Genomic DNA, 55,966 nt, shown 5'->3' with positions numbered 1-55,966 from the left:
AGTGCGGTGAGCGATGTGAGGAACGCATAAAGCGCGATGCGCTCGAACGAGATGGACCGGGTTTTCATCGGCAGGCCTGAACAGTCAGATTGGCAGGGGACGGCGCTCTTCGATGGCCTCCATGGCGAAATAAGACGTGACGGATTCCAGCTCGACCTTCTGGATCAGACGCTGATAGACGGAATCGTAGCTTTCCATATCCGTGGTCACGATGCGCAGCATGTAATCATAGTCGCCGCCGATGCGGAAGAAGTCGACGATCTCGGGAATGCTGGAGACGTGCTGACGGAAGGTCTGCAGCCAGGTCGTGGAGTGATGGCGGGTCTTGACCATCACGAAAACCACAAGCCCCAGTCCCAGCTTGTTTCTGTCGACCTGCAGCGTGCGCCCACGGATGACGCCGCGTTCTTCCAGCGACTTCAGACGGCGCCAGCAGGCATTCTGGGAAAGGCCGACCTTCTCCGCCAGATCCCGTTGCGATAGGCTCGCATCGCGCTGAAGCACCCGCAATATCCGCCTGTCAAATTGATCGATTTTTTCACCCATAATCTATCATATGACCCATTTTCTCTCCGTATTCCATAATTTTATGTGAGAATGATAGACGATCACTGTGCGATCCTTTCGTCCTGTTCAATCTGACGGATCAAACCATGGCACGTGATGTTCTGAACGCCTTCAAGGAGAGCCTCAACCGCGACGACCTTGCCGAGTATCTGCGTGCGGGCCTGATCGGCGAGAATGCGGTCATAGAGGGCCCCTGCGGGGAAAAGCCGCTGATCTACGCCGATTACGTCGCATCCGGCCGAGCGCTTGCGCAGGTGGAGGACTTCATCCGGGATGAGGTCCTGCCCTACTATGCGAACAGCCACACCGAGGCGTCCTATTGCGGTTCGTTCTCGACCCGCCTGCGTGAGGCGGCGCGCGCGGAGATTCACCGTATCGTCAAGGCCGACAAAGAAACAAGCGTTGTCTTTTCCGGATCAGGTGCCACCTCCGGCATCAACCGGCTGGTGCGGCTTCTGCAGATTGCCGAAACCGTGGCGAAGGGTGGCCGGGCGGTGGTGTTCACCGGCCCCTATGAGCATCACTCCAACATTCTGCCCTGGCGCGAGAGCGGTGCGACGATCATCGCCATTCCCGAGACCGCACGTGGCGGCCCTGACATGGGAGCATTGAAGACGGCACTTGAAGCGAACGCCGACGCGGCGTTGAAGGTCGGCACGTTTTCTGCGGCCTCGAATGTCACCGGCATAACAACCAACACGGATGCGGTGACACGGCTGTTCAAGGCCCATGATGCACTCGCCATATGGGACTATGCGGGCGGTGCGCCCTATCTCGAAATCGACATGAAGCCGGGCACCGACTGTGCCAAAGATGCGGTGGTGATTTCGCCGCACAAATTTCCCGGCGGGCCGGGTGCTTCGGGTCTTTTGATCCTGCGCAACGCCATCGCCCGTACCGCGCAGCCGACCATGCCCGGCGGTGGGTCGGTGACCTTCGTGTCGCCGTGGGCGCATGACTACTCGCGATCACTTTCGGCGCGCGAGGAGGCGGGCACCCCAAATGTGGTGGGCGACATCCGCGCCGCTCTCGTCCTGCTCGTCAAGGAAGCGCTGGGGCAGGATTTCATAGACCGCCGGCATGAGGAACTGCGTACGCGGGCACTGGGCGTCTGGTCGCAAAACCCCTGCCTGCAACTTCTCGGCAACCCGGCAGCGCCGCGACTGCCGATCTTTTCGTTCCGCATTCTCTGCCCTGAAGGCAACACGCTGCACCATCAGCTCTTTACCCGGATGCTGAGCGATCTTCACGGCATCCAGGCGCGTGGCGGCTGCGCCTGTGCCGGCCCCTATGCGCATCACCTGCTCGGCATCGATGAACCGCAGTCGAATGCGCTTCTGCAGAGCATTCGAGACGGTCGAGAGATGGAGAAGCCCGGCTGGGTGCGGCTGAACCTCAGCTATCTCATGACGGATGAGAAGGCGGATTTCGTCATCAAGACCGTCGACCGGCTGGCGCGCGAGGCTGAACGCCATGCCAGCGCCTATGATTTCGACCCGGGCACGGCGCGGTTCCGTCACAAAGCGCTCGCCCTGGCGGGCTGAGGCCGTCCGCCCCCCTCAGAGGGCCTTCAAAACGTCGGCAAGCCGGGCGACACCACTCTCGGTGGTCATGAAGCCGGGGGAAAGCCTCAGGATCTGGCCGCGATGGTCCGCGTAGAGCTCGGCGGCCGCCAGTTGCGCGACCACCCTCGCAGGATCCTGCTTCTCCGGCAGGGCGAGCATCACGCTGCCACCCCTTTCGGCCTCGTCCAGCGGGCTTGCGAGGGAGAGGCCGATGTCCCGTGCCAGATCGGCAACAATCCCTGAGAGATGGCGGTTATGCTCCAGAAGCGCCGCCTGATCCTGCTGCGCGTGCCATCTCAGGGCTGGAAGCGAACCGGCGCAGGCAAGGATCGACGGGGTGCCGTTGTCGAAGCGGCGCGCATCCCGCGCATAGGAAAAGCTTTCGAGGTCCCATGAGAAGATATCGTCCTGGCTGAACCAGCCCCGCAGTTCCGGCCGGCACGCTGCCAGAAGCGGCTCCGCCACGTGGAGAACCCCCGCACCGGGTGTCGCACACAGCCATTTCAGGCTCGTCGAGATCGTGAAATCCACCGCCGGCCGCATAACATCAAACGGCAGCAGTCCGGCTGCCTGAGTGATGTCGACGCCAATCACGCTGCCCATTTTGCGGCCATGGGCGACGAGACGCTCCAGGTCGCAGCGGTGCGACGACGTGGAGGTCACATAGGTCAGAAGACACACTCCGACATCCGCGGACCAGGCCGCGATCACATCGTGATCGCGCACCCAGTGCTCGCCGGGCCGGATCGGCACCGTATCAAGGGTGAAACCATAGCGCTGCGCCAGGCCGGACAGCAGGAAGTGCATGCTGGGGAAACAGTCGCCCGCGATCAGAACACGCCGCCCGCGCAGGTGCTCTGCCGGCAAGGCGCCGACGAGGCTGTTGAGCGCCGTGGTGACGTTCTCGCTCGTTGTGAGTGTGCCGTCCGGGGCGCCAATCAGCGCCGACCAGCGGTCAATGAACTCCTGCCGCAAGCCGAGAGCGCGGCCCCATTGTTCATTATCGCACTGTCCCCACCCGAACGAGAAATCCGACAGCGCCTCAGCCATTTCGGCGGCCTTGCCCGGATACATGCCGATCGAGTGATAGAGAAGATATCCGGAGCCATCCATGGTCCGTTTCTGTGCTGGCATATGATCCTCGTATGGAAACGGCGTCCGTCCGCAGGGACGCCGTCAAGAACTCGACTGGTTGCAGACGTCACTGTGGCTGCGGGACTGGCATCGCCTCGACGGTGCTCGTCCCCTGATCCGGGTCAACCCCAAACCAGGTCTTGTGGATCGCCGCCATCGTGCCGTCATTCTTCATTGCCGAAATCGCTTCGTTCGCTTTTTCCAGCAGGGGGTGATCTTTTCGGGTCATCATCGCAAAGCGCTCGCCGGTCGGGATGCGCACCAGTATCTTGAGGCCCGGGACCTGCGTCATCGCATACTGAAACCCGGCGATTTCACCGGCACCGCCCTCGAGGCGGCCCGCGCGCACGTCAAGCAGCAGATCCTGCTGCGCCGAGTAAGAACGAATGTCGGCAATTCCGTATTTCCCGGCATTCTCCTTCGCCCATGCTTCACCCGTGGTTGCGGCCACGACGCCAATGGTCTTGCCGTCGAGTTCCTCCAGCGCAGTGACCTTCGAATCCTCACGACCAACGATGGTGCCATCGCTGTCGTAGTAGGGCTGGGTGAAAGACTGGTTCTGCAAGCGCTCATTGGTGATCGAGATCGACGATATGGCGAAATCGATCCGTCCTGAGCTCGTGGCCGCGAAGAGCGCCTGAAAGCCCAGGTCCTGGAACGCAATCTCCATGCCCAGACGCCTGGCAACCTCCCGCGCGACGTCCACCTCGAAACCCTCAAAGACACCAGTCTCGGTCTTGTACTCCCATGGCGGGTTTGCAGGATAAGCCCCCACCGTGATGGTTTCGGCGTGTGCAGTCGACACGACCGACAATGCGGCAAGCGCCATGGACAGAGCAAATGTACGGATCTTCATGATCAACCTCCTCCCATCATTCTGAACCCCTTCCCTACCTGGTTCAGAAAATTATTTGATCACATGATCATTTATGGGACTGGAGATCAATGGGTATTTGAAGCTTAAAATCACCATTGCTGCGCAGGGCATCTCGCTGCGCGGTGGAAACCATTAAAAAAGGCGGCCGAAATGCCGCCTTGCCGGGTGTTCCTGCAGCTTGACAGAAAAGCCGCTTATTCCTGCTTTGGAAGGTTGTTGGCGCGTCTGGCCATTTCCGCCTCGTTGGTCGGCTGCTCGGTGAAACCCTCGATGTCGGAAACCTCCTCGACATCGCGCTCAATTTCCATCGGGCTTGCCACATAGGCGGTTGCCAACTCCGCGACCGAACGCAGGGCATGGACGTGAATGCGCTCATAGCCGTGCGAGGCGTCGATACCGAAGGCGATCAGGGCCGTGCGCACATCGTGCCCGGCCTCAATCGCCGATGCGGAATCGGAACGGTAATAACGGAACACATCCTTCTGGTAGCGAATGTCCTCCTCACGGCACAGCTCCACGAGCTTCTTCGTCAGGTGATAGTCGAACGGACCTGCCTGATCGGCCATGGCGATGGTGACCCCGAACTCCGTGGAGTTCTGTCCAGGCGCCGTGGTGCCGTTGTCGATGGTCACCATGGAAGCGATTTCCGGGGTGACGATCGAGGCGGCGCCAACTCCCACTTCTTCAGCGATGGTGAAAAGCCAGTGTGTGTCGACCGGCAGTGTCACTTCATTGCTGAGAAGCGATTCCAGCGCTGCCAGGGCGATGGCAACGCCGGCCTTGTCATCCAGATGCCGCGAAACGATGAAGCCGTTTTCAAGGAATTCCGGCTGCGGGTCGACGGCAACGAAATCGCCGACATCTATGCCTAAATTGTGCGCGTCTGCGCGATCCCAGCACATGGCATCAACGCGCAGTTCCACAAAATTCCAGCCCACCGGCATTGTGTCGACATCGTCATTGAACGTATGGCCGGACGCCTTGAGTGGTAAAATGGTGCCGCGATAGGCGCCCTTCTCCGTATAGAGCGTCGCCCGTGCGCCCTCGGCGAAGCGCGCCGACCAGTGACCGATCGGCACGAGCTCGAAACGCCCGTTGTCCTTGATGTATTTGACCTGTGCGCCGAGCGTGTCGAGATGCGTGATGATGGCGCGTGCGCCCTCACGGCGGCCACCGCGCACAACGGCCCGAATGGCGCCGCGCCGTGTGAGTTCGGGCTCCAGCCCGAGCCGCTCAAGCTCAGTCGTCACATGCCTGACGATCGTATCGGTGTAGCCGGTGGGACTGTCGATCGCCAGCAGCGCCTTGAGCTGGTCGACCAGATAGGAAACGTCGATCTTCAGTCGTGACATGCATTCCCTTTGGATTGCTCGATTGCGGATGCCGCCCGGGGTGAGGACCTATGCCCTGGGAGCCAGTGCCCTTTCCGCCGATTTCACGCCGGAGCGCGGGAAAAGCAGGTCGACGAAGCGTTCGGCGGTCGGTTGCGGTTCATGGTTCGCAAGGCCTGGCCGTTCATTGGCTTCGATAAAGACATAATCCGGCTGGCCGGGCGACCGGACCATAAGGTCAATGCCGACAACCGGAATGTCAATGGCACGCGCCGCGGTACAGGCTGCCTTCACCAGATCCGGATGCACCTTTTCCGTAACGTCGTGAATGGAACCGCCGGTGTGGAGGTTTGCCGTCTTGCGCACCACGACCTCCTCGCCTTCCGGCAGCACACTCGACAGTTCATACCCGAGAGCGGCAACGCAACGCCGGGTCTCGTCATCAATGGGGATCCGGCTTTCGCCGCCCGTAGCGGCAGCGCGCCGGCGCGACTGTTTTTCGATCAGTTCCCCGATGGTCTTGTGACCGTCGCCCACCACGCGCGGCGCACGGCGTACAGCTGCCGCTACGAGGCGATAGTCGATCACAACCAGGCGCAGATCCTCGCCTTCAAAGCAGGCCTCCACCAGAACGCGGTCGGAAAGCTCACGGGCGATACGTATGGCGTTCTTCATCTCGTCCAGCGTTTCAAGACCAACGGCAACGCCCTTGCCCTGCTCGCCGCGTGCCGGTTTCACCACGACGCGCCCATGCTTCTTCAGGAATGCGCCAAGGGCACCGTCGTCATCAACTGCTTCCATCTGCTCCGGCACAATCAGCCCTGCGCGCTCCACCACACGGCGCGTGACCGCCTTGTCATCACAGATCGACATGGCGACCGCCGAGGTCAGTTCAGAGAGGCTTTCGCGGCAGTGAATCGAGCGGCCACCAAACGACAGGCGGAAAAACCCGCCTTTGGCATCCGTCACATCCACCGCCACGCCGCGCCGGTGAGCCTCATCCACGATCAACCGCGCATAGGGGTTGAGAAGGTCGAAATCCGCGGGCGGATGGGTGAAGAGATTTTCGTTGATGGGGTTCTTCCGCTTGACGGCGAACACCGGAACGCGATGGAAGCCGAGCTTCTCATAAAGCGCAATGGCCTGATCATTGTCATGCATGACCGAGAGATCCATGAAGCCCGCGCCACGGGCGGCAAAATGCTCGGCCAGCCGCCGCACCAGCATCTCGCCCACCCCTGCGTGACGGCATTGCGGATCGACCGCGAGGCACCAGAGGGAGGAGCCGTTCTCGGCGTCCTGAAACACGCGGCGATGATCGACCCCGGTTACCGTGCCAAGAATATCGCCGGTCTGGTCGTCCTCGGCGACGAAATAGGTGACGGCGCGGCTGTCTCGGTTGGTCCAGAAAAAGTCCGGGCGCACGGTGACCATGCCTCGGCTCTGATAGATGGCGTTGACGGCGTTTGCGTCCGCCTCCGAGGTCAGCCGCCGGATGAAAAAGCCGCGTGGCTGACGCCGGCTCGGGCGATAGGTCGCAAGATCGAGCCGGTAGGTGTGCGACGGGTCAAGAAAGAGTTCCTGCGGCGCCATGGACAGAAGCACATGCGGGTCGCGGATATAAAAGGCGATGTCGCGCCGGGCCGGGCCCTCGTCCTGCAGGGCACCGGCAAGTTCTTCATTCGTCTCGAAGGTCTGGGCGAAGAGAAGCCGCCCCCAGCCGAGTTCAAGAGAGACGGACCGGTCCTGCTGTTCAGCCGATTGATCGACCGGGGCGCTGGTCGGCTTCATGGTCTCGCTGCGCAGGCGCTTCAGGCGGTAGCCGAGCGCCTTGTCGCTGCGCCCGCGCGAGGCGCGCAAAGCCACATCCTCTTTCTTGGCCATCGGTCATACCCCGTGGGTTTGCAGCCAGAGTTCGAGCAGCCCTACCTGCCAGAGTTCGGAGCCACGCAGCGGCGTGATGTGATCGGCCGGCGCGGCGTAGAGCGTGTCCAGATACTCCTGGCGGAAGAGGCCGCGTTCACGGGCGGATTGCGAGGACAGTGCATCGCGCACCATATCGAGATAGGGCCCATCGACATATTTGAGCTGCGGCACCGGGAAATAGCCCTTCTTCCGGTCGATCACCTCATGCGGGACCACCTGCCTTGCGACTTCCTTCAGCACGCCCTTGCCACCCTGTTTGAGCTTTTCCTCGGGCGGGATGCGGGCGGCAAGCTCCACCAGCTCATGATCGAGGAACGGCACCCGCGCCTCAAGCCCCCAGGCCATGGTCATGTTGTCCACCCGCTTGACCGGGTCATCCACGAGCATGACGGTGGAATCGAGCCTCAGCGCCGCATCGACCGGCGTGTCGGCGCCTGCCCGTGTGAGGTGAGCCGCCACCAGTTCGCGGCTCGCATCGCGGTCGGCGATCCATTCGGGCGCGAGCTGTCTGGTCAGCGTTTCGTGCGACCGGTCGAAGAAGACCTTCGCATAGTCACCCACCACATCGTTGGAATTCATCAGCGGCGGATACCAGTGATAGCCACCGAAAATCTCGTCGGCGCCCTGCCCCGACTGCACGACCTTGATGTGTTTCGAGACTTCCTTGGAGAGGAGATAAAAACCGACATTGTCGTAGGAGACCATTGGCTCCGACATGGCAGCGAACGTGCCGGGAAGCGCATCCATCAAATCGGCCGAGGGCACGAAGATCTTGTGATGATCGGTGCCGAATTCTTTCGCGATCAGATCGGAATAGACGAATTCGTCACCCTTTTCGCCATTGGCCTCCTCGAAACCGACGGAGAAGGTCATGAGACCCTTCTGGCCGGCCTCGGCGAGAAGCCCGACGATGAGGCTGGAATCCACACCTCCAGAAAGCAGGACGCCCACCGGCACGTCGGCCACCATGCGGCGTTTGACGGCGAGACGCAGCGCTTCCAGCGTGCGGTCACGCCATTCGTCGGGAGAAAGAGGGGGCGTATCGGGATCGCGCGCGAAGGGCGGATCCCAGTAGATCCGATCCCGCTGACTGCCATCGGCTTCGATGATCCGGATGGTGGCAGGCGGCAGCTTCTTCACGCCGTTCAGGATGGTGCGCGGTGGGGGGACGACCGCGTGGAACGTCATGTAGTGATGCAGCGCGTGGCGGTCGATGGACGTGTCCACCTCACCCGCCGCCAGCAGGGACGGCAGGGACGATGCGAACCGAATGCGCTCCGGCGTCTCCGCCAGGTAAAGCGGCTTGATGCCAAACCGGTCGCGCGCCATCACCACGCGGCCCGTTTCACGCTCGCGCAGCACGAAGGCAAACATGCCATGAAACCGGGTCACACATTCCTCACCCCAGGCATGCCAGGCTTTCAGAATGACTTCGGTGTCGCCGGTGGAGAAGAAGCGGTAGCCCCTGCCCTCCAGTTCCGCACGCAGCTCGGGATAATTGTAGATGCAGCCGTTGAAGGCGATGGTGAGCCCGAGCTCCGCATCCTCCATCGGCTGGCGTGCCTTTTCCGACAGGTCAATGATTTTCAGCCGCCGATGCCCGAAGGCCGCGCTGCCATGAACGACGGCGCCCGCGCCATCAGGCCCGCGCGGCGCAAGACAGTCCATCATTTTCGAAAGAGCGACAGGTGAGGCAGGGCGGCCATCAAGCCGCAGTTCTCCGCAGATTCCGCACATGGATAGCGATCTGATCCCTTGTTCGTCGTTGCGTCGGAGCGTATTTTAGTTATAGTTATAACTATTAGATGTCAAATTAATGGCGTCAGCATGAGCTTTAAGAAGACAACTGACAAGGTCACCAACAGGTTCCGCGACGATGAGTTACGGGGCGTGGAAAAATGCATCCGCCGGATCGTCCGTGCCAACGATGTGCAGTCCCGGGCGCTTGCAAAGCAGATCGGGCTCACGGCGCCGCAGCTCATTACCCTCAAGGCGATTGCCGCACTTGGAGAGGTCACGACCACTGTCCTGTCTGCCCATATCGATCTGAGCGCTGCGACCGTGATCACCATTCTCGACAATCTGGAAGCACGGCAACTGGTCGAGCGCTACCGCTCACGCAACGATCGCCGCGTCGTCCATACCCGCCTCACGCCCGAAGGTGCCGCGCTGTTGACGCGGGCGCCGGAACCGATGGGCGACGCCTTCGCCCGGCGTTTCGCAGACCTCTCTCCGGAGCGGCGCAGCCAGCTCATCCTGGCCCTGACAGCCATTGCCGACATGATGGCACCGGGCGAGGGCCTGCCGAAAGACACGCTTCCGCACTGACCAGGTCTGCCCTCTCGGATCGAATTTGATCGAGCGCAAGGCGATGTCACGCAGACGTGTCAATTTGCCCGAAACACGCAATGGACGCAGACGGGGTGCGCGACTATGATCGCGCCGCACAGCAGGAAGGTTCAATGAATTACCAGCGTTTTTTCTCAGAAGCGATCGATCAACTTCACGCTGAACGCCGCTATCGCGTCTTCGCAGACCTCGAGCGGATCGTCGGCGCGTTTCCGCGCGCGCTATGGCGTTCCGGTGAAGAGACGCGTGAAATTACCGTCTGGTGCTCGAACGACTATCTGGGCATGGGCCAGCACGAGAGCGTGATTTCGGCCATGCAGAAGGCGGCCGGCTCAATGGGCGCAGGTGCCGGCGGCACGCGCAATATTTCCGGCACCAATCACCCGCTTGTGGAGCTCGAAGCCGAGCTTGCCGACCTGCACGGAAAGGAAGCCGGCCTCGTCTTCACATCGGGTTTCATCTCCAATGAAGCCTCCATCTCCACCATCGCCCGCCTCCTTCCCAACTGCCTGGTTCTTTCCGACGAGCTGAACCATGCCTCGATGATCGAGGGCGTGCGCCGCTCGGGCGCGGAGAAGAAAATCTTCCGGCACAACGATGTTGCGCATCTGGAAAGCCTGCTCAGGGATGCAGACCCCGGTCGGGCAAAACTGATCGTATTCGAATCCGTCTACTCCATGGACGGCGATATCGCGCCCATCGAGGCGATTGCCGATCTCGCCGACAAGTATAATGCGATGACCTATATCGACGAGGTTCATGCCGTCGGCATGTATGGCGCGCGGGGCGGTGGCATCACCGAGCGCGACGGCCTTGCGCATCGCATGGATGTTATCGAGGGCACGCTGGCCAAGGGCTTTGGCGTGATCGGCGGCTATATTACCGGCTCAACCGCCGTTATCGACGCGGTGCGCTCCTACGCGTCCGGGTTCATATTCACGACCGCCCTGCCACCGGCCATCGCGGCTGCGGCCACCGCATCGATCCGCCACCTGAAGACTTCCTCGGTCGAGCGAGAAGCGCAGCAGCGCCAGGCCCAGCAGGCCAAGGACAAGCTTCTTGCAGCCGGTCTGCCGGTGATGCCGTCGCAGACCCACATCGTTCCGCTGCTCGTGGGCGATCCCGAACTGTGCAAGCAGGCCACGGATCGTCTGCTCGAAAAGCACGGGATCTACATCCAGCCGATCAACTATCCGACCGTGCCACGCGGCACGGAGCGGCTGCGCATCACGCCGACGCCGTACCATGACGACGCGCTGATCGACACATTGCGCGACGCGCTTCTCGAAACCTGGAAAGCGCTCGGCATTCCCTTCAACGAAGCGGACCAGCCCCAGCCGGCGAAATCCGAGCGGGTGGTGTCTCTTCTGGTTCCCAAGTCCGGCGGCTGACTTCTTTTTCCAAGCAAAAACAATGAGAACGCCGCCGAGATACCTTCTCGGCGGCGTTTTCGGATTTTCCCAGTGTTTTTCGATAAAAAGGCGAAAAAGCCCTATTTTTTCGACAAAAGGTCGCGGATTTCGGTGAGAAGCTGAACATCGGCCGGCGGGGCTTCGGGCTCTGCCGGCTTTTCGGCTTCCTTGCGGCGCAGCGCGTTCACGCCCTTCACCATGAGGAAAATGATCCATGCCAGAATCAGGAAGTTGACGACCACGGTCAGGAAGTTGCCGTAGGCGAACACCGCCCCCTGCTCCCGCGCAGCTTCCAGCGTCGTTGCGGTCACGGTGGACGAAAGCGGCATGAAATAATTCGAAAAATCGAAACCGCCGAAGATGGCGCCGATGACCGGCATGATAATGTCATCGGTCAAAGATTTCACAATAAGACCGAACGCGCCGCCGATGATCACGCCGACCGCGAGGTCCATCACATTGCCCCGTGCAATGAACTCCCGAAATTCTTTCATCATAAGGGTATCTCCCCAATCTAGAGCGTTTTCGCCTTTCGTTGAATCGCGAAAGCGCTCTACCTTGTTGTTTTGCGCAATTCCGGACGGAAAACCGGTTCCCACTTTTCCTGGAATTGCCCTGGCTGCAACCCCGGCGACTCAAAGGCCACCAGCACGTGCACAATAGCAGTGCCACAAGTGAGAAGCGCAACAAAAACCGTTCTTTTGACTTCACAGGGCTCATTGGCCGAAAGAAGCATTGGACACACCACCGGGCCTGTGTTTGCCTTTTGGCGTGCCCCGTGAGGAGGAGAATCGCGACCGGTGCAGGGCTGGGTCATCGCAATCATAGCCGTCGCTTACGTGACGCTGCTCTTCTTCATAGCGAGCGTCGGCGACAATCGCGCCGCCCGCCAGGGAGGGCTCGGCTCGCGCCCCTATATCTATGCGCTCAGCCTTGCGATCTATTGCACGTCCTGGACCTTCTTCGGCTCGGTGGGTCTGGCCTCCGAGCGCGGGCTGGAATTTCTGGCCATCTATATCGGCCCGGTGCTGGTTTTCCTGTTCGGCTTCCCGATCCTCAAGCGCATCATCCGGCTCGCCAAATCCGAGAAGATCACCTCAATCGCCGACTTCCTTGCCGCCCGCTATGGCAAGAGTTTTGCCGTCGCATCCGTGGCCACGCTCATCGCGACGTTTGGTACCGTTCCGTATATTGCCCTGCAGTTGAAAGCGATCTCCGATTCCGTGAGCCTCATGGTCACGCATTATGACGGCGCGCCGCCCGTGATCGATTTCTTCGTCGGCGACATGGCATTGATCGTCACCTTTCTGCTGGCAATCTTTGCCGTTCTCTTCGGCACCCGTCACGCCGATGCCACGGAGCATCAGGAGGGTCTGGTTCTGGCCGTTGCCGTGGAGACGGTGGTGAAACTAGCGGCCTTCCTCGCGGTCGGCATCGCCATCACCTATTTCTTCTTCGCGGGACCGCTGGATCTGGCACGCGCCGTAAGCAGCCTTCCGGAAGTGCAAAAGGCCTACACCTATCCCACGTCGCTTGCGACCTGGATTGTGATGACGACGCTGAGCGCTTTCGCCATCATCATGCTACCGCGGCAGTTCTACGTCACCATCGTGGAAAACCGCAGCACCACGGAACTCGAGACCGCAAGCTGGCTCTTTCCGCTCTACCTGGTGCTGATCAACCTTTTCGTGATTCCGATTGCCTTTGCCGGTCTGGCGCTCGTCGGCGACAAAGCCAATTCCGACCTCTACGTGCTCGCCCTGCCGCTGCTCGCCGGGCATGATCTTCTTGCCCTGGTCGCCTTCATCGGCGGGCTTTCGGCCGCCACCGCCATGGTCATCGTCGCCAGTGTGGCGCTTTCGATCATGATCTCGAACGACCTGGTGATCCCGCTTTTTCTGCGCCGCCTGCTGCGCCCCGACCACCGCGAGAAGAACGACTGGTCGTCAAGCATTCTCAACATCCGCCGCGCCGCCATCTTCATCATCCTTTTCACCGCGTTTCTTTATTACCGCGAGACCACGCACAACACCCGGCTGGCCGCCATCGGCCTCATCTCCTTTGCAGCCATCGCCCAGTTCGCGCCGGCCTTCTTCGGCGGGCTGATCTGGCGAGGTGCGAATGCGCGGGGCGCGCTGCTCGGCATGGGAGCGGGATTTGCCCTGTGGGGCTACACGCTTCTGTTTCCTTCGCTAGCCCCGCAAGGGACCAGCATCATCACGGACGGTCTCTTCGGCCTGCCGGCACTCAGGCCGCAGGCGCTTTTCGGCACCGTGGCCGAGCCGCTCAATCATGGTGTTCTGTGGAGCCTTGCCGTCAACACGCTGTTCTTCGTGCTGGGTTCGCTTTCGCGCGCGGCACAGCCGCTCGAACGCATCCAGGCGGCGATCTTCGTGCCCCGCGACACGGGCCCCATCCCGACCCTGCGCCGGTTTCGCACGGCGGTCACGGTCAACGACCTCAAAGACACGATCTCGCGCTATCTGGGTGCGGAACGCACAGAACGCTCCTTTGCCACTTTCGAGGCGACACATGGCGTCCGTCTCAACGGCAACGACCAGACCGGCATCGCCCTGGTGCGCTTCTCCGAACAATTGCTTGCCAGTGCGGTGGGTTCGTCTTCCTCACGGCTCATTCTTTCGCTGCTCTTCCAGCGCAATGACCGCTCACCGCGCGACGCGCTCAGACTGCTCGACGACGCTTCCATGGCGCTGCAGCACAACCGCGACCTCTTGCAGACCGCGCTCGACCAGATGGAAGAAGGCGTGACCGTGTTCGACCGCGACTTCCAGCTCATCTGCTGGAACCGGCAGTACAGAACGCTCTTCAACCTGCCGGACGAAATGGGCCAGGTTGGCGTCTCGCTCGACCGGTTCGTCAATCTGCTCGCAGTGCGCGGGGAAATTCCCGTCGACGCCTATACGGTGACACTCAACCGTTTCACCGACTTCGGAATGCCATGGGAGATCAGGTTGCGAAAGAGCGGGCGCATCATCGAACTGCGCACCAACCCCATGCCAGACGGTGGCATCGTTGCCACCTATACCGACATCACACCGCGTGTGGAGGCGGACATCGCCCTGAAGCGCATCAACGAAACACTGGAACAGCGCGTGGCCGACCGCACGGCGGAGCTGATGCGGGTCAATGAGGAGCTGGCACAGGCACAGGTGATCGCGGAAGAAGCCAATCTCGGGAAAACGCGTTTTCTGGCGGCGGCCGGCCACGACATTCTCCAGCCGCTCAATGCGGCCCGGCTCTACTGTTCATCGCTAATGGAACGCGCCGATGGCGGAGAGACCCGCGAGTATGTCAGTAACATCGAATCCTCGCTCGATTCCGTGGAAACGATCCTCGGGGCCGTGCTCGACATTTCGCGTCTGGACACCGGTGCGCTGAAACCCTCAGCCAGTGTCTTCAGGCTCGATGGTCTGCTGCGCCAGTTGAGCACGGATTTCATGCCACTGGCCGAGGAAAAGGGGCTGGAGCTGACCATCGTCCCCTCGACGCTCACCGTGAACACGGACCGCAACCTGCTGCGGCGCCTCGTTCAGAACCTTGTCTCCAATGCGATCAAGTACACGCCGAGCGGCCGCGTGCTTGTGGGTGTGCGGCGGCGTGGCACGCTTCTCGAACTGCAGGTCATCGACACGGGTATCGGCATTGCGCCCGACAAGCTGAATACGGTGTTCCGCGAGTTCACCCGACTGGAGGAAGGCGTGCGGCAGGCTCAGGGGCTGGGCCTTGGTCTCTCGATTGTCGACCGCATCGCGCGGGTTCTGAACATGGAAATACGTCTCGATTCAGAAGTTCACGGCGGCACGCGCTTCTCCGTCATCATCCCGACAAGCTCCACCCCTGCGAGGGAGGTCGAGAGGCCCGCGCGCCCTGCGGCGGTCCAGCAGACCATGCTGGAGGGATTGCGTGTGTTGTGTATCGACAACGATCCGCGCATTCTCGACGGGATGCGCCGGCTTCTGGAAGGGTGGGGCTGCGCCGTTTCGACGGCGACCGGATCGGCCACCCTGCCCGATTTTTCGGGCGGAGCGCCCAACATCATCCTGGCCGATTATCATCTCGACAACGAAGTGGGGCTCGATGTGATCGCCGCATTGCGGGCGCGCTATGGAGAAACGATACCGGCAATCCTGATCACCGCCGACCGTTCCAACGAAGTGCGCGCCGAGGCGGAGGCGCTGACGGCCATGGTGCTGAACAAGCCTCTGCGCCCGGCATCGCTGCGCACATTGCTGATGCGCTGCCGCCAGATGCTCGCGGCAGCGGAATAGGCAGGAAGAGCAGTACCGGCGACGGCTTCAGCTTTCCGTGGCGATGGTGTCGGCCCCGATTTTCGACAGGCGGATCACGGCCTGGGTGCGACTGTCTACATCGAGCTTCTGCAACACCGCGGAGACATGCGCCTTGATGGTTGCTTCCGAGACGTTGAGCTCGTAGGCGATCTGCTTGTTCAGCAGCCCTTCCGCCAGCATGCTCAGCACCCTGGTCTGTTGCGGCGTAAGGGTTTGCAGCCGGCGGATGAGATCGGCAATCTCCGGATCGGCCTCGGCGCCCAGATCGATATCGGCGGGCGTATAGATACCGCCATCAAGGATGGCCTGAACCGCCGTTCGGATCTCGTCCATGCCTGACGATTTCGAGATGAAACCGGACGCGCCCAGTTCCAGCGCCCGCCTGATGGTTTCCGGATCGTCGTGAGCCGACACGACAACGATCGGCACTGCAGGGTTCATTCCGCGAAGCGCAATCAACCCCGACAGACCACTGACGCCCGGCATGGAAAGATCGAGCAAAACAAGATCGATACTCTCGTCGACCAGCGCTTTCGCGCCTTCAAAGTCGCCTGCCTCGAGTATCCTGCATGCATCGTCGAGTCCGGAAAGAGCGCCCTTCAACGCTCCCCTGAACAGAGGATGGTCGTCGGCGACCAGAAATCTATAGCCCGATGCCAAAAGTCCCTCCCGCGCCTGCGGCATTATTGTCGTCTTCTTCCGTCGCAGGTTTCGGCGGCGATTATGCGGGGAATAGCCATCATTTCAAGCTCTGCCATAGCCAGACACTCCACCACTCGCCAAAATGCTCGCAGAAGATTTACTTGCCTGCCCCACATCTATGCCACAGACTCGCCGGGAGGGTGAAAACCCGTGAGCCTGCTATGGAGAAAATCCACAAGGTAGCCATGTTCTGCATCGGGCGCGCCGTGATGTTCGGCGCCTTTGCCATTGGCCTGGTGATGCTGAGCTTATCATTCGACCTGGTGCTCGCTTTCAGCGCAGGCGCATTGATGACGCTGATCATGTCCGAGCTGTTGATACTGAAGGCCTATACGCTTGCGCGACAAAACCCCAGGAAGACAGAGGTCTGGATGCATCTGAACCCGAATGCGCGCCCGGTCGGCCGTTCGGGCGCAAAAGTGTTCATCGCCATCCTGAAAGACATCTATCTGCGCTTTGCTGTTCTCAGCCTGCAGATTGGCTGCGGGTTCTTCGCCTTCTCAATGGTGCTGCGCGTGGTGCGCGCGATCACGTAGAGCGGTCCGCAGCCAGGCGCGGGCCACCCGACGTCCGCGCAGATGTGAGAACGCTCTGGCATGCTGCTTTTGCGCAGTTCCGGGCAGAAAGCCGGCTCCACACTTTCCGGAGTTGCTCAGGTCCGGTCAGGTGCGGGCGTATCGGGCGACGTGGTCTTTTCTTCCTTCTCGAAATCCTTCACGATTCCCATGAAACGGCGGAAGAAGCGCTCCATCAAACCCAGGGTCTGCTCGAACTCTTCCTCGGACGGCAGGTCCGATGCCGCTTCGGGGGATGCGCCTTCCAGAGCTTCGACCCGCTCCTCGAGGGTTTCAAGCCTGTCCTGAAGCGCGGCGATGTCTTCCTCATAGGCCGCGCGTTCATCGGCCGCCGGCGCACAGACGAGCTGTCCCGACCGCTCGCGGCAGATCGACATGGCACCGGTCTGGGTGTCCATGCGCACATAGCCTTCTTCCGTGCGCTCAAGCCGAAAGCGTTCGGCCTCCTGCGCCACGGCGTTCGCCGTCATGGACAGGAGGATCAGCGCTCCTGTCGCCGCGATTGTCTTGCGCATGGGTCTGCTCCGCGTTCATGCATCTGGTGATGGGATCATGTGCAAGGAATGCGCCATAATTGGGATAGACCGCAATCCCCCGAAAACGCCTTTTCGGGCCTTTCGCTGACACTGTATTGCAAGTATAGCCGCTGGCATGGTCCAACTGATCTATAAAATCTGTCCCCGCACGCTCTGGCAGGAAGCCGAGACCGCGGGGGTGTTCAATGGCGCGCCGATCGATCTCGCCGACGGCTATATTCATTTCTCCACGGCGGGGCAGGTCAAGGAGACAGCCGCCAGGCACTTTGCCGGGCAGGACGACCTGCTGCTCGTCGCCGTTGACGCCAATGCGCTCGGGAGCGCGCTGAAACACGAAGTCTCGCGCGGCGGCGCACTGTTTCCACACCTCTATGCCTCCCTGCCGCTCGATGCAGTCGCATGGGTGCAGCCCCTGCCGCTGGGCGCAGATGGCCTCCACCTTTTTCCAGAGCTATCAGAATGAAGTCGCTGCTCGACAGGATTGCGCGCCAGGCCCTTTTCCGGATGGATTCCGAACGCGCCCACAACCTTGCGATCATGGCCCTGAAAAGCCGTATGCCGCTGGCCCGGCCACCGCAGACAAGCAAACGTCTCAAAACCATAGTGGGCGGGATGGTGTTTCCCAACCCGCTGGGCATGGCAGCCGGCTTCGACAAGAATGCCGAGGCAGCGGACGGCCTGCTGCAGCTGGGCTTCGGCTTCGTGGAATGCGGCACCGTGACCCCGAAGCCGCAGGAGGGAAACCCCAAGCCGCGCCTTTTTCGGCTGGAGGAAGACAGCGCGCTCATCAACCGGATGGGTTTCAACAATGACGGCATCGTGGCGGTGCGCGAGCGCATCAGGAGCCGTGCCGGCAGGGGCGGAATTGTCGGCGTGAACATCGGCGCCAACAAGGACAGCACGGATCGCATTGCCGATTATGAGGCGGGCGTGCGTGCCTTTGGCGATATCGCGTCCTATCTTGCCATCAACATTTCCTCGCCCAACACGGCCGGGCTGAGATCGCTTCAGGATCGTGCAAACCTCGCCGAACTCCTTCACCGGGTGATCGAAACACGCAACGAAGTCGCCAGGCTGCGGCGTGCGCCAATCCCGCTTTTCCTGAAGATCGCACCTGACCTCACCGACGCTGCCCTGGCCGACATAGCCGACGAAGCGCTAGGCAAACGCATCGACGGGCTGATCGTCAGCAACACCACGCTTTCGAGAGCCGGCGTCACAAGCCGCCTGGCACACGAGACGGGCGGGCTCTCCGGCCAGCCTCTTTTCGAACGGTCGACGGTCATTCTTGCCAAGATGCGGCTCTTGGTCGGGCCGGCCATGCCGATTATCGGCGTTGGCGGGGTTTGCTCCACTGAAACGGCGCTGGAGAAGATCCGCGCCGGTGCCGATCTGGTGCAGATGTATAGTGGCCTGATCTTCGGCGGCACCTGCCTGCCCGGCAGGATTCTGGAAGAGATGAGTGCATTTGCTCAGCGCGAAAACCTTACTTCGCTGCGTCAGTTGCGCGACACCCGCGTGGACGAATGGGCTGCGCGCCACCTCGACTGACGTCTATTCAGCGAACGTTCTGCGCATTCGTGACGGCACAATGGCGAAAAGGCTGATGCCGCGAACGATCAGAAGAATGTGGAACGCCGCCCACAATCCATGATTGCCAAAACTTCTCGTCAAGAAGAACAGGCAAGCGAGATAGAGCGCGAAAGAAAGTAGCATCGTGTTGCGCATGTCGCGCGACCAGGTTGCGCCGATGAACACCCCATCCATCTGAAATGCCAGAACGCCAGAGATGGAGATCAGCGCCGCCCAGGGCAGAAAGGTGTTGGCGGCCGTTCGTACATCCTGTGCCGTGGTGATAAAAGCGATCAGCGCTTCGCCGGCCAAAAGCAGAAACAGCGACATGACAATGGCGAGCCCGAAGCCCCACGCCACCGTCAGCCTCAGGGAGCGGAGAAAGGCGGGGCGGTAGTGCGCGCCCACGGCACGCCCTGCCAATTGCTCGGCAGCGGTGGCGGTTCCATCGAGAAAATATCCCGCGACCAGGAAAAAATTCATCAGGATCGCATTGGCAGCCAGAGTGACGGTACCAAACTGCGCGCCCTGCCTGGTGAAGAGCGCGAATGCAGCGAGAAGCGAGAAAGACCGGATCATGATGTCGCCATTCATGGCCACCATACGGACAATCCGTGGCGTGTCGAAGACCCGCCGCAGCGAAACGCGGGGCTCGCGCCGAAAACGCCAGGCCAGCACGGCGAACCCTGTGAGCATGCCGACAGCTTCGCCACCCACCGTGCCCCAGGCCACACCCTCGATGCCCCAGCCCAGCGACAGCGCGAGAAACATCGACAGCGCAATGTTCGTGCCGTTCAGGATGAACTGCAGCGCGAGCCCGAGCGCGCCTTCGCCCCTCCCGAGCACATATCCGAGAATTGCGTAGTTGATGAGCGAGACGGGGGCGGCGAGAATTCTGATCGAGACATAGGCACGCATGGCCGCCGCCACCTCCGGCTCGGCCCCCATGAAATACACACCGCCGGCAACCACGAACGGACCGAGCAGCACAACGAGAAGACCGGCGGCCAGGGCAACCAGCAATGCCCGCCACAGAACCGCCTGCTCCTCCAGTGCGTTGCCCTGGCCATAGGCCTGCGCGACGAGGCCGGTCGTGCCGGAGCGCAGAAAATTGAACGTGGTGAAGACCACGTCGAAGACGATGGCGCCCGCCGCCAGCCCGCCCAGCAGGGCCGCGTCGCCATACTGGCCGACAATGGCCGTATCGGCGATGCCCAGAAGCGGCGTGGTCAGATAGGCCAGCGTCATCGGCAGGGCGATCGACAGGACGAGACGGTTCGTCACCGTGAACGGATGCGATACGCGGTCTTGTGGCTGAGCATGATACATGGAAATGCGCCCCGGGCCTAGCTAACGGCGATAGTTCAGGAGGCGCAGGATCAGAAAGGCCGGCACGACGATTGCCGCGCCAAGCAGGATATAGCTTGCGAAACGGCCGAGCGCATCGAACCCCATGTTCCAGAGATGAACGACAGTGTCACGCAGCGCATGGATGATGTCGAATGGAGACCAGTTGAACGCGCTCATCACAAAGCCGACGATGAGTGAAACGATCAGCAGTTTGATGATGACGCGCAGCGGGCTGTCGCCGAGGAATCTGGTCAGTGCCGACACCGGAGTGCTCCTTGATCTTGACCGCAAAGAGATACGCACCCGGACGCAGGTGCGCAAGCCTGGATGGGCGCCAAGAGGCTGGCCTTGGTCGGAGCATCTGGAGCGGGTAGCGGGAATCGAACCCGCGCGATCAGCTTGGGAAGCTGACAGGCTACCATTACATCATACCCGCGCAGCGCGCATTAATCCGCGACCTTAAGCCCGGCGTCAAGCGGGTTTGTGAGTGGGTGGTGCGGTTGTTGTTGGCATTGTGGGCGGCGAACTCCGGGGGCCTGGGCATTCCTTCAGCGAAGGCGTCTGACGCGGGCGTTGCGGAACAGATACAGGGCGCAGAGCGCTGTTGCTGACAGCATCATGGCAAGAAAGGGCAACGCGCCTCTGTTCATGCCCGGAAACATGAAAAAGACGATGGCTGCAGCGATGATCGCAGTCAGCCCGAGCGAGACGCGCAATGTCAGCCATCTCAGGAGGGCGATGGTGAGAGCGCCCTGAATGCAGATGAGCAGGAAGGAATACTCCGACAATCAATCTCACCAAACGGTTGGATTTGCAGGACGCATGACAATCCTCTGAGGTCTTGGCAATTCCCAGAATCTCTTTTGAGGTGTCCGCTCTGATAATCGAATGCTTTTACAAAAAATTTTTTGATTCAAAAAAATTGACTCTAAATTCCGATTATGCAGACTGTCGCCGTAACGCTTGAGGGGGAGCTCGATGACGGACAGGCCTGACGCAGCCAAGGAAGCGGCAATTCACACTCGCGGTGTTCGCAAGACATTCGCCGCAGTGGGAGGCGACGAACGCTGCGTCGCGCTTGCAGACGTCGACCTTGACGTTTCTCAAAGCGAAGTCGTGGTTGTCATCGGCCCTTCCGGCTCGGGGAAAAGCACGCTGCTGCGCACCCTCAACGGATTGGAAAGGGTCGATTCCGGGACCATCAGGGTGGCCGGCCGCGAGGTAACCGACCGGCGCACGGACCTGTCATCGCTGCGCGCCGACGTTGGCATGGTGTTTCAGCACTTCAACCTGTTCCTGCACAAAACCGCTCTGGAAAACGTGGCGCTGCCACAGCGCATAGTGCGCGGACGCTCCCGGCGCGAGGCTGAGGAAATCGCCATGTCGTTTCTTAAGCGCGTCGGTGTAGAGGACCGCCGGCATCACTATCCGAGCCAGCTTTCCGGCGGACAGCAACAGCGCGTCGCCATCGCAAGAGCGCTGGCGATGCATCCGCAGGTCATGCTGTTCGATGAAGCCACCTCGGCGCTCGATCCCGAAATGGTCGGCGGCATTCTCGACCTGATGCGCGAACTGGCGAGCGAAGGCATGACCATGGCGGTCGTGACGCATGAGATGGGCTTCGCCCGCGACGTGGCGGACCGCGTCATCTTCATGGATGCGGGCGCCATCGTGGAACAGGGCGCGCCTGAGACGCTCTTCGACAACGCGCAGAATGCCCGAACCAGACAGTTTCTTTCGCAAATCCACTAAAGACCCAGCGGCATGCGGGTCACAATCACCAGGGAGGAACCAGAATGAAATCTATTCTCAAGACAGCGCTCGCCGCTGTAACCGCCATCGGCGTGACCTTCGGGATGAGCGCCCCTGCAAGCGCCGAAACCGAAATGGACGAGATCCTACAGCGCGGTGAACTGCGCGTCGGCGTGCAGACGCAAGGCGCGCCTGTGAGCTTCATCAACAAGGATGGCGAACGCACCGGCCTGGCGATCGAGATCGTCAAGATGATGGCCGACGATCTGGGTGTGAAACTGGTTCTTCAGGACTATGACTGGAAGGGCCTCATCCCCGCATTGCTGGCCAGCAAGTTCGACTTTATCGCAGCCGACATGACGCCCACACCGCAGCGTACGGCGCAACTGCTTTTCTCCCGCCCGTTCTTCTATCAGGACACGGTTGCAATGACCGCCAAGGACAGCGGCCGCACCACCTGGGAAGACCTGAACAAGGAAGGTCTCAATGTGGGCGGCGTGCAGGGCGGCACCTATGTGACCGCGATCAAGGAATTCCTGCCCAACGCAACCGTCAAGGAATTTGCCAGCGGCCCCGCAGCCGCCCAGGCGCTCGCCGCCGGCCGGGTCGACGGCGCGCTGACCGACCTCGGCAACGCGCAGACCTATGTCGGCGGATACGACAATCTGATGATCCTCGACGGCATCATCACCCGCGAGCCGCTTGCATTCGCCACCCGCGCGGAGAACAGCCATCTGAAATTCTGGATGGACAATTACTTCGAGCTGGTCTCGGCCAATGGCAAGCTCGACCGTCTCGTCGAATACTGGTGGAACTCCCGCGACTGGGAAGCTGACCACAAATAGCGCATTGAGGCCGGGCGGCATTCTGGCAGAACGCCGCCCGACCCTGAGCCTCCAATGACGTTCCCAAACGCCTCGCGGACCGGGTTGCACCATGACATTTCTTGAGCCGGTCGCCGACTGGATTGTTGGCGTCTACAATTACCGCATCGTCGCGCTCTATGCTGATGAGTTCGCGCGGGGCATCACAAACACGCTTCTGGCGGCGAGCGCGAGTCTGGTGCTTTCGCTCGTACTGGGAACGGCGCTGGCCGGAATGCGCCTTTCACCAAGCCGGCTGATTTCCATCCCCGCCGAAGTGTATATACAGGCGATCCGCTCGACCCCGCTTCTGCTGCAAATCTACATCGTCTATTTCGCCCTGCCGCATCTCGTGCCGGCAACCGCGCGCTGGCCCGAACTGTGGATCGGCATTCTCGCGCTGACCCTGCACACCGCGCCCTATATGGCCGAAATCATCCGCTCCGGCATTCAGTCGGTCGCGAAGGGACAGATCGAGGGCGGACTTGCCGTCGGCATGACGTTTCGCCAGCGCGCGCAACATATCGTCCTGCCGCAGGCCTTTGCCAACATCCTGCCTTCGCTGCTCGGGCAAACTGCCATTCTGGTGAAGGATACATCGCTGCTCTCACTCATCACCGTGTTCGATCTGGTGGCCGCCGGCATGCTTTTGAACAGCGAGCGCATCAAGCCAAACGAGGGCTTTCTCTCCGTCGCCGTCATCTACTTCGCCATTTACCTGCTGCTGCTGGTCGCCTCACGCTATGTGGAGCGCAAGCTGGCAGGACCGGCCTGGAACAAGGCAGCAGCATGATGCAACATTATATCGACGTTTTTCATGCCGTCCTGCCCGCACTCCTGAACGGGTTCTGGCAGACGCTCGGCATATCGCTGGCCGGCATCATTGGCGGTTCGGCCATCGGGTTCGTTCTCGGGCTGGTCCGCGGGCAGCGCGTGCCCTACCTCACACCGCTGATCGGCGGCTATCTGCATCTGCTGCGCGGCACGCCGTTTCTCGTGCAGCTCTATGTGGTGTACTTCGTGCTTCCCAACACCGGCTTTGCGCTTTTGATGTGGGATTCGCTGACCGCAGCTCTGGTCAGCCTCGCGATCTACACATCCAGCTATGTCACGGAGATCGTCAGCGGCGCGATCCGCGCGATACCGCGTGGACAGTGGGAAGGCGCCTTCGCCATCGGCATGCGCCGTGGCCAGACGCTGCGCCACATCATCCTGCCGCAATCGATCATGCTGATCCTGCCCTCGCTCGGCGGCGTCTATGTGAACCTCATCAAGGCAACATCCATCGTCTCGGTGGTGGGCATCAGCGAACTGACCCGGCAGGGCGAGATCTCCATCCTGCGTTTTCCGAGCGACATCCTGTTCATCTACGGCATCGTTGCCCTGATCTACTTCTGCTACTGTTTCCCGGTGCTCAAGCTTGTCGACTGGCTAGAAAAGAATGCCGGCAAGCCACGCATGGGCAAGCAGCGTTCCTCGTCCACAACCGACGGCACTATTCCGCCTGACAAACAGAATGTGAGAGCATGACACAGGATACACCACTGGACCCTATCCTGCGCCCCTACGCAGCGCTGATGGAAACGCTTGTAGCCCAGTTCGGCGCCAACTGCCAGGTTTCGCTATACGACATGCGCGAAAAGCGCCCTCGCCTTGTCGCTTATTCCGGCACCGTGATGGAGGCCAGCATCGGCTCCCAGCTTTCCGAAAAGCTGTTCACGCGCTTTCAGGAAGCCGACAACCGGCCAAGCGGCCGCTTGCAGTTCACCGCGACAACGCCCGACGGCCGCAGGCTCAGTTCATCGATCACGATCCTGCGCGGCGCAGACGATGAGACCATCGCCTGTATGCGCATCGACCTGTGCATCGAAAGCCTCATGCACAGCATCGACATGCTGCAGACCTTCTGCAATTTCGATGCGCCGGCAACACAGCAGCCCCAGTTCGGCAACACACACAATGAAGACGTGATCGGGATGGTCGATGCCGTGGTGGACGAAGCGCTCGGCCGGAACGAGGCGCTGCGCACACAGGACAGCCGGACCTACCGCATGAACATCATTCGCGAGCTGGAAGAGAAGAACGTGTTCCTGGTGAAGGGCGCGGTCGACCTGATCGCCGCGCGCATGAACGTATCGAAATTCACCATCTACAATTACATCGAACGCATCAGAAACCCGCAGGATGCGGCGGCCACGGATGCCAGCCTGCGTGATGTGCGAAGCCGGCGGGACGGAAACCACTGACAATGATTCAATTCCCGCAGGCACGTTACCGGCTGCTCGAACAGCCAACCCCTCTTGCGCCCCTCGCACGGCTTGAAAAGCGACTGGGCCGCTCCGGTCTCTTCATCAAGCGCGACGACCACATGCCGATCGCGCTCGGCGGCAACAAGCTGCGCAGCCTGGAATTCTGGCTGGGAGCGGCGCTGGAGGAAAATGCCGATGTGCTGCTGGTCGCCGGCGCACCCGTTTCCAACCAGTGTCGGCTGACGGCGGCGGCAGCGGCCATTGCAGGGCTCGATTGCCTGATCGTTCACAACGATGCTGAAACCGATCAGACGCGTCGAAGCTCCTTTCTCAACCGCGTGTTCGGCGCCGAGGTGCGGTTTGTCGGCGCTATGTGCGAAGACACGCGCGCGGTGCGCATCGAGGAAATCGCGCAGGAACTGCGCAGCGCCGGGCGCCGGCCCTACATCGTCGGCAGCGCCGTTGTCGGCGCGCTCGGATATGCGGTGGCCGCGGCGGAGCTCCTTTCGCAGAGCGAGGCTTCCGGCTACCCGATACGGCATGTGATCCTGCCGGGCTCCATGGGACCGACAGAGGCCGGCTTCATCTTTGGCAACGCGCTTCTGGGCAACCCGTTCGACGTGCATCTAGTGAGCGTCGAATATGGCCAGGCAGATCTGGCGGCGCGGATCGCGCGAATTTTCGGTGAGCTGCAACATTACACGGGCAAGCCCGACGTGAAGCTCGACGATGGGCGGGTCCATTATCATATGGACTATCTGGGGCCCGGCTACGCGCTGCCCACAACTGTCGGTGAGAACGCTATCCTGACCCTTGCCCGGACAGAAGGCATTCTTCTTGAGCACACTTATACGGCCAAACCCTTTGCCGCCTTCATGGACATGGCCATGGATGGGAGCATCGAGCAGGCCGAAGGTCTGTGCTTTCTGCACACGGGCGGTGTGCCGACGCTGTTTGTGCAAAACGAGCTGTTCGAAACAATCTGAAAGCGATGAGGAAAAAGCGTTTCGCGGTTTGTTCTTAAAGAGCGGATTCATCGTTTCACAGAAACGCTGTCCCGCTCTATCTCTTTGTTTTCTCGCATTTATGCGGATGTCAGGTGATTCCACCTGACTGCAAAAGGCTCTCGCGGCCGAGAAGCGCGCAACGGCCTTAACAGTGGCCGATCATCCATTTCTTGCGCGGTGAAGGCGGGCCTTTCTTGCCGACCTCGCAGAGCGCACAGCCGCAGCCGGCCAGATGCTCTTTCTTGACCACGCGCGGCTCGATGCGACCACATCGCGGTTGCTTGGCGTCTGGCAACTTGGGCAGGCGCACGCATTGTCGGCGTCGGCCATGGTCGTCCTGATTACGCTGATCACCACGAAAGGGAGAGGCAATTAGATTGAGATATGTGGCAATCACGATCCCCTTCACTGCGTGAAGATGAGCTTCGCCCATGCTTGCTTTGATTTTGAATTCGATATTTTGAAGACGTCCGATCCCAATTTCACCAATTGATGGTAACAGCCGGGATATTCTAGGGTTCTATATAATCAATTCTGCTACACTCGATTAGGCAAAACTTGAGTTTTTTTATTGGATTGATAAAATTTTGAAGCCTTAGTTATTCTTATCCTCACACCCATATACAACTTTTACGGATTTTGATTTTTCTTCAAATCTTTCCGGATCTCCTCGCCAACGGGCTCGATATGGCAGAACTCAACGAGCGATGACGCCCTCCGTCATCCAGAGCCAGATTACCGCGAAGTGGGCATCCAGGGCTTCTGGCGAATCGTAGTCGGAACCGCCCAGCATCGCGTTTGTCGTCGGGAGGGATACAAGGCTATGGATGAGATGAGACGCCATGGACGGCGCATCGCCGGTGCGCAGGAATCCATCGGCCTGCGCAGCTCTTACCGCTTCCACAAGACGCTCCATGAAGGGGTCGGAGCCTGAAGAAGCTGCGCTGCTTTTTGCAAACACGACCGCCTCGCTGAAAGCGATCCGCTTCAAGGCGACGAGATCCGGCTCCATGTTTATTGAAAGATAGGCGCGCAGCAGTGCCTTCAACTGTTTCAAGGCATCGCCATCGACGGGTGCAAGCCCGTTCAGCCTGTCCAATGCACGGTCACGCACATGCTCGACCACAGCCTCGAACAGCGCCACCTTTGAAGGGAAACGGCGATAGATCGTGTCTTTCCCTGCACCGCAGGCGCTGGCAACCTGCTCGACGGAGGTGCCTGCAAACCCACGAGACGCGAACAGATGCGTGGCCGTCTCCAGAATCCGCGTGCCGGCCTCTTCTGCCCTTTGTTTCGGGGGGCGGCCTCCAGCCGGCCTGCGATGCAGCTTCCTGTCTTCAGTCATGCCTTCTCCATTTCCGCTCCAACCAGAACACGCAAACACGGATGCACCGGCATCACCTGTCGTTTTTTCACGCCCGGCGCAAGTCGTTCAAAGACGACAAACGCGCTCAAATAAACTGGACAGGTCCGTCCCGTTTGGATATTCCCTTAAACGTTTTCCAGGCAGACGTCACCCGGCAGGAGTCTCGTCCACCCAACTGCTCAACAGACAGGCTCTATCGGGGGTAATATGTCATCGCGTGTTTCATTTCGTCTTCTCTCGTCGGTTAGCGTCCTTGTCATCGGGACAGGCGGTGTTTTCGCACAGCAAGCGGCCACTCCACTCGAAAGGATCGTCGTTGAAGGTGCGGGAACCGTTTCCGACACCTCGGACCGGATGTTTCTGAAACAATCGACTTCAGCCACGAAGACCGGCACCGCGGCGCTGGAAACGCCGCAGGCTACATCGAGCGTCACACGGAGGCAGATCGACGAGCAGAACCCGCAAACCGTCAGCGAGGCGCTTCGCTATACGTCTGGGGTCCTTTCGGATCGCGACTCGAATGCCCGCTACGATTCGGTGTTTCTGCGCGGCTTCGGCGCCTTCGGTACGGCGACAAACTATGTGAGCTTTCTGGACGGGCTGAAACTGCCCCGCGGGCAGGCCTTCGCCCAGACATCAATCGATCCGTTTCTTCTCGATCGCATCGAAGTCCTCAAGGGGCCATCCGCGCTTCTGTACGGCCAGACGAGCCCCGGCGGTCTGGTGAATCAGATCAGCCGCGCGCCATCGGCCGAGCCCTACAATGAAGTATGGTTTCAGGGTGGAACGCACAGCCGCATGCAGGGCGGGCTGTCGTCACGCGGGGCGCTTTCATCGGATGGAACGTGGCAATACGGCATCAGCGCCGTGGGGCGTGTTGCCGGAACACGCTATGACGATGTCGATGAAAAACGCTTTGGCGTTGCGCCGTCCCTGACCTGGCAACCGGATGCGGACACGTCTGTGACGATTTCAGGCTATTTCCAGAAAGACCCGGAGGGCGGCTATTTCAATTCGCTTTACCCGACATTCCTCGCGCCTGCGGGGTATCGCTCCCACCTTGGGCGCGACCTGAACATCGGCGATCCCGGTTTCGATGCCTTCGAAAGGGAACAGTATGGAATCGGATATCAGTTCGAGCACCGGTTCAACGACCTCGTGACCGTGAGGTCGAACCTGCGCTACTCTCATGTCGATATCGACTTCCGCTCGCTTCAGATGTCCGGGCCGATCAACGCGGCAGGAGAAATTCCGCGCCATGCGCTGCGCTCCATTGAGGATGCCGGTGGCCTCTCCTTCGACAATCAGGCGGAATTCAACTTTTCAACGGGTGCGCTGGAGCACGTCGTTCTGGCCGGTATCGATTACCAAAGCACAGGCAGCGACTGGCAATACCGGTTTGGCGCGGCTCCCGCCCTGAACGTGACGAACCCGCAATACGGTCAGCCCGTCGGCCCTCTCATGACCGTGATCGACAGCCATCAGAAACTGCGGCAGACGGGCATCTACGTGCAGGATCAAATGAGTTTCGGGGGCTTTCGGGCGGTCGTCGGCGTGCGCCATGACTGGACCAGACAGGTATCGGAAAACCGGCTCGCCACGACATCAAGCGAGCAATCGAGCGGTGAGACGAGCTACCGCGCGGGGCTTCTCTACCAGTTCGAGAACGGCCTTGCGCCCTATGCCAGTTACTCCACCTCGTTCGAGCCCACGATTGGCGTGGACGCCAGCGGCAACCCGTTCGAACCAACCAGCGCGCAACAGTATGAAATCGGCCTGAAGTACCAGCCAGCCGGTTTCGATGCGCTGTTCACCGTCTCCGCCTTCGACATTCGCCAGAAGAACGTGCTCACGCCGGGCAGCATTCCCGGCTTCAATGTGCAAGAGGGCGAGATCCACTCACGCGGAATCGAATTCGAGGCGCGTGGGAACCTCACCAGCAATCTGGAACTGATTGCAGCGCTGACCCTTCTTGACACCAGGGTTTCGGAATCGGGCGTGCACGCCAACATCGGCAAGCGGCCACAGGCCGTTCCGGATTACTTCGGCTCGATCTGGGCGAACTATGCGTTCGGGAACGGGACGCTGGACGGCCTCTCCGTCGGTGGCGGACTGCGCTTTGTCGGGTCAAGCTATGCCGACGACGCCAACACCATCAAGGCCGATGGATATGCGCTTGTCGATCTGGCGCTTCGCTACGATTTCGGGGCGAAGAACCATGCGTTGAAAGGACTGGAAGGCACGCTCAACGTCACCAATCTTTTCGACAAGGAGTATTACTCCAGTTGCAGTTCCAACATCTATTGCCAGTTTGGCAATGGACGCCAGGTGCAGGCCGGATTGCGATACAAGTGGTGAGAGCGATGAGGCTCAACAGGCGCAGCTTCTGCGGATCGCTGGTCGGTGGCGTTCTTACCGCGAAGGCGGCACGCGCGGATGAAGCGATCATTGTGACCGACATGGCTGGGCGGACCGTGCGTCTGCCAGCCCCGCCCAAGCGCATCGTGTTGCTGGAAGCACGGGATATCGTCAGCATGGCCTTGCTGCATCCGGACCCTGCCGCTCTCGTGGTCGGCTGGGCGGCAACGGACCGGATCGACAGCAAACTCCTTCAGGAGCGTTTCACCCAAGGGCGCGACATTGCGCTCGTGGGCAAGCAATCGCCCGACACGATTTCGATCGAAGGCCTAGCGAGCCTGTCTCCCGATCTGGTGGTGGCGAATTTCTACATGGCACCGCATGGCAGTGACGATCTGCTTGTCACGCGGCTGGAGAGCTTTGGAATACCGGTCGTTTTCAGCGATACGTCCAGCAACACGGTCGCTGGCGAAACGCTGGATGACGATCCGGTCGCGAACATCATCGGGCACATGCAGATGTGGGGCGCGGTGCTCGGCGTTGCCGACAGGGTGCGTGACTATGCCGGTTTCTTCGAAACACAAATGCAGCGCGTTCAGCGCTGCGTGGCGGGAGCTCCCACTGTCACCACATATCTGGAGATCCAGTCCACGGCGGAAGACTGCTGCTGGGCCGCGGGCAACAAGGTGTGGGGCTCACTTCTTGAACATGCCGGAGGAAAAAACCTGCCCGGCGTTACGGAACCATGGTTTCAAAAACTGCAACTGGAGCATCTTCTCTCCACCCCGCATGCGGTTTACATCGCCTCCGGCGGCGGGTGGGCATCGGACATTCGCCCGGCCATAGGCCCCGGCCTCGACCCGGCAAAAGGCCGTGAGGGCCTGGAGCGGGTTATCCGGCGAACCGGCTTCGACCTTTTGCCCAGCGTCCGCGATGGCCGGGTTCACGGCATATGGACCGGATTGATATCCGTTCCGCCGCTGAACATCCTCTTCATCGAGCTCGCCGCCAAATGGCTGCACCCGGACCGGTGCGCCGAGATCGATCCCGCCGCCACGCTTGCCGAGATCAATGCGCGGTTTCTCTCAACACCGATCGAAGGCCCTCTCTGGGTCTCGTTGCAGGAGGCTTGATGGCATTGGCATGCGAGCGCGAGACGCGCGTTTTTCGAGCGTCATCCATCGTCGATTTTCCCCGGATCGCGGATTTTCTCGACCCTATCGTCTCCTCGATCGACACGCATGACATGGAGATCGAACAGGAAGGTTCGCGCTTTCTGATTGCCGCTCCGTTCGGCTCTGCGGTGCTTGAGCCGGGGCCCGGTCAATTGAGGCTCACCGTGGAGACGACAGACCGCGATGCGCTCAACCGCCTCAAGCACGCGCTTGTCGGGCCGATCACCTTCATTGCCGCCAGTGAAAACCTAAGGATTGACTGGTCGGGCGATGATACGGGCCCTTCCGAACCGGAAGACCTTCGCATTCTGCAGGTGACCGCCGTGGCGCAACTGACACCGCGAATGCGGCGCATCACCTTTCGCGGCGAAAACCTCGCCCGCTATGATCGTGCGGACCAGCTTCATTGCAGATTGATCTTTCAGCCCAAGGGCACCGTTTCACCGGAGTGGCCAAGGCTTGACGACCGAGGCCATGTGATCTGGCCGAAAGGGCGGAAGCTCTCAACGCGGGTTTACACGGTCAGAAAGATCGATTCCGCGACCGGCGAGATCGAGATCGATTTCGCCCTGCACCCAAACCCCGGCCCCGCCACGCAATGGGCAATGGAGGCTACACCGGGAGATATCGTCGGCGTTCTGGGGCCTGCAGCCAATGGCCCCAAACCCGCCGGTTTCTACATTCTGGCGGGGGACGAGACGGGCCTGCCGGGGATTGCCCGCATTCTGGAGCATCTGGACGCGGATGCTCATGGCATCGCCTTTATCGAGATCGACAACGCCGATGAGGAACAATCCTTGACGCGCCCGCCGAATATGGACCTGCGTTGGCTTCACCGAAACGGAGCCCCGGCTGGGACAGCCTCATTGCTGCCGCGCGCGATCCGGTCGGTCGAGTGGCCGCAAGACCTTGAACAGGCGTTCTTCTGGGGCGGATGCGAGCACAAGGCGTTTCGGGAAATACACCGCATGCTGCGAACAGAGGTCCAGTTACCCCGCCACCGGCAGATATTCTACTCGCACTGGCATCGATCCCTCAGCGAGGAAGAGGTCATCGAAGTCGGCGGGGAAGCGTATCTGCCGTAGGCGCAGCGCCCTATATGAAACGCGGTTCCAAGGGGACATTGGTACGGGGTGCAGGCCCTTTGTGCTGCATCCCGCGTTGTCACTTCATGAAACGTTGCGCCGGGTGCTTCAGAAATTCATCGTCAGGCCGGCGGCGCAATATCGAGGGAGGCGAACTCGATCCCTTCACTGCGTGAAGATGAGCTTCCCTCATGCTTGCTTTGATTTTAATTTGAAACTTTGAGGACGCCCCATGCCAATTTCACCCAATCGAGGGTAACAGCCGGGATATTTTGGGGTTTCTATATAATCTACGCTGTTACCCTCGATTGGGCCGATCAGCCTTCCGCTTCCTTGGCGTATTTTCGGCGGCAATTGTACCAGTACGTCAACGCGCCCTTGGGTGTCAGGCCTGCCCCCCTCTATCATCTCTGAAACAACGGTTTCCTGCGGCTGAGTGTTCAGAGCGCGATAAATCGCCATCGACGCATCGACCTTGGTCTTGCCCTGCGCAATTGACGCCTGCCCCTGTGCGATTGCCTGCTCGATGGCCTTCGCATCGTCTTCACTAATAACAACCGACTGCTTCTTCGCAGCCATTTGACAATCTCCTTTTGACTGCAGCGACCATCCTTCTGATTGATAACGACAGACAACGGAAAAGGCTTAGCAGGATTCCGAGGTGGTTCGATTACTGTCGGCAGGCTTGCCCGGCGGGTAGAGAACTCCGGCTCAACGAGCGCGCCGGGACCACAAGCTTTTCCGGATTTTGTCGAAAGGAAACTGGGGCCGTTTCCTTCCCTGCAAGCCAGAATTCCAGACGCATTCCGAGACACCCGAGATTTTATAACCGACTGATAAATATGAGGAAAAAATTCGCGACGATAGTTGGGAAGCTGACAGGCTACCATTACATCATACCCGCGCAGCGCGCATTAATCCGCGACCTTAAGCCCGGCCTCAAGCGGGTTTGTGAGATGATCGGCTGGGCTTCGAGGGTCGCAACATAGTTGCATGATGAAAAACGTTTGCGGGCCAGCGCGCCCGAACCCAACGCATCCCAGCGCTTCGACCTGGGCCTGATCAAACTGATTTTGTATGCCGAGCACAAAAATCCGGACTTCCGTTTCATTACTCTGGTCAATGGATTCAGGGGCGTTTTCGCTTAGGGTCAATATCGTGGTTGGTATGGGTGAGGAGGAAACCTGCCAGCCTGATCAATCGAAAAATCCATCACAATCGGGAGGGGCAGATGATCTGGAGAGGTACACTGCAAGCTTGCGTGGCAGCCGCGATGCTGTTGGCGACAGGGGCTCATGCCGAAACAGTATTGCGCTTCGGGCATCCAAATGTTGCGGGCGAAATTTCGAGCAAGCTCTATGACGAATTCGTCGCACGGATCGCCGAGCGCACGGATGGAGAAGTCACCATTCAGGTATTCCCAGGCGAACAGCTCGGTAAGGAAACCGAGATGGTGCAGCAATTGCGGGATGGCGTTCTGGACATGACGGCAGCCTCGATGGCGGCCACCAGCACGCTGGTGCCGGCGATGGAGATCCCGAGCGCGCCGTTTCTCTGGCAGAACTGGCTCGAGGCGGAAGCGGTGATTTCCGGGGCTGCCATGCAGCCGGCCTTTGACGAGCTGGAAGAAAAACACAACATCATTCCGCTCACCAAGATCTGGTACTGGGGCTGGCGCAATTTCACGCTTTCGGAAAAGCCCGTGCGCACGCCTGCAGACATGGCCGGCCTGAAGATCCGGGTTCCTGAATCCCCGGTCTGGGTCGAGATGATCCGTGGGATCGGGGCTGCACCGACGCCCATTCCCTTCAGCGATGTCTACACGGCACTGCAGCAGGGGACGGTCGACGGTCAGGAAAACCCCATTCCGACCATCTACGCCCGGAAATTCTACGAGGTTCAGAGCTACATCGTGATGTCGCGTCACATGCTTCAGAACAATCTGATCCTGATGAACAAGGACTCCATGGCAAAGCTCGATCCACGCCATCAGCGGATCATTCTGGAAGAGGTTGGCGCAGCTTCTGCCAAGATGACGCTTCTCCAGCAGCGGGCCGAAGAAAACATGCTGAAGGAAATCGCAGAAACGGCTGACGTCACCATCGTTGATGATCCGGACCGCGAAGCGTTCGCCGAAGCCACGACTGAAGCTGTTTTTGCCGCCCTTGCCGAGCGCTGGGGGGCGGACAGGATCACGACCGTACGCGAAAATATCTCCGCCACCCGCGGGCAATAGTCTGCCACCAACACCGGACCGCATCGGCGGTCCGGTGTTCATTGTCCTGTTGTTGGGGGGGAGACCAGTTTGAGACAATGCATTCTATGGCTCGACAATCGCGTGCGAGAGATTGAGCACCATGCCCTGTGGCTGCTTCTGGCCACGATTTTCGTCATTCTTACCGCGACTGTCTTCTTCCGCTATGTGCTCGGTTCCCCGATCACCTGGACGGAAGAACTGTTGACGATGCTGTTCACCTGGATGGTGTTCATCGGCGCCAGCGCGGCCCTTTCAACCCACCAGCATATCCGCATCGACATGGTGTTGCGCATCCTGCCGCCGCGCTATGAGCTGCTGGCTTCCGTGGTGGCCGTTTTGGTTTGTCTGGTTGTCTTCCTGGTGGTCATCCATTTCGGCCTCAAATATGTGCGAACGACCTGGGGCGACCGAACGCCGATGATGGATGTCACCTACGGGTTTTACACGCTCGCCCTGCCCGTCACGAGCATGTGTGCCACACTTCACATAATCCGCAACTGTGTGGAGGGCGGTGTGCGAGACGCGCTCAAGAGCACGATCGAGGTTCAGGCAGGTGAAGGGGATGCAGCATGATCACCACCCTGCTTCTGCTGCTACTTCTGTTTCTTCTGGTCGGAGTGCCGACCGCCTACGCGCTGGCGGCCTCTGCCATTGCCGTGATCTGGCTTGAGGGGATACCGCTGACGATTGCCGTGCAGCGCATGACTGCGGGTGTCCAGTCCTTTCCGCTTCTTGCCATCCCTCTGTTCATCCTAGCGGGCACGCTGATGAACGCGTCGGGCATTTCGGAACGTCTCTTCGCACTGACCGGTTCGCTGGTCGGTCACATCCGTGGCGGCATGGCCTATGTCAACGTGCTGACAAATGTCTTCATGTCCGGCATTTCGGGATCTTCGCTCGCCGATTGTGCGGCTACGACACGCGTGTTCGTGCCGCAGATGGTCAGGCACGGCTACGACAAGGGATTCAGCGTCGGCCTCACAGCCTCCGCCGCCGTGCTCGCTCCCATCATCCCGCCATCCATCCTGCTTGTCATCTATGGCTGGCAGGCGAATGTCTCGATCGGAGATCTGTTCGTGGCCGGGATCGTGCCGGGGCTGGTCATCGCCACCGCGCTGGTTGTCACCGTGGCGATCATGACACGGCGTCGCGGTTTCGGGCGCGGTGCGGCGTTTTCGGCCAGCGCGCTCCGGCAGACCTTCTTCCAGGCTTCCTGGGCACTGTTGATGCCGGTGATCATCATTGTCGGCTTCCGCATGGGCATTTTCACGGCGACCGAGGTTGCGGCCATTGCGGCAGCCTATGCTTTTCTGGTCGGCCTTCTTGTCTACAGGACATTGAAGGTCGCCGAGCTACCGGGCGTTTTTGCAAGTGCTGCGCGCGACACATCGTCGATCCTCGTCATCGCCGCGACCGCAGCACCTTTCGGCTGGATCCTGTCCATCGGTCAGGCTCCGCAGCAGCTCCTGTCATTCTTGACCGGCTTCTCGGACAGCCCGATGCTGATCCTGCTTCTCATCAACGTCATCCTGCTTGTGCTCGGCACATTCATGGAAACGCTGGTACTCATCATCATCCTCGTCCCGATCCTGCTGCCGCTGATCGAAACGCTGGGGATCGATCCGGTTCACTTCGGGATCGTGATGATCATCAATCTGGTCATCGGCCAGCTGACACCGCCTTTGGGTGTTCTGATGTATGTGACCTGCGGGATCTCGGGGACCAGCATCGCTCAATTCATGCGGGCGATCCGACCGTTTCTCATCGCCCTGATCCTGGCATTGCTTGCGATCACCTACATACCAGCGCTGGCACTCTATCCGACCGCGCTGCTGCGATAGTCTGGATAAGGCAATGCCCCGTGGGACCCACGGGGCATTGCTGGTTCAACGACGACTTGCGGGCGTTCAGGCGACCCGGCTGTGCAGGCGTCCGATCTTCTCGATCTCGATGACGATCTCGTCACCAGACGCCATCGGGCCGACGCCGGATGGTGTGCCGGTGATGATCAGGTCGCCCGGCTCCAGCGTCATGATGCCCGACACGAATTCAAGAATGCGGGCGATGGGGAAAATCATGTCATTCGTGTTGGACGACTGACGCAATTCGCCATTCTGCCAAAGCTTGATGTCGACATTGTCGGGATCGAGGTCGGTTTCGATGACCGGCCCGACGGGCTTGTAGGTGTCGAAGGATTTGGCGCGGGTGAACTGACCATCCTTCTTTTGCAAAACACGGTTCGAGACATCGTTGGCGCAGGTGTAGCCGAAAATGTAATCCCCTGCATCGCTGGCGGCGACATTGCGAGCCCTGCGGCCAACGACAATGCCGATCTCGGCCTCGAAGTCGATGCGGTCATCGGCATTGTCGAGCTGGATTTGCTCGCCATCGGCGATGATCGCGGAAGGCGCGCACATGAAGAGCATCGGCTCTTCTGGAACCGGAACGCCGGACTCTTCTGCATGGAGCGTATAGTTGAGACCCACGCAGACAAGCTTGCTTGGCGCCACCGGGGCAAGCACACGCACGGCGTCGAGCGGAACGACCTTGCCGGTCTTCTCGATCTTCTCGAAGGGAGAGCCCGACAGGACTGCGATGGATGAGCCTTCAAGCAGTCCATAGGATGTGGTTCCCTGATGGGAAAAGCGAACGATTTTCATGATGAAACCTCTGAATAGATCGCGTCAGACGCGGGTGGGGATATAGGGCCGCATGGCCTCGAAACTGGCAGCGATTGCGTGCCCGGCATCAGGAATCTGGAATGTCTCGACCGTCACGTAGCGGTCGAACCCGGAATCGATCACGGCACCCATGGCGGCGTCGATGTCATAGCTACCATCGCCGACCGGCAGGCGGTCGGAATCGGTGATGTGAAAATGCCAGAAGAGATCACCGGCCACGCGAATGGCATCGGCCACCGTTTCCTGCTCGGTTAGGATGTGCGCGGTGTCGAGCATCACGCCGAGGCTTGAGACGCCAAGACTTCGCACGAAGCTGCAGGTCTCACCTGTGGTGAGCAGGCAATTTGCATAGTTGCGGTTGACCGGCTCGAGCACGATTGGAACATCGGGAAACGTGGCGGCACATTGCGTGATGGCAGCACCGATCCAGTCGAGCGTCTGTTGTGGCGCGACGCCATCGACATATCGACCGCGCAACCGACCGACATTAACCATTGCCCCATATTCGGATGCGAGGTCCATCGACGCCATCATGCGATCAATGGCTTCCTGCCGCCGGCTGGCATCCGGATCGGCGAAGGAAAGCCCGTCCTGACCGTAAACCTCGCCGGTGCAGACCGCCGGCATGTCGAGGCCCTGATCGCGAATGGCGGCGGCGAGCGCTCGCCGGTCGATCCGCGCCGGGTTGCACACCAGAAGCTCGACGCCTGAATAGCCGGTCTGCGCGATGCTGCGCATTGCCGTTTCTATCGGGCCTTGAACCGCAGTCACCTTGGCGGGCGCCACGTCTGGAGTGGCATACATGTAGGCAAGCTTCATCATTGCTGAAACCGGAAATCGTTCTGTTCGGCCAGCTTCTGATGGATCACTTCCTTGCGCACCACGCTGACATTGGGGATGGCGAATTCCTGAATGTTGAAATACTCCGCCTTGGCCTGTTGACCATTCGCCGTGTCCATCACCAGTTCGACGATCTCTTCGCCGACTTGCTTCAGTGACTTGGTTCCCTCAAGGACATCGCCTGCACTCAAATCGATATCCTCGCGCAGGGCTTTGAACGTATCGTTGTTGGAGCTGATCTTGAGCACAGGCGCAATGCACGACCCGGTCGGGGTTCCCTTGCCCGTCGTGAAGAGCACCATATGCGCCCCACCGGCGACCTTGCCGGTGACCGAAGCGATGTCGAAGCCGGGCGTGTCCATGATGACAACGCCCTTCTCTGTCGGCCGCTCGCCATATTTGACGATCTGCACGATGGGCTGGGTGCCGGCCTTGTAGATGCAGCCAAGCGACTTTTCCTCGATGGTCGTCAAGCCGCCTTCAATATTGCCGGGTGAGATGAAGACGCCGCTGTCATCCTGCGTGGTCATGGACAGCTCGATCTCATACTCCTTGATCAAGCTCATCAGATCCTGCTTGATCTTGTCGGTTTTCCCGCGCCGCCAGAGAACCCGTTCTGCGCCGACCATCTCCGTGATCTCAGACAAGACGACCGTTCCGCCGGCTCCGACGAGGATATCGGCCGCCTCTCCCACTGCCGGATTGGCCGTGAGACCGGAAAACGCGTCGGAAGAACCGCATTCCAGTGCGACGATCAACTCGCTGACGTCGCCTTCATCATTGGGTTCGGCCGCGATCTGCCCCTTCAAGCGCTCAACGATGCCGATACCGGTATCACGCGTCGAGCGGGCCCCCCCTCCTTTTGGACGATAAGCATTTCGACCGGCTTTCCAGTCGTTGAAATCGCGTCGGCGATGCGCCGGGCAGACGCTGTCTCGCACCCCAGGCTCACCACCAGAACGGCACCGACATTCTGGTGGCGGCCATGGCCAATGAACGTGTCTTCCGTGGTGGTGTTTTCCTCGGCATCGAAGGTGCATCCATAAGGATGCATGAAGGTGACCGCCCCGGTCTTCGAAGCGATGTCGAGCGCCACGCGGTTGACGCAGGAGACCGTCGGAATGACCAGAATGTGGTTGCGGATGCCGATCGAGCCGTCGGCGCGGCGATAGCCCTTGAACTTCATGTCACTCACCCTGCTTTCGCGCGTGGATTTCATCGAACCGGCGCCCCTTGGCGCCGCGACAATTGTGAACGTGCACCCAATGGCCTGCCAGGATCGCCTCGGTCGCGATCCCGATCACCTCGCCATATTTGTGGATCTCCTCCTGGGCCGCGATGTCGCGAAGCGCGATCTTGTGCCCGCGCGGGATCTTCTCCTCGACCCTCAGGGGACGCCCATTGCCGATGCCCGAGACGATGACTGTCTCTGCGGGCAACAATTCGACCGTGGCGGTTGCCACGTGATCGCTTTCCTTGATCTGGATGGCTGTCTTTTCCAACGTCAAACTCCTGAATGACTCTTACGGGCCTCGGCTAGAGGAACAGGCTCGGCAAGAATGTCGACAGTTTCGGGAACAGGATGGTCAGTATGAGCACGATCACCATGGCCGCGAGGAACGGAAGCACCGCCCGCGACGCTTCGGCAAACCGCACCCCGGCAATCTTCGCACCCGTCATCAGCGTAACACCGAGTGGCGGTGTGTTGGCCCCGATGCACAGATTGACCACGAACATGACGCCGAAATGCAGCGGGTCAATGCCATACTGATTGACCACCGGCATCAGGATCGGAATCAAAATGATGATCAGCGCATTGCTCTCCATGAAGGTGCCAAGCAGCAGGAGCAGGAAGTTGAGCAGGATCAGGAAGGTCATCGGATCCGGCGCTACAGCCGCGAAAAATGCGGTAAGCTGCTGGGGGATCTGCTCGGTCGCGACGATCCACACAAACAGATGGGAGATCGCCACGATGAGCTGCACCGGCACCGCGATGCGCACCACCTGCATGCAGATCGCCGGCAGGTCCGAGATCTTGACCTCGCGGTAGATGATCGCGGACAGCAGGAATGCGTAGACCACGGCCAAAACCGCTGCCTCCGTGACGGTGACGATACCGCCCAGGATGCCGCCAAGGATGATGACCGGCAGCAGAAGCGGAAGCACCGAGTCCGAAACGGCAGAGATGAATTCGCGCCATGTCGCGCGCTCGCCCTTGCCATAGCCACGCCGGCGGCTGATCAGCAAAGAGACGATGATCAGGAGCAAGGCCATCAGGAGGCCAGGCACTAGGCCGCCAATCAACAGGCCGGCAATCGAGATGTTTCCGGTCGCCCCAAGGATGACCATGGTCAGGCTCGGCGGAATGAGCGAAGCAAGCACGCCGCTACACCCCTGAAGGGCCGCCGCAAAGCCAGCCGCATAATTCTTGGCCTTCATGGCCGGGATCATGATGGAGCCGATGGCGGCGGTGTCGCCGATGGCGGAACCGGACAGGGCACCGAACAGGGCGCTGCCGGCCACGGTGACCGCGGCAAGACCGCCCGAGATGTGTCCGATGACGGCGTTGGCGAGACGCATCATACGCTGCGTGATGCCTCCATGCTCCATGAGCACGCCGGCAAACACGAACATGGGAAGCGCAAGAAAGGGGTAGGAATAGATGCCCGTCGCCGAACGCTGCGCCACGAGCGCGAGATTGATGTCCTTGACGAAGAGATAGGTCAGGCAGGCAAAGCCGATTGCAAAGGCTATCGGGACATTGATGATGATTAGCCCCAGAAGCAGAACGAAAAGAACGATGCTCATGAACGATGCTCCTGCGTTTCTGCGGTGCCGAACAATGCCTGCAACAAAGCTTCGATGGAGACGAGCACGAGAAGCCCGCCGCCAATCAGCACACCCAGATATTGCCACGCACTGGAAATCTTGAGGCCCGGCATGATCGCCTCTCTGGCAGTTTCAACGATGAGAAGCGCGCCATAGGTCAGCGCCACGTTGAAGGTGAGCACCACAAGCGCACCGATGATTTGCATCGGCCGGTTGAGCGATGGCGGCAGCCATTCCACCAGGAGATCGATGGCGACGTGTTCCTTGCGCTCAAGCATCAGCGCCGAACCAAGGAACGTCATCCAGACCATGAGCAGAAGGGCCAGTTCTTCAGACCAGACCAGTGGCGATTGCAGGAGATAGCGCCAGATGATCTGCGCGAACATCACGCAGGTCATGGTCAGAAGCATCAGCATAAGAAGCCATTGGACGAGCTTGACGAGAAGCTGTCTGGCGCAAAGCAGGTATTGCGTCATCGCGGAAACCCCAATTGCGGCAGGCCGGCGCGACACCGGCCTGCGCGCATTCAATCAATTTGAGTATTTACGCACGATGGCGAGGAGGTCTTCCCCGAAGACGCCTTCATACTTGTCCCACACCGGCTGAACCATCTCTTGGAATGCTGCCGGATCCGGCCGCGTGATTTTCATGCCCTCGGCCTCGAGTTTGGCGAGCACTTCCTCATCGCTCGCGCGGATCATCTCGCGCTCTTTCTCTTTCCAGATCTCGGCCTTCTCTCGCAGGATGGTCTTCTGCTCATCCGTCAGCTTGTCCCAGGCCTTGCTGGAAATCGTGAGGATGGCCGAGCCCCAGATGTGCCCGGACAGCGCCAGATTGTCCTGCACCTCGTAGAATTTGGATGCATAGATTGTTGCCAGCGGGTTTTCCTGTCCGTCGACGACCTTCTGTTGAAGCGAGGTGAAGACCTCGGAGAATGCCATCGGCGTGGGCAGTGCACCGAGTTCGCGGAACGTATCGAGACGCAGCTCGGCTTCCGGCACGCGCAGCTTGATGCCCTTGAGGTCTTCGGGCGTTTCAATCGGGCGGGCCGAATTCGTGATATGGCGATAGCCACTTTCCCACCAGCTCAGCGCATTGATGTTCTTGGCCGCCAAGATTTCGGCGAGTGCATCGCCAAGTTCACCATCCACGGCAGCATAGGCCTTCTCACGGGTGGGCCAGGCGTAAGGCAGTTCCTCAATGATCAGGCGCTTGTCCAGAACCTGGAGTGCCCCGGTGCCGAAGAGGCCCATCTCAACGGTTCCCAGCTGCAAGCCTTCGGCCACTTCGCGGTCGCCGCCAAGCTGGGAGCTTGGGTAAACCTGGATAACGACCTCGCCGCCCGTCGCTTCAGAAACATCTTTCGACAGTCCCTCCAGAGCAATCTGCCAGGGGTGGTCGGCGGCAAAGACATGGCCCACCTTCAAGGTCGTTTCCGCGTTCGCGGCACCTGCAGCGAAGATGAGCCCCGCACCAAGCCACGCGGCGGCGAAAGTTGCTTTCGTTTTTGCCAGATAAGTCATGGGTTCCCTTTCTTTTTTAGTTTTGGCTGAAGTACTGCGCGATAATTTCTCCGTAGATATCTATCGCGTTGAAAAAGTCATCGACGACGAGATGCTCATCGGTTTGATGGGCCTGTTCCGGTGCACCCGGGCCAAGAATGATGATGTCATCGCCATGCGCACCAAAGGCCGAAGCGTCTGTGAAGTACTGCGCCCCGCGAACGACTTCGGCGCCGGGGGAGATCTTTGCGAGAACCTGTTGGCTGATCCGGACAATTGGAGCTTCCTCATCCGTCAGCAAGCCGGGCAGGTTGAGTGTGCATTCCACCTGGAAACGCGCTTCCGGGTCTTCTTTGACAAGTGCGGCTGCAATTGCCTCGACCTGAGCCACCACACCCTGTTGGTCCTGCCCTGGCACCGTCCGGATGTCGATGGTCATCTGGCAGTGATCGGGAATGACATTGGGTGCACCACCACCATTGAAAGTGGTGACGGCAAATGTGGGCTCAGACAACAACGGTGTCGTCGTGGGGCCGAGATCAAGGGATTGGAGACGCTCATAGAACAGGTGGAGCTTGTCGACGGCGTTTGTACCGCACCCGGGCATCGAGCCGTGTGCGGTCTTGCCGAAGCTGGTCACGCGAAGCCAGGTCACGCCCTTGTGCGCAATGACAAGTCGATTGTCGGTCGGTTCCGCCACGATCATCGCGTCGAACCGCGGGATCTGCGTCTTGTTGACCATTGCCGACGCGCCAAGGGCACCGACCTCCTCGCCGAACGTGGCCGCGAAAATCAGTTCGCCGTTCCAAAGGTCAGGCGCGAGGTCCTTGTGCTTCATAAAGGCGAACAACAGAGCGAAAAGGCCGCCTTTCATGTCCGCTGTGCCGCGGCCATAGATGCGCCCATCGTCAATCGCGGCCGAAAAGGGATCATGCGTCCAGGTGGCGTCCCCGATCGGCACCGTATCGAGATGGCCGCTCAGGACGAGGCGGGGTCCAGGCTTTTTCGCCGGGCCTTGCCCGCGCAAAGTGGCCACCAGATTTGCCTGATGCTCATTCTCCCGGAAGATCTCGCAGTCTATCCCAAGATCATCCAGTCGCGCCTTGATCATGCGGGCCAGAACGATCTCATTGCCGGTCGATGAAATGGTGTTGCAGCGCACGGCCTGCTGAAGAAAATCAAGCGCACCGAGCCGTGCCGGCACGACCACCGGATTGTTAGAATTCAACTGCTTCCCCCCTTAAGCCTACAAGGAACGTATCGATTCGGAAGCCGGAAAACTATTGACCAGCGCCATGAAACGTCGGCAAAGTTCTTTGTACTTTGGATACAATTTTATAAGGTTGCCTGTGCTGTGCACGCATGGGGTGGGGGTTTCAAGAACATGGTGCTGACAATCGGAAAGGTTATGGCCCTGCCGGCAATGCAGGAGGGCTGCCTCCTGGCTGGACATGAGGGGTTGGACCGGGTCGTCAAAACCGCAACGGTGCTTGATGCACCGGACGCCGTACGCTGGCTGCGGGGCGAGGAACTCGCTCTGACTTCGACCTACCCGCTGCTGCAACTGCGCCACAGTCTCGATCACTTCGTTGAAGAACTCGTGGAGCATGGAGCGTCAGGTCTCGGCCTGAAACTCAACCGTTACATGAAACGCGTGCCGCAAAAGATGATCGACTGTGCCAACGCCCTCAATTTTCCCATAATTGTCGTTCCAGAAGATGTGGCATGGGTCGAGATCATCACACCGATCATGTCGAACTATTTCGAGGCGAAGGCGGGTAGTGTTTCCCAATCTGAACTCTTCGGCGAAAGAATGGGGAAACTTTCGCTGGTCGATTCGACGCTTCAGGACCTGCTTGATGACCTCAATGCCCTGCTTGCCAATCCTGTGATTGTCTCCAGCCCGATGGATGGCCTCGTGCTGCATGCTCCCAGCAAGCCGAGCAAGGATATTGCCGATGCACGGGCTCTTCTGGAGGAAGAGGGCTGGCCAAGCGAAACCATACAATCCCACAAAACGTTTACCCGCAGAACCGGGCATAACACGAGCATTGTCTTCACATCCTATGAGCAGTCCAACGGAATGATCGGGACGCTCGTCGTGATAGAACGGAACCGCAAACTGACCAATGAAGACCTCGACCATCTGGGCTATGCAAAGGTTCTCATCTCCCTGAAAGTCCGTCAGATCAGGGCCGATCAGAGCACGATTTTCGAACGACAGAACGAATTGGTTCTTTCATTGATCGACCGCACTCTGGGTTCGCAGACTTATGCCGCTCTGACCGCACGTTACAGTGCGATCGGCAGGCATCTTCATGCACGCTATGTGGGAATTGTCGTTGCGTTTCATGACGCCGCTGCCGACCGCCTGCTTGGATTATCAAATGCCTTGAGGGTGCATTTCTCCCAACATGGCGAAACCATAACCGCTGTGATCGCAAACAACCGCGTTGTCCTGATGGCTCCCGAGGATGATGAAGTGCTTTGCCAGCCCGACTTTTTCAGGGAGCATGTGGACAAAGGACTAAAGGGGATCGGGGCTGATGACGTCCTGTGGTCGGCAGGCATCAGCCAGGTAACGGCGGTGGAACATTTCTACCGAGCCTATGAGCAAGCGGTGCAAGCGCTCGAACACGGCCGAAGCACAAGCAAGACCAGCGGAGTCTTCCTTTATGATGACACCGGATTTTATCGGCTTTTCTCGAAAAGTTCCATGCAGCCGGACGTGAACCGCTTCGTCAATGAATGGCTTGGAACACTCATTGACCATGACAAGGAACACCGTGTCGACCTGATTGAAACGTTTCGGGTTTTCCTGGATGCCAATGGCAACTACCGGGAGACTGCAAGGGTGTTGAATCTACACCATAACACGGTGCGCTATCGTATCTCCCAGGTCACGGAACTGACAGGCAAAAAGGCGCTGCAACCGAAACTGCGCCTGCATTACCACCTTGCTTTGAAGCTGCTTCCACTTGTGTCCTGACACTGACTAGATCCCGAGGTTTTTCGGGATCTGGCCGAACGGAAAACGAGGGCCGCCCTCGCCCAAGCAAGTCAGAACTCCAGGCGCACTCCGATACTTCATAGCCAATTGACAAACATAGGCTAATTAAACGCGACGTTAGTCTGAAAACTGACAGGATACCACTGCATCATACCCGCGCAGCGCGCGTAAATCCGCGACCTGGAGCTGGCGTCAAGCGGGTTTGTCAGAGGGTGGTGCGATTGTTTTTGTTGGTATTGTGGCTGGTGGTAGACCAACCCTAAACGATGCAATCAGTCGATCGCTGGGGCCAATTCCGCCCCATACAGTGCTTCGGCAAGGTCACGGATTGCGTCTGTCGTGCGCGGGCCGAACCCGATCATGTAGGCGCCGTCCAGCACAATAAGGGAGCCGGTCCTGGCCGCCGGCGTCAACGCCAGAGCCCTGTTGGAGAAAACCTCTTCACGGGTCGGCCCGCCACGCCCATTGCTCATCATCAGGATCGTGTCTGGAGCAAGCTCGATCAGGTCTTCCTCCGATGCCGCCTTGTAACCTTCAAACCGGTCCATCGGGTTTAAACCGCCTGCATATCGAATGATGGCGTCGGCGGCGGTACCCGCACCGGCGGCGGTCAGGCGCTCCACACCGTGAAAGAATACGACCTTCCTGCGTTTTTCAACAGGTATGGCTTCGGTGAGCTTCGTCGCTTTCTCAAAATTCGCAAGCACGTCGCCGGCGAGGGCCCGACCCTCCGCTTCAAGGGCCAGTGCCGAGGCAATCAGGGCGATCTTCCTGCGAATCCCCTCGCCCGTGTTTTGCTTGGGAACAAGCACCATCGGTATGGCGATCTTTTTCAGGACCTCCACCACCTCAGGCGGACCAATATCCTCGGCAGCGAGGATGAGGTCGGGGTCAAGCGACAGCACACCTTCCGCCGACAGTCGGCGGCGATATCCGACATTGTGCTTCGAGGAAGCCGCCTCCGGGAAACGGCTGCCGCGGTCAACCGCGACGATGCGATCGCCCGCTCCCAGTGCAAAGACGATCTCCGTGACATCGGAACCGAGTGTGAGCACGCGCCTGGATGTTTCAATCCGGACGTCACGGCCAAGCGCATCGACGATCCGGACAGGACCGCTTTCCTGCGCCTGAGCACTGCCGCAGGCGACGGCACAAAGCCAAAACAGCAGAACGCGGATACTGAGTTTACGGAGGCGCAGAGCCATGTTCGAGGGTTTCCTTCATATGCAGAGAGGATGGCACACAAGCGGAGATGCATGTGAACTTAGCTGGTCGATTTTAAATTGACAATAATAGTCATATTTAATTATTGAAGCCTCAATCATGCCAGCCCCGTGCCCTGTCGCGTTGCCAGCGGACAATATCCAAACCAATGGGACTGGGGCATCATGACGAACTCTGGATTATTAAAGACCACGGCACTGGCGACCCTTCTGGGGCTGTCCGCAATCTCCTCCGCATCATCCCAGGAACCGGCTGCTCAAGGCGAACAAGACCTGCCCTCAGCAGGCAAGCCGACCGAGCTGGATCTCATCACGATCACCGCGACGCTCGGCTGGCAGGCCGTGATTGACGCCCTGTCGGCGACAAGCGTTGTTTCACCCGGCAATCTGGAACGCCTACAGGCGACAACCGCCGCAGACCTCTTCCGGCACACGCCCGGCGTCTCCGCCACGATGAGCGGCGACGACCCGGCGACGGCCATCAACATTCGCGGCCTGCAGCAGTATGGGCGTGTCGCGGTAACACTGGACGGAGCGCGGCAGGATTTCTGGCGTGTCGGCCACGGCTCCGGCTCTTTCTTCATCGAACCTGAACTTCTGAAGCAGGTCACCGTCATTCGCGGACCTGTTTCCAACGCCTTCGGGACCGGAGCGATCGGCGGTGTCGTCGCCTTCGAGACAAAGGCTGCGCGCGACTTCCTGCGCGACGGGGAAACCTGGGCCCTAAGCGAAAAACTGCGGTACGAATCGAACGGCAGTGGCTGGCTTTCCAGCACGACAGGCGCCTATCAGTTCAACGAGAATTTCGACGTCATAGGCAACCTCGTTTATCGCAGCAGCGAGGAATACAAGGACGGCAATGGCGACACGGTGCGGTGGACCGGCGAAGACGGTCTGAGCGGATACGGCAAGGTCACGCTACGGCCGGCGGACGGGCATGAACTGCAGCTCGGCGCATCGATACAGAACTACGACGATATCATTTCCGGGTCCAGCGGCTCCTCGTCATCCACACTCAGCCGCTACGACACGGATACGCTGGTTGAGAATTACACCGGCCGATACACCTACAATCCGGATGAGAACGACCTTTGGGACCTGACCTTCAATGTCTATCACAGTGCCACACGGTCGGACCAATACCGAGTCTGGCCGAGTTCCCGGATCGGCGAAACGCGTTACTACGACGTTTCGACAACCGGGTTCAACGTGCGCAACACCAGCCGTTTCGCTGCCTGGGGAATGGAGCACGCGCTGACCTATGGCGGTGACTACTCGCATCTCAGGGGCGATTCCGACGCCGATCATTTCGGTCAGGGCACTCAGGACGCCTACGGCGCGTTCCTGCAGTGGGAAGGCAACTACGACCAGTGGCTCGATTTGACTGCCGCGCTTCGCTATGACGGATACCGGCTGGACGGACACTCAAAGCCCACTCCCACCATCCCGTCGCAGGACGTCTCGCTGACCGGTGACCGCTGGTCACCGCGTTTCACAGTCGGTGTCACCCCGTTCGAGGGCATCCAGTTCTACGGCACCTATGCAGAGGGCTATCGCACCCCGCACCTGCAGGATGTCTTTCGGCAGAACGGGGCGCATGGCTCCGGCTATGAACCCAACCTGCTCCTGAGACCGGAAGTGGCCAGCACCTGGGAAGCGGGCGTGAACCTCAAGCTAGACAGCATCTTCACTGCAGACGACATGCTGCGCGCAAAGGTCAATGTATTCCACTCGGATGTTGACGATTACATTGAAGTCGTCGCCGGCAGCGTTCGTCAGGCACAGAACGTTGGCACCGCCCGCCTGCGCGGCGTCGAACTCGAAGGCATCTACGACTACGGCTTCGGCTTCATCAATCTTGCAGCGTCCTTCACCGAAGCGGAACTCAAGGATGGTCCCTTTGCTGGCGATACCCTTTCAAACACGCCGCTCGACAACGTTGCAGTCACGCTCGGTTTCCGTGCGCTGGACGACCGGCTGACCTATGGGGTGCAGTACCAGAGCATCGGCGAAGTCGTACGCGAGCTTTCCTCAAGCACCCGCGTTTACCCGCGCGTTGACCTGGTCAACCTGTTTGCGAACTGGGATGTGAATGAGAATCTGAGGGTCGATTTCGGCGTCGATAACCTCTTCGACAAGGCTTATACGGACCCCCAGAGTGGCTGGTCGTCGACATCTGACATCGAGCAGGGCAAGGGCAGAACCTTCAAGATCGCGGTCACTGGCCGGATTGGAGGGTGACAATGCAGGAACCCAGTTCGATGACTGATCTTTCAAGCACTGCCGTCGTCACACTTGAGCATCTGCCAGACTATCTCGATCAGATCGAGGATCGTCTCCAGAGCTTCCGCGCAACGGCCACTCGCCGCGACGATGGTATCGATTTCGCCTTCCCTTTCGGGCAGGCGAGTTTCGAATTGACGCGCGGGCATGTCGAGATCCGGGCGCAAGCGGGAGAGCGAGACAATCTGGCGCGCATCAAGGATCTGGTTGCCACGGCCGTTCAGGTTTACGGCAAGCAGGACAATCCGGAAATCCGCTGGACGGGCGACCTCTCCACCGAAACGAAACTTCCGCAGTTTCGTGAGATGACTGTCGAGCAAATCTTCCAGCTGACGCCACGAATGCGCCGCATCAGGCTTTGCGGACAGGATCTGGGGCGCTTTGCGAAGTTTGGCGGGATGCATATTCGCATGCTCTTTCCAACCGATCGTGTTCCCCAGCCGGTGTGGCCGACGCTTGGTGCGAACGGCCTCGCCGCCTGGCCGCCGGAGAACCTGAAACCCACGCCCCGCGCTTACACAATCAGGCATCTGAATGTCGAAGCCGGATGGATGGATGTGGATTTTGTCATCCACCCCGGAGACAGTGTGGGATCGCGCTGGGCGGAAATGGCCGCGCCGGGAGCCCGTGTCGGAATCATGGGGCCTGTCGGACGGCCTGTTCCGCTTGAAGCGGAGTGGTATCTATTCGGTGCCGATGAGACCGGTCTGCCGGCCCTCTCGCGGATGCTCGAAACACTTCCCGAGGCCACCACCGGAACCGCTTTCATTGAAGTGGCGGACAAAGACGAGGTGATCGATCTCGACAATCGGACACGTATCGAAGTTCGCTGGATTCTGCGCAACGGCACCCTTGCCGGAAGCGACCTGCGACTTGCTCAAGCGGTGGCGAGTGTGAAATGGCCTTCGGATATCACACGCTTTGGGTGGTTTGCCGCTGAAGCTGAAGCAGCTTCGATCATCCGCAATCACTGGCGCAAAGTGCTTGGTCTTGGCAGAGACGAAACACTGGCTGCGTCATACTGGGACCGGATGAAAGCGGGCCCAATGGCTGGCGGCTAGAACATCCGTGTCGGCTAGCTGACCTCCACCATTACATCATACCCGCGCGGCGCGCACGAACCGGCGCCCCGGGGCGCGGCGTCAAGCGGGCTTGTGGGAAGGTGGTGCGGTTGTTGCTGGTATCGTGGCGGACGGGCCTGCGGGCTGTCGGAGAGCTCGAAGCGATCGCCACGGCACCTGGCAAACCAAGGATGGCTGTTGGTTACAGCGGCACCCGGGCAGAAACACGCACACGACAAAAATATTGCCCCAGCACTCCCGAGCCGAGCTCTACATATTCTTCTGCAGCGCACGCATATAGCCCATCGCATAGGCCATCCCCGAGTGCCAAGGCGCATCGCACGACATCAGTGGTGTGTGATCCGGGATCATGACACCGCTAAAGCTCGCTTCATTGAGTATTCGGACGATGCGCGCCATATCGATATCACCTTCGTCCACAAACGTCTCACTGTAGTTGGGGACCTTGCCGCGCACGTTGCGGAAATGGATATAGGCGATGTTTCCGTTTTCCGCATGGTGCCTGGTTGTCTCGTAGATGTCCCCCTCTGTCATCTCGGACAGCGATCCCAGACAGAACTCCAGCGCGTTGGAAGAACTGGGATGGATGTTGATGAGCCGCTGGTACATGGCCTGTTGATAAACGAGGCGCGGAGTACCGCGTACAAAAGGGGCCGGCGGGTCGTCTGGATGCGCAGCAAGAAGCACCCCGGCCTCTTCCGCCACCGGAAGCACTGCATCGAGAAAGTACGACAGGCGCTGCCACAGGGTCTCATGGTCGATCTCTTCCACGGTGCCCTGCGGCGCATCTGGGTCATAAACCATGTTCCAGACCATGCCATTGGGGATTGGTGTGTCATCGACACCATCCATTGCAACCGACTCTGCATTGCCGCGCGCAAAAGGGCCAACCACACGGCTGGCGACGCCGGCCAAGCTGAAATTGTAACCGATCACCGGAATGCCCGCAGCGCCGGCATTGCGTATAAACGTCCGGATTGTATCGATCTGCTCATCCCGGCGCGGGCCTGCAAGGAGGACGTCGTGCCAGTGAGATGGATCGAAGTTCTCAATGGCCGCCAGTTCGAGACCGGCATGGCTCAAGCGGTCGCGCAAGGCCCGCAATGCTTCCAGGGACCAGCGCTCTGTCGACCCGCCTGCCCTGCCCCATCCGCCCTGCTGGCCAACAGGCTGATTGACCTGTCCCTCCTCGGCCGTGCCAAAATAATCAACCAGATGAACGACAGCGTGGGTCGCACCGCATTGCCGGGCGAACCTGAACATCTCGTCGTTCAGCATGTGATGATAGAAGCCGAAGCCAAGTTTGAAGCTTGCCATGGCGGAAGTCCTCCCAAAGCAGTTTGAATGTCGAGTGACGTAGCGCTGATAATGGTTGCTTTAGCCTAGAAACCGATCGAGATGCCGCCGTCTACAGGCAGGGAAACGCCGGTTACGAAGCGTGCGGCGGGTGAAGCCAGATAGACGGCCGCCTCCGCGATATCTTCCACCGCCCCCAACCGACCGGCAGGCGTTCGGGACAGGATTTTTTCGAGCCGCTGCGGATCTTTCCTGAAGATATCGCGGTTCATGTCGGTTTCGATAAAACCAGGTGCAATGGCATTTACGCGAACGCCAGCGGCGCCGAATTCGACGGCCAGCTGCCGGGTCAGACCAGCAAGAGCAGCTTTGGAGGACGTGTACGCGGCGACCTGCGGGATGCCGAAAAGGCTCGCCATGGAGGTAATCATGATGATCGAACCGCTCTGACGCTCACACATGGGCTTAGCGACCTCACGGGTGAGTGCAAATGAACCGAGCAGGTTGGTCGTCAGAACACGAAGGAAATCCGCATCGCTCGTATCCAGCGTGGGAAGCTTGAGATGCGCTCCGGCATTGTTGACCAGGATATCGACCGGCGCCACTGCCTCCAGTCTGGCGGCGATCCCTGCACTGGCTGCAGTATCCGAAATGTCGGCAGCGACATAACCCGCGTTGCCATCAAGTTCGGCGACGGCCTGGTGAAGCCGGTCTTCGCGCCGACCGACAATCGTCACTCTTGCTCCTGCGGAGCAGAACGACCGGGCCATTGCGAGGCCGAGCCCAGTACCACCACCGGTTACAACGGCGTGAAGACTGTGCAGCGGTTCAGCCCTGTTCATTCGCATTTCCATCCGACTTGCCGCCGCCAATGGGCTGCCCCGCGACGCGGTCTGCAACTATCGAAATCAGCGCGTCATCGAAATGCGCAGCCATGGCCACAGCTGCAGCGGCACCGTCACCCGTGCGAATTGCCGTGACAACGTCACTATGCAGAACATGTATCCGCTGCAACTCCCGCTGTGAGTTTCTCGCCGCAATGCCGTGAGCAATGGATTCACGCATGGGCCCTCTTATCGATGCGATAAGGTTGTACAGCATCGCATTGCGCGATGCCGAGGCAATCAGCAGGTGGAGCTGGACGTCAAGATCGATGAACGCTCTGTGGTCTTTTTCATCAAGGTGCTTCTTCATCAGGGCGACTGTTTCTTCCAGACGCCTGCAGTCATCCTCTCCCGCCCGCTGCGCTGCAAGTATCGCGCTTTGAACCTCCAGACCGCGACGAACCTCCAGCAATTCCTGAACGCTGCCAGAATCCAGGGCCAGAGAAAGCTTGAAAAAAAGGCCCGGCAGTTTGCCGTCGATGGGTTGCACCATCGGGCGACGACCACTGTGCATTTCGACCAGTCCAATAGACTTCAACTGGCCAAGCGCCTCGCGCACCACCGGACGACTGATCCCGAACATGTCCGCCATCTCACCCTCCGATGGCAATTGATCGCCGGGTGCCATTGCCGTGTTCTGAATGTGCTCCATCAGTTGCTGCGCAACCTGATCAGCCAGCGTTTCACGTTTAAGCACGTCCCTAGTCTTCAAAAGATAAACCTCGCTGGCCCTCACTGGGTCAAAGCTACCGGGGTCATCCCTTGCTGTCAAGCTGTCATACACCTTGACAGTTATAACGCTGTTGGTTTAGCTACTCCTCCAACGGTTGACAAACCAACCGCACTGTCCGGCTCATCAATGGAGGCATCAGGGCATGCAACGACAGCACGACCCAGCACGTGACAAGGAAAGATTTGCCGCTGCCAAACAGCAGCTACACACCAACGTCGTGGGCGACATTCTCGATTCCCTTGGGCTTTACGATCAGTTTCTGCGCCCCGAACTGAGGCCGGTTCAACACGACGCAGTGTTGATCGGGCGGGCTATGACCGTCCTTGAAATCGATGCGCCGTTCGCCAGCTTCGAAGACGCCCACAATGCAACCGTGGCACAGCCCTTCGGCATGATGTTCGAAGCCCTGGACAGCCTGAAGGAGAACGAGGTGTATGTCTGCACAGGGGCATCGCCGCGGTTTGCCCTGTGGGGCGAGTTGATGTCGACCCGCGCAGCCGTACTCGGGGCAGCGGGCGCTGTCGTCGACGGCTACTCGCGGGACACGCGCGCTGTGGCCAATCACCCGTTTCCGGTATTTTCCCACGGCAGCTACGGACAGGATCAGGGGGCCCGCGGCAAGGTTGTGGACTACCGGGTTCCGATCCGGATGGGCAATGTGTGGATCAATCCGGGGGACATCATTTTCGGCGATATCGACGGCGTGCTGGTCGTGCCGCAGCAAGTCGAGGATGAGGTCTTCGCAAAGGCCATGGAGAAAGTGTCCGGAGAGAACGTTGTCCGCAACGCCCTGACTGCCGGTCTGAGCACCGTCGAAGCCTTCAAGCACTATGGAATAATGTAGGGCACGCAGGCCCGCGCTTCTGGAACCATGCAATGCCGACCACACCAGTTGAGCAACATGGCAGGAGATCGACCAGATGCTCCTGCCAGCCAGCGGAGGACTGCCCCTTCGACCGACCGCGCCGCGCAACCCATCATTGACCCTGTGCCACCGAACACAAAACCAAACGCATAAACAGCATATGGAGGAGAAAATGCTGACAAGACGTTCGTTAACAAAGACAGTTGTAGCGGGCTTGGCCGCTGCCATATTGGCGGGCTCTGCACACGCAGCCGACATGACATTGAAACTTGGTCATTTGGCCAATGAAGACAACATCTGGCACAAGGCCACGATCAAGTTCGGCGAGGAATTGAAGGCGCTCACCGACGGGCGCATCGAGGTCGAGGTCTATCCCAACGAGTCACTCGGCAAGGAAATGGATCTCATCAACGGCATGCAGCTTGGCACCGCCGACATGACGATCAGCGGCGAAAGTCTTCAAAACTGGGCACCCATGGCCTCGCTCCTCGGCATTCCCTATGCATTCAAGTCGCTTGAGCACATGGACGAAGTCATCAATGGCGACATCGGCGACCAGATCGAAGCCGACATCATTGCAAAGGCAAAGGTTCGCCCGATTGCCTATTTCGCCCGGGGCCCTCGCAACCTGACATCCAACCGTGAGATCAGGTCGCCCGACGACCTGAATGGCCTCAAGCTCCGGGTTCCCAACGTTCCGCTTTTCGTCGATGTCTGGAAGGCACTTGGTGCTTCACCAACGCCGATGGCTTTCTCCGAGGTTTTCACCTCGCTGCAGAACGGGACCATCGACGCTCAGGAAAATCCGCTGGCGCTTATCAAGTCTGCGAATTTCAATGAAGTCCAGAAGTTCGTAAACCTAACCGAGCATTCCCGCTCCTGGATTTATCTGGTGATTTCCGAGTTGACCTGGAACAAGCTTTCCGATGCAGACAAGGAAGCTGTGCTGGAAGCGGCAGAGCGGGCACAGGCCTTTGAACGTGCAGCGTTTCTTGAAGATGAAAAACAACTCGTCACAGAGTTGCAAGAAAAAGGCATGACCTTCGTTGAAACCGACAAGGCCGCATTTGCGGCCAAAGCGAAGGATGCCGTTCTGATGAACGTCAAACCCGAGATCAAGGGTATCGTCGAAGACCTGTTTTCCAATTGAACGATCCGTGCTTCGGGCGCTATCCGCCCGGAGCACCTTTTGACAGAACGGGGGAGCCATCATGTTGAGGGTGCTCGAAACTGGCAGTCGTATCGCGGCAGGATTCGCTTTCGTTGCCCTGATGGTGGCGGTGATTACGCAGGTCGTCGGACGTTCAATCATCGGCGATTCACCGGTGTGGACAGAGGAGCTGACGCGTTTCGCATTGCTGTATCTGGCAGCCTTCGGAGCCGGTCTCTCATATCGCTCGGGCGAGCTGGTCAATGTTGATCTTATCTGCGAGGCGCTGCCCGGTGCATGGCCGCACCGCCTGCGCCTGCTTTCAGCGATCCTCACAGCGGTGCTCTGCCTGGGACTGATCCTCCCAGCATGGAAGTACACCAGCATTGGCGCACTACAAACCTCAACGGCACTGGGATGGCGCATGGATGCCGTTCACGCCACCATGCTCGTGCTGCTTGTTTCTCTTTTCGTCTTTTCGCTCGGACGGGCAGTCAACATGCTCTGCGGCAGGACGGACGGGTTTCCGGAACGCCGGCCAGGAGATGACAGATGAGCCTTTTCATATTGATCTTCGTGTTTGTCGCCGGACTGGGCCTGGGCGTGCCTGTGGCGGTAACACTGGGAATTGCCTCAATGGCATACCTGCTGACGGCGGGTATCCCGCTCGTCGTCATGCCCCAGAAAATGTATGCCGGCATCGACGTTTTTGTTCTGCTGTGTATTCCCGGCTTCATCCTCGCCGGCAATTTGATGAACTCCGGAGGCATCACAGAGCGCATCATCCGCTTCGCCAATGCACTCGTCGGCTGGGCCCGCGGAGGGTTGGGGCTGACCAACATCGCTGGCTCAATGCTGTTCGGCGGCATCTCCGGCACCGCCGTGGCTGATGCCGCGTCAATTGGCGGAATGATGATACCGGGCATGAAGAAAGCCGGCTATCCAGCCGATTTTTCTGCTGCCGTAACAGCCGCCTCATCGACTGTCGGACCGATTATACCACCATCGGTTCCCATGATTATCGTCGGCGCACTCTCGGGCATCTCGGTCAGCAAGATGTTCCTTGCCGGCGCCATTCCAGGCATACTCATGGGACTGGCGATGATGGTCACCGCATATCTTATCGCAGTGCGCCGCGGCTTCCCGCGGCAACCCTGGCAGGGGCTGGGCGAACTGGCACGTTCCTTCTTCAGCGCATTCTGGGCGATCGCGATGACCGCACTCATCATAGGCGGTCTGCTCTCGGGCCTGGCAACTCCCACCGAAACGG

Annotated in this window: 55 protein-coding genes and 1 tRNA gene (2 of these 56 running past the window's edge); 26 read left to right on the top strand and 30 right to left on the bottom strand. The window is 59.7% G+C overall.

What is annotated here, in order from left to right:
- Positions 1-68 carry the start of an MFS transporter gene (locus tag BLW55_RS14980; protein ID WP_090329328.1) on the bottom strand. Its footprint begins 1,156 nt before the window's first position, so only the first 68 of its 1,224 coding nucleotides appear in the window; its start codon is at positions 66-68; its stop codon lies beyond the left edge, outside the window.
- A 16-nt stretch (positions 69-84) separates the two neighbouring features.
- Positions 85-546: an Lrp/AsnC family transcriptional regulator gene (locus tag BLW55_RS14975; RefSeq protein WP_007009486.1), complete on the bottom strand. Its 462-nt coding sequence runs from the start codon at positions 544-546 to the stop codon at positions 85-87.
- A 107-nt stretch (positions 547-653) separates the two neighbouring features.
- On the opposite strand from BLW55_RS14975, the gene BLW55_RS14970 reads away from it, so the two are divergent.
- Complete coding sequence (locus tag BLW55_RS14970; RefSeq protein WP_090329327.1) at positions 654-2,111, top strand: aminotransferase class V-fold PLP-dependent enzyme; 1,458 nt, start codon at positions 654-656, stop codon at positions 2,109-2,111.
- Between the two features lie 15 nt (positions 2,112-2,126).
- On the opposite strand, the gene BLW55_RS14965 is transcribed toward BLW55_RS14970, so the two are convergent.
- The 5 genes from BLW55_RS14965 to BLW55_RS14945 all read right to left on the bottom strand — a co-directional run bounded on the left by BLW55_RS14965 (position 2,127) and on the right by BLW55_RS14945 (position 9,137).
- On the bottom strand, positions 2,127-3,266 hold the full coding sequence (locus BLW55_RS14965) for an aminotransferase class V-fold PLP-dependent enzyme (RefSeq protein WP_244509089.1): 1,140 nt from the start codon (positions 3,264-3,266) through the stop codon (positions 2,127-2,129).
- Between the two features lie 67 nt (positions 3,267-3,333).
- Complete coding sequence (locus BLW55_RS14960; protein WP_090329325.1) at positions 3,334-4,122, bottom strand: ABC transporter substrate-binding protein; 789 nt, start codon at positions 4,120-4,122, stop codon at positions 3,334-3,336.
- 215 nt (positions 4,123-4,337) lie between these two features.
- Positions 4,338-5,495, bottom strand: coding sequence for an osmoprotectant NAGGN system M42 family peptidase (locus tag BLW55_RS14955; protein ID WP_007009490.1), 1,158 nt, complete (start codon positions 5,493-5,495; stop codon positions 4,338-4,340).
- 48 nt (positions 5,496-5,543) lie between these two features.
- Complete coding sequence (ngg, locus tag BLW55_RS14950) at positions 5,544-7,358, bottom strand: N-acetylglutaminylglutamine synthetase (protein WP_090329324.1); 1,815 nt, start codon at positions 7,356-7,358, stop codon at positions 5,544-5,546.
- A 3-nt stretch (positions 7,359-7,361) separates the two neighbouring features.
- Positions 7,362-9,137 (bottom strand): N-acetylglutaminylglutamine amidotransferase, encoded by a 1,776-nt coding sequence (locus tag BLW55_RS14945; protein WP_090329323.1) that lies wholly within the window; start codon positions 9,135-9,137, stop codon positions 7,362-7,364.
- Between the two features lie 90 nt (positions 9,138-9,227).
- On the opposite strand from BLW55_RS14945, the gene BLW55_RS14940 reads away from it, so the two are divergent.
- The gene (locus tag BLW55_RS14940; RefSeq protein ID WP_090329322.1) at positions 9,228-9,728 is read left to right on the top strand and encodes a MarR family winged helix-turn-helix transcriptional regulator; all 501 of its coding nucleotides are present in this window, start codon (positions 9,228-9,230) and stop codon (positions 9,726-9,728) included.
- A 134-nt stretch (positions 9,729-9,862) separates the two neighbouring features.
- Complete coding sequence (gene hemA, locus BLW55_RS14935; protein ID WP_090330013.1) at positions 9,863-11,140, top strand: 5-aminolevulinate synthase; 1,278 nt, start codon at positions 9,863-9,865, stop codon at positions 11,138-11,140.
- A 101-nt stretch (positions 11,141-11,241) separates the two neighbouring features.
- Here hemA and mscL read toward each other — a convergent pair whose 3' ends face one another.
- Complete coding sequence (gene mscL / locus BLW55_RS14930; RefSeq protein ID WP_007009495.1) at positions 11,242-11,658, bottom strand: large conductance mechanosensitive channel protein MscL; 417 nt, start codon at positions 11,656-11,658, stop codon at positions 11,242-11,244.
- A gap of 303 nt (positions 11,659-11,961) precedes the next feature.
- Between mscL and BLW55_RS14925 the strand changes: the two genes are divergently transcribed.
- The gene (locus BLW55_RS14925; protein ID WP_007009496.1) at positions 11,962-15,450 is read left to right on the top strand and encodes a PAS domain-containing hybrid sensor histidine kinase/response regulator; all 3,489 of its coding nucleotides are present in this window, start codon (positions 11,962-11,964) and stop codon (positions 15,448-15,450) included.
- A gap of 27 nt (positions 15,451-15,477) precedes the next feature.
- Here the strand turns inward: BLW55_RS14925 and BLW55_RS14920 are convergent, their stop codons facing one another.
- Positions 15,478-16,155 (bottom strand): response regulator transcription factor, encoded by a 678-nt coding sequence (locus BLW55_RS14920; protein ID WP_244509088.1) that lies wholly within the window; start codon positions 16,153-16,155, stop codon positions 15,478-15,480.
- A 179-nt stretch (positions 16,156-16,334) separates the two neighbouring features.
- Between BLW55_RS14920 and BLW55_RS14915 the strand changes: the two genes are divergently transcribed.
- The gene (locus BLW55_RS14915) at positions 16,335-16,709 is read left to right on the top strand and encodes a hypothetical protein (protein ID WP_090329321.1); all 375 of its coding nucleotides are present in this window, start codon (positions 16,335-16,337) and stop codon (positions 16,707-16,709) included.
- A gap of 116 nt (positions 16,710-16,825) precedes the next feature.
- Here BLW55_RS14915 and BLW55_RS14910 read toward each other — a convergent pair whose 3' ends face one another.
- Positions 16,826-17,263, bottom strand: a complete 438-nt coding sequence (locus tag BLW55_RS14910) for a hypothetical protein (protein WP_090329320.1) — start codon at positions 17,261-17,263, stop codon at positions 16,826-16,828.
- Between the two features lie 136 nt (positions 17,264-17,399).
- On the opposite strand from BLW55_RS14910, the gene BLW55_RS14905 reads away from it, so the two are divergent.
- Complete coding sequence (locus BLW55_RS14905) at positions 17,400-17,747, top strand: DUF952 domain-containing protein (protein WP_007009500.1); 348 nt, start codon at positions 17,400-17,402, stop codon at positions 17,745-17,747.
- Complete coding sequence (locus BLW55_RS14900) at positions 17,744-18,835, top strand: quinone-dependent dihydroorotate dehydrogenase (protein ID WP_090329319.1); 1,092 nt, start codon at positions 17,744-17,746, stop codon at positions 18,833-18,835. Before BLW55_RS14905 ends, BLW55_RS14900 begins: the two co-directional genes overlap by 4 nt.
- 3 nt (positions 18,836-18,838) lie before the next feature.
- Here BLW55_RS14900 and BLW55_RS14895 read toward each other — a convergent pair whose 3' ends face one another.
- The 4 genes from BLW55_RS14895 to BLW55_RS14880 form a co-directional block, all read right to left on the bottom strand.
- Positions 18,839-20,185, bottom strand: coding sequence for an MATE family efflux transporter (locus BLW55_RS14895; RefSeq protein WP_090329318.1), 1,347 nt, complete (start codon positions 20,183-20,185; stop codon positions 18,839-18,841).
- A gap of 21 nt (positions 20,186-20,206) precedes the next feature.
- Positions 20,207-20,470 carry a DUF6460 domain-containing protein gene (locus BLW55_RS14890; protein ID WP_007009504.1) on the bottom strand — a complete coding sequence of 88 codons (264 nt, stop codon included), beginning with the start codon at positions 20,468-20,470 and terminating at the stop codon, positions 20,207-20,209.
- Between the two features lie 98 nt (positions 20,471-20,568).
- Positions 20,569-20,642: transfer RNA gene (locus tag BLW55_RS14885), tRNA-Gly, on the bottom strand.
- 112 nt (positions 20,643-20,754) lie between these two features.
- Positions 20,755-20,994 (bottom strand): hypothetical protein, encoded by a 240-nt coding sequence (locus BLW55_RS14880; protein ID WP_090329317.1) that lies wholly within the window; start codon positions 20,992-20,994, stop codon positions 20,755-20,757.
- A 190-nt stretch (positions 20,995-21,184) separates the two neighbouring features.
- On the opposite strand from BLW55_RS14880, the gene BLW55_RS14875 reads away from it, so the two are divergent.
- The 6 genes from BLW55_RS14875 to BLW55_RS14850 all read left to right on the top strand — a co-directional run bounded on the left by BLW55_RS14875 (position 21,185) and on the right by BLW55_RS14850 (position 26,056).
- Positions 21,185-21,958, top strand: coding sequence for an amino acid ABC transporter ATP-binding protein (locus BLW55_RS14875; RefSeq protein WP_090329316.1), 774 nt, complete (start codon positions 21,185-21,187; stop codon positions 21,956-21,958).
- A 44-nt stretch (positions 21,959-22,002) separates the two neighbouring features.
- Positions 22,003-22,803 (top strand): ABC transporter substrate-binding protein, encoded by an 801-nt coding sequence (locus tag BLW55_RS14870; RefSeq protein ID WP_090329315.1) that lies wholly within the window; start codon positions 22,003-22,005, stop codon positions 22,801-22,803.
- Between the two features lie 91 nt (positions 22,804-22,894).
- Complete coding sequence (locus BLW55_RS14865) at positions 22,895-23,614, top strand: amino acid ABC transporter permease (RefSeq protein ID WP_090329314.1); 720 nt, start codon at positions 22,895-22,897, stop codon at positions 23,612-23,614.
- A complete protein-coding gene (locus BLW55_RS14860; protein WP_090329313.1) occupies positions 23,611-24,351 on the top strand; it encodes an amino acid ABC transporter permease in 741 nt (246 codons plus the stop codon). The genes BLW55_RS14865 and BLW55_RS14860 overlap by 4 nt, the downstream gene beginning before the upstream one ends.
- Entirely contained in the window at positions 24,348-25,067 is a 720-nt protein-coding gene (locus BLW55_RS14855; RefSeq protein WP_025031676.1) for a helix-turn-helix domain-containing protein, read from the top strand. The genes BLW55_RS14860 and BLW55_RS14855 overlap by 4 nt, the downstream gene beginning before the upstream one ends.
- Positions 25,068-25,069: 2 nt before the next feature.
- Complete coding sequence (locus BLW55_RS14850) at positions 25,070-26,056, top strand: pyridoxal-phosphate dependent enzyme (protein WP_090329312.1); 987 nt, start codon at positions 25,070-25,072, stop codon at positions 26,054-26,056.
- 166 nt (positions 26,057-26,222) lie between these two features.
- Here BLW55_RS14850 and BLW55_RS20975 read toward each other — a convergent pair whose 3' ends face one another.
- Positions 26,223-26,510: a hypothetical protein gene (locus BLW55_RS20975; RefSeq protein WP_244509087.1), complete on the bottom strand. Its 288-nt coding sequence runs from the start codon at positions 26,508-26,510 to the stop codon at positions 26,223-26,225.
- Between the two features lie 264 nt (positions 26,511-26,774).
- Complete coding sequence (locus BLW55_RS14840) at positions 26,775-27,422, bottom strand: TetR/AcrR family transcriptional regulator (RefSeq protein ID WP_090329311.1); 648 nt, start codon at positions 27,420-27,422, stop codon at positions 26,775-26,777.
- A gap of 228 nt (positions 27,423-27,650) precedes the next feature.
- Between BLW55_RS14840 and BLW55_RS14835 the strand changes: the two genes are divergently transcribed.
- Genes BLW55_RS14835 through BLW55_RS14825 form a run of 3 tightly spaced genes read left to right on the top strand, consistent with a single transcriptional unit; the run spans position 27,651 to position 32,061 of the window.
- Complete coding sequence (locus BLW55_RS14835) at positions 27,651-29,801, top strand: TonB-dependent siderophore receptor (RefSeq protein WP_090329310.1); 2,151 nt, start codon at positions 27,651-27,653, stop codon at positions 29,799-29,801.
- Between the two features lie 5 nt (positions 29,802-29,806).
- A complete protein-coding gene (locus BLW55_RS14830; protein WP_090329309.1) occupies positions 29,807-30,934 on the top strand; it encodes an ABC transporter substrate-binding protein in 1,128 nt (375 codons plus the stop codon).
- Positions 30,934-32,061 carry a siderophore-interacting protein gene (locus tag BLW55_RS14825; protein ID WP_090329308.1) on the top strand — a complete coding sequence of 376 codons (1,128 nt, stop codon included), beginning with the start codon at positions 30,934-30,936 and terminating at the stop codon, positions 32,059-32,061. The genes BLW55_RS14830 and BLW55_RS14825 overlap by 1 nt, the downstream gene beginning before the upstream one ends.
- Positions 32,062-32,250: 189 nt before the next feature.
- Here BLW55_RS14825 and BLW55_RS14820 read toward each other — a convergent pair whose 3' ends face one another.
- Complete coding sequence (locus BLW55_RS14820) at positions 32,251-32,640, bottom strand: hypothetical protein (RefSeq protein ID WP_244509086.1); 390 nt, start codon at positions 32,638-32,640, stop codon at positions 32,251-32,253.
- 694 nt (positions 32,641-33,334) lie between these two features.
- On the opposite strand from BLW55_RS14820, the gene BLW55_RS14815 reads away from it, so the two are divergent.
- The 3 genes from BLW55_RS14815 (at position 33,335) to BLW55_RS14805 (ending at position 36,159) form a co-directional block, all read left to right on the top strand.
- A complete protein-coding gene (locus BLW55_RS14815) occupies positions 33,335-34,297 on the top strand; it encodes a TRAP transporter substrate-binding protein (protein ID WP_244509085.1) in 963 nt (320 codons plus the stop codon).
- Positions 34,298-34,366: 69 nt separating this feature from the next.
- A complete protein-coding gene (locus tag BLW55_RS14810; RefSeq protein WP_090329307.1) occupies positions 34,367-34,891 on the top strand; it encodes a TRAP transporter small permease in 525 nt (174 codons plus the stop codon).
- On the top strand, positions 34,888-36,159 hold the full coding sequence (locus BLW55_RS14805; RefSeq protein WP_090329306.1) for a TRAP transporter large permease: 1,272 nt from the start codon (positions 34,888-34,890) through the stop codon (positions 36,157-36,159). The genes BLW55_RS14810 and BLW55_RS14805 overlap by 4 nt, the downstream gene beginning before the upstream one ends.
- Before the next feature lie 66 nt (positions 36,160-36,225).
- On the opposite strand, the gene BLW55_RS14800 is transcribed toward BLW55_RS14805, so the two are convergent.
- Genes BLW55_RS14800 through BLW55_RS14760 form a run of 9 tightly spaced genes read right to left on the bottom strand, consistent with a single transcriptional unit; the run spans position 36,226 to position 43,374 of the window.
- Positions 36,226-36,978, bottom strand: coding sequence for a fumarylacetoacetate hydrolase family protein (locus BLW55_RS14800; RefSeq protein WP_090329305.1), 753 nt, complete (start codon positions 36,976-36,978; stop codon positions 36,226-36,228).
- 24 nt (positions 36,979-37,002) lie between these two features.
- Complete coding sequence (locus BLW55_RS14795) at positions 37,003-37,821, bottom strand: sugar phosphate isomerase/epimerase family protein (protein WP_090329304.1); 819 nt, start codon at positions 37,819-37,821, stop codon at positions 37,003-37,005.
- Positions 37,818-38,648, bottom strand: a complete 831-nt coding sequence (locus tag BLW55_RS14790; protein ID WP_177174988.1) for a UxaA family hydrolase — start codon at positions 38,646-38,648, stop codon at positions 37,818-37,820. Before BLW55_RS14790 ends, BLW55_RS14795 begins: the two co-directional genes overlap by 4 nt.
- Positions 38,645-39,058, bottom strand: a complete 414-nt coding sequence (locus tag BLW55_RS21075; protein ID WP_090329302.1) for a UxaA family hydrolase — start codon at positions 39,056-39,058, stop codon at positions 38,645-38,647. Before BLW55_RS21075 ends, BLW55_RS14790 begins: the two co-directional genes overlap by 4 nt.
- Entirely contained in the window at positions 39,027-39,341 is a 315-nt protein-coding gene (locus tag BLW55_RS14780) for a UxaA family hydrolase (protein ID WP_162742236.1), read from the bottom strand. Before BLW55_RS14780 ends, BLW55_RS21075 begins: the two co-directional genes overlap by 32 nt.
- Positions 39,342-39,375: 34 nt before the next feature.
- Positions 39,376-40,647, bottom strand: a complete 1,272-nt coding sequence (locus tag BLW55_RS14775; RefSeq protein WP_090329300.1) for a TRAP transporter large permease — start codon at positions 40,645-40,647, stop codon at positions 39,376-39,378.
- Positions 40,644-41,144, bottom strand: coding sequence for a TRAP transporter small permease (locus BLW55_RS14770; RefSeq protein ID WP_143038443.1), 501 nt, complete (start codon positions 41,142-41,144; stop codon positions 40,644-40,646). The genes BLW55_RS14775 and BLW55_RS14770 overlap by 4 nt, the downstream gene beginning before the upstream one ends.
- A 54-nt stretch (positions 41,145-41,198) precedes the next feature.
- Entirely contained in the window at positions 41,199-42,191 is a 993-nt protein-coding gene (locus BLW55_RS14765; protein ID WP_025031273.1) for a TRAP transporter substrate-binding protein, read from the bottom strand.
- Between the two features lie 16 nt (positions 42,192-42,207).
- Complete coding sequence (locus BLW55_RS14760) at positions 42,208-43,374, bottom strand: M20 family metallopeptidase (RefSeq protein ID WP_162175234.1); 1,167 nt, start codon at positions 43,372-43,374, stop codon at positions 42,208-42,210.
- A 180-nt stretch (positions 43,375-43,554) separates the two neighbouring features.
- Here BLW55_RS14760 and BLW55_RS14755 point away from each other — a divergent pair, with 180 nt between their 5' ends.
- Positions 43,555-45,159 carry a PucR family transcriptional regulator gene (locus BLW55_RS14755; protein WP_025031271.1) on the top strand — a complete coding sequence of 535 codons (1,605 nt, stop codon included), beginning with the start codon at positions 43,555-43,557 and terminating at the stop codon, positions 45,157-45,159.
- Between the two features lie 293 nt (positions 45,160-45,452).
- Here BLW55_RS14755 and BLW55_RS14750 read toward each other — a convergent pair whose 3' ends face one another.
- The gene (locus BLW55_RS14750) at positions 45,453-46,385 is read right to left on the bottom strand and encodes a heme/hemin ABC transporter substrate-binding protein (protein WP_090329298.1); all 933 of its coding nucleotides are present in this window, start codon (positions 46,383-46,385) and stop codon (positions 45,453-45,455) included.
- Positions 46,386-46,568: 183 nt separating this feature from the next.
- Here BLW55_RS14750 and BLW55_RS14745 point away from each other — a divergent pair, with 183 nt between their 5' ends.
- Positions 46,569-48,644, top strand: a complete 2,076-nt coding sequence (locus tag BLW55_RS14745) for a TonB-dependent hemoglobin/transferrin/lactoferrin family receptor (RefSeq protein WP_090329297.1) — start codon at positions 46,569-46,571, stop codon at positions 48,642-48,644.
- Between the two features lie 20 nt (positions 48,645-48,664).
- Positions 48,665-49,747, top strand: coding sequence for a siderophore-interacting protein (locus BLW55_RS14740; protein ID WP_244423377.1), 1,083 nt, complete (start codon positions 48,665-48,667; stop codon positions 49,745-49,747).
- A 270-nt stretch (positions 49,748-50,017) separates the two neighbouring features.
- On the opposite strand, the gene BLW55_RS14735 is transcribed toward BLW55_RS14740, so the two are convergent.
- The 3 genes from BLW55_RS14735 to BLW55_RS14725 all read right to left on the bottom strand — a co-directional run bounded on the left by BLW55_RS14735 (position 50,018) and on the right by BLW55_RS14725 (position 52,645).
- Positions 50,018-51,085, bottom strand: coding sequence for a mannonate dehydratase (locus BLW55_RS14735; protein WP_244509084.1), 1,068 nt, complete (start codon positions 51,083-51,085; stop codon positions 50,018-50,020).
- 65 nt (positions 51,086-51,150) lie between these two features.
- Positions 51,151-51,906: an SDR family NAD(P)-dependent oxidoreductase gene (locus BLW55_RS14730; RefSeq protein WP_210184104.1), complete on the bottom strand. Its 756-nt coding sequence runs from the start codon at positions 51,904-51,906 to the stop codon at positions 51,151-51,153.
- Positions 51,893-52,645, bottom strand: a complete 753-nt coding sequence (locus BLW55_RS14725; RefSeq protein ID WP_090329295.1) for a FadR/GntR family transcriptional regulator — start codon at positions 52,643-52,645, stop codon at positions 51,893-51,895. Before BLW55_RS14725 ends, BLW55_RS14730 begins: the two co-directional genes overlap by 14 nt.
- 178 nt (positions 52,646-52,823) lie before the next feature.
- Here BLW55_RS14725 and BLW55_RS14720 point away from each other — a divergent pair, with 178 nt between their 5' ends.
- The 4 genes from BLW55_RS14720 to BLW55_RS14705 all read left to right on the top strand — a co-directional run.
- Complete coding sequence (locus tag BLW55_RS14720; RefSeq protein ID WP_090329294.1) at positions 52,824-53,525, top strand: RraA family protein; 702 nt, start codon at positions 52,824-52,826, stop codon at positions 53,523-53,525.
- Between the two features lie 76 nt (positions 53,526-53,601).
- The gene (locus BLW55_RS14715; RefSeq protein ID WP_244509083.1) at positions 53,602-54,696 is read left to right on the top strand and encodes a TRAP transporter substrate-binding protein; all 1,095 of its coding nucleotides are present in this window, start codon (positions 53,602-53,604) and stop codon (positions 54,694-54,696) included.
- Positions 54,697-54,757: 61 nt separating this feature from the next.
- Complete coding sequence (locus tag BLW55_RS14710) at positions 54,758-55,252, top strand: TRAP transporter small permease (RefSeq protein ID WP_090329292.1); 495 nt, start codon at positions 54,758-54,760, stop codon at positions 55,250-55,252.
- Positions 55,249-55,966, top strand: the 5' portion of a protein-coding gene (locus BLW55_RS14705) for a TRAP transporter large permease (protein ID WP_065817164.1). It continues 560 nt past the right edge of the window; 718 of the gene's 1,278 nt are visible here — the first part of the coding sequence; its start codon is at positions 55,249-55,251; the stop codon falls past the right edge of the window. Before BLW55_RS14710 ends, BLW55_RS14705 begins: the two co-directional genes overlap by 4 nt.

Origin of the sequence: Nitratireductor aquibiodomus (assembly GCF_900105565.1) — a bacterium.
Classification (GTDB): Bacteria; Pseudomonadota; Alphaproteobacteria; order Rhizobiales; family Rhizobiaceae; genus Nitratireductor; species Nitratireductor aquibiodomus.
The sequence above is the reverse complement of the archived record's forward strand: the minus strand, read 5'-3'. Positions and strand labels throughout refer to the sequence as shown.

What these genes read in the sequence shown, in the direction of transcription:
- BLW55_RS14710 (WP_090329292.1), top strand. Translation starts at nt 54,758, where the DNA reads ATGTTGAGGGTGCTCGAAACTGGCAGTCGTATCGCGGCAGGATTCGCT.
- BLW55_RS14800 (WP_090329305.1), bottom strand. Translation starts at nt 36,978, where the DNA reads ATGAAAATCGTTCGCTTTTCCCATCAGGGAACCACATCCTATGGACTG.
- BLW55_RS14765 (WP_025031273.1), bottom strand. Translation starts at nt 42,191, where the DNA reads ATGACTTATCTGGCAAAAACGAAAGCAACTTTCGCCGCCGCGTGGCTT.
- BLW55_RS14895 (WP_090329318.1), bottom strand. Translation starts at nt 20,185, where the DNA reads ATGTATCATGCTCAGCCACAAGACCGCGTATCGCATCCGTTCACGGTG.
- BLW55_RS14735 (WP_244509084.1), bottom strand. Translation starts at nt 51,085, where the DNA reads ATGGCAAGCTTCAAACTTGGCTTCGGCTTCTATCATCACATGCTGAAC.
- BLW55_RS14840 (WP_090329311.1), bottom strand. Translation starts at nt 27,422, where the DNA reads ATGACTGAAGACAGGAAGCTGCATCGCAGGCCGGCTGGAGGCCGCCCC.
- BLW55_RS14920 (WP_244509088.1), bottom strand. Translation starts at nt 16,155, where the DNA reads ATGCCGCAGGCGCGGGAGGGACTTTTGGCATCGGGCTATAGATTTCTG.
- BLW55_RS14795 (WP_090329304.1), bottom strand. Translation starts at nt 37,821, where the DNA reads ATGATGAAGCTTGCCTACATGTATGCCACTCCAGACGTGGCGCCCGCC.
- BLW55_RS14865 (WP_090329314.1), top strand. Translation starts at nt 22,895, where the DNA reads ATGACATTTCTTGAGCCGGTCGCCGACTGGATTGTTGGCGTCTACAAT.
- BLW55_RS14855 (WP_025031676.1), top strand. Translation starts at nt 24,348, where the DNA reads ATGACACAGGATACACCACTGGACCCTATCCTGCGCCCCTACGCAGCG.
- BLW55_RS14945 (WP_090329323.1), bottom strand. Translation starts at nt 9,137, where the DNA reads ATGTGCGGAATCTGCGGAGAACTGCGGCTTGATGGCCGCCCTGCCTCA.
- ngg (WP_090329324.1), bottom strand. Translation starts at nt 7,358, where the DNA reads ATGGCCAAGAAAGAGGATGTGGCTTTGCGCGCCTCGCGCGGGCGCAGC.
- hemA (WP_090330013.1), top strand. Translation starts at nt 9,863, where the DNA reads ATGAATTACCAGCGTTTTTTCTCAGAAGCGATCGATCAACTTCACGCT.
- BLW55_RS14720 (WP_090329294.1), top strand. Translation starts at nt 52,824, where the DNA reads ATGCAACGACAGCACGACCCAGCACGTGACAAGGAAAGATTTGCCGCT.
- BLW55_RS14975 (WP_007009486.1), bottom strand. Translation starts at nt 546, where the DNA reads ATGGGTGAAAAAATCGATCAATTTGACAGGCGGATATTGCGGGTGCTT.
- BLW55_RS14965 (WP_244509089.1), bottom strand. Translation starts at nt 3,266, where the DNA reads ATGCCAGCACAGAAACGGACCATGGATGGCTCCGGATATCTTCTCTAT.
- BLW55_RS14745 (WP_090329297.1), top strand. Translation starts at nt 46,569, where the DNA reads ATGACGAACTCTGGATTATTAAAGACCACGGCACTGGCGACCCTTCTG.
- BLW55_RS20975 (WP_244509087.1), bottom strand. Translation starts at nt 26,510, where the DNA reads ATGGGCGAAGCTCATCTTCACGCAGTGAAGGGGATCGTGATTGCCACA.
- BLW55_RS14850 (WP_090329312.1), top strand. Translation starts at nt 25,070, where the DNA reads ATGATTCAATTCCCGCAGGCACGTTACCGGCTGCTCGAACAGCCAACC.
- BLW55_RS14960 (WP_090329325.1), bottom strand. Translation starts at nt 4,122, where the DNA reads ATGAAGATCCGTACATTTGCTCTGTCCATGGCGCTTGCCGCATTGTCG.
- BLW55_RS14830 (WP_090329309.1), top strand. Translation starts at nt 29,807, where the DNA reads ATGAGGCTCAACAGGCGCAGCTTCTGCGGATCGCTGGTCGGTGGCGTT.
- BLW55_RS14815 (WP_244509085.1), top strand. Translation starts at nt 33,335, where the DNA reads ATGCTGTTGGCGACAGGGGCTCATGCCGAAACAGTATTGCGCTTCGGG.
- BLW55_RS14900 (WP_090329319.1), top strand. Translation starts at nt 17,744, where the DNA reads ATGAAGTCGCTGCTCGACAGGATTGCGCGCCAGGCCCTTTTCCGGATG.
- BLW55_RS14730 (WP_210184104.1), bottom strand. Translation starts at nt 51,906, where the DNA reads ATGAACAGGGCTGAACCGCTGCACAGTCTTCACGCCGTTGTAACCGGT.
- BLW55_RS14775 (WP_090329300.1), bottom strand. Translation starts at nt 40,647, where the DNA reads ATGAGCATCGTTCTTTTCGTTCTGCTTCTGGGGCTAATCATCATCAAT.
- BLW55_RS14820 (WP_244509086.1), bottom strand. Translation starts at nt 32,640, where the DNA reads ATGGCTGCGAAGAAGCAGTCGGTTGTTATTAGTGAAGACGATGCGAAG.
- BLW55_RS14770 (WP_143038443.1), bottom strand. Translation starts at nt 41,144, where the DNA reads ATGACGCAATACCTGCTTTGCGCCAGACAGCTTCTCGTCAAGCTCGTC.
- BLW55_RS14910 (WP_090329320.1), bottom strand. Translation starts at nt 17,263, where the DNA reads ATGCGCAAGACAATCGCGGCGACAGGAGCGCTGATCCTCCTGTCCATG.
- BLW55_RS21075 (WP_090329302.1), bottom strand. Translation starts at nt 39,058, where the DNA reads ATGAAATCCACGCGCGAAAGCAGGGTGAGTGACATGAAGTTCAAGGGC.
- BLW55_RS14915 (WP_090329321.1), top strand. Translation starts at nt 16,335, where the DNA reads ATGGAGAAAATCCACAAGGTAGCCATGTTCTGCATCGGGCGCGCCGTG.
- BLW55_RS14750 (WP_090329298.1), bottom strand. Translation starts at nt 46,385, where the DNA reads ATGGCTCTGCGCCTCCGTAAACTCAGTATCCGCGTTCTGCTGTTTTGG.
- BLW55_RS14875 (WP_090329316.1), top strand. Translation starts at nt 21,185, where the DNA reads ATGACGGACAGGCCTGACGCAGCCAAGGAAGCGGCAATTCACACTCGC.
- BLW55_RS14825 (WP_090329308.1), top strand. Translation starts at nt 30,934, where the DNA reads ATGGCATTGGCATGCGAGCGCGAGACGCGCGTTTTTCGAGCGTCATCC.
- BLW55_RS14970 (WP_090329327.1), top strand. Translation starts at nt 654, where the DNA reads ATGGCACGTGATGTTCTGAACGCCTTCAAGGAGAGCCTCAACCGCGAC.
- BLW55_RS14755 (WP_025031271.1), top strand. Translation starts at nt 43,555, where the DNA reads ATGGTGCTGACAATCGGAAAGGTTATGGCCCTGCCGGCAATGCAGGAG.
- BLW55_RS14860 (WP_090329313.1), top strand. Translation starts at nt 23,611, where the DNA reads ATGATGCAACATTATATCGACGTTTTTCATGCCGTCCTGCCCGCACTC.
- BLW55_RS14940 (WP_090329322.1), top strand. Translation starts at nt 9,228, where the DNA reads ATGAGCTTTAAGAAGACAACTGACAAGGTCACCAACAGGTTCCGCGAC.
- BLW55_RS14740 (WP_244423377.1), top strand. Translation starts at nt 48,665, where the DNA reads ATGACTGATCTTTCAAGCACTGCCGTCGTCACACTTGAGCATCTGCCA.
- BLW55_RS14715 (WP_244509083.1), top strand. Translation starts at nt 53,602, where the DNA reads ATGCTCCTGCCAGCCAGCGGAGGACTGCCCCTTCGACCGACCGCGCCG.
- BLW55_RS14870 (WP_090329315.1), top strand. Translation starts at nt 22,003, where the DNA reads ATGAAATCTATTCTCAAGACAGCGCTCGCCGCTGTAACCGCCATCGGC.
- BLW55_RS14805 (WP_090329306.1), top strand. Translation starts at nt 34,888, where the DNA reads ATGATCACCACCCTGCTTCTGCTGCTACTTCTGTTTCTTCTGGTCGGA.
- BLW55_RS14905 (WP_007009500.1), top strand. Translation starts at nt 17,400, where the DNA reads ATGGTCCAACTGATCTATAAAATCTGTCCCCGCACGCTCTGGCAGGAA.
- mscL (WP_007009495.1), bottom strand. Translation starts at nt 11,658, where the DNA reads ATGATGAAAGAATTTCGGGAGTTCATTGCACGGGGCAATGTGATGGAC.
- BLW55_RS14835 (WP_090329310.1), top strand. Translation starts at nt 27,651, where the DNA reads ATGTCATCGCGTGTTTCATTTCGTCTTCTCTCGTCGGTTAGCGTCCTT.
- BLW55_RS14955 (WP_007009490.1), bottom strand. Translation starts at nt 5,495, where the DNA reads ATGTCACGACTGAAGATCGACGTTTCCTATCTGGTCGACCAGCTCAAG.